The sequence below is a fragment of the Streptomyces sp. NPDC086766 genome, from assembly GCF_044746005.1.
In the GTDB taxonomy this organism is placed as follows: Bacteria; Actinomycetota; Actinomycetes; order Streptomycetales; family Streptomycetaceae; genus Streptomyces.
The window spans coordinates 457785-512484 of record NZ_JBIVBI010000004.1 but is presented as its reverse complement, the minus strand read 5'-3'; the positions used below and the strand labels follow the sequence as shown (position 1 = coordinate 512484).

53 protein-coding genes and 3 tRNA genes (2 of these 56 only partly in view) are annotated in these 54700 nt (G+C 74.2%); 24 read left to right on the top strand and 32 right to left on the bottom strand.

Going from position 1 to position 54700, the window contains the following annotated elements; all coding sequences use genetic code 11:
• The 3 genes from ACIPM1_RS10625 to ACIPM1_RS10615 all read left to right on the top strand — a co-directional run.
• Positions 1 to 947: the 3' portion of a glycine C-acetyltransferase gene (locus ACIPM1_RS10625; RefSeq protein WP_402431780.1), read on the top strand. It extends 253 nt beyond the left edge of the window; the window shows 947 of its 1200 coding nt (coding positions 254-1200); its start codon lies off the left edge, out of view; the stop codon is at positions 945 to 947.
• A gap of 122 nt (positions 948 to 1069) precedes the next feature.
• A complete protein-coding gene (locus ACIPM1_RS10620) occupies positions 1070 to 1972 on the top strand; it encodes a LysR family transcriptional regulator (RefSeq protein WP_402431777.1) in 903 nt (300 codons plus the stop codon).
• Positions 1973 to 2007: 35 nt separating this feature from the next.
• Positions 2008 to 2367 (top strand): MmcQ/YjbR family DNA-binding protein, encoded by a 360-nt coding sequence (locus ACIPM1_RS10615; protein ID WP_402431774.1) that lies wholly within the window; start codon positions 2008 to 2010, stop codon positions 2365 to 2367.
• 40 nt (positions 2368 to 2407) lie between these two features.
• Here the strand turns inward: ACIPM1_RS10615 and ACIPM1_RS10610 are convergent, their stop codons facing one another.
• Together ACIPM1_RS10610 and ACIPM1_RS10605 are read right to left on the bottom strand one after the other, a co-directional pair.
• On the bottom strand, positions 2408 to 3334 hold the full coding sequence (locus ACIPM1_RS10610) for a transketolase family protein (RefSeq protein WP_402431771.1): 927 nt from the start codon (positions 3332 to 3334) through the stop codon (positions 2408 to 2410).
• Between the two features lie 102 nt (positions 3335 to 3436).
• On the bottom strand, positions 3437 to 4144 hold the full coding sequence (locus ACIPM1_RS10605; RefSeq protein WP_402431768.1) for a transketolase: 708 nt from the start codon (positions 4142 to 4144) through the stop codon (positions 3437 to 3439).
• 139 nt (positions 4145 to 4283) lie between these two features.
• On the opposite strand from ACIPM1_RS10605, the gene ACIPM1_RS10600 reads away from it, so the two are divergent.
• Positions 4284 to 4357 (top strand) — tRNA-Pro (locus ACIPM1_RS10600).
• A gap of 83 nt (positions 4358 to 4440) precedes the next feature.
• On the opposite strand, the gene ACIPM1_RS10595 is transcribed toward ACIPM1_RS10600, so the two are convergent.
• The 9 genes from ACIPM1_RS10595 to ACIPM1_RS10555 form a co-directional block, all read right to left on the bottom strand.
• Positions 4441 to 5370: an STM4011 family radical SAM protein gene (locus tag ACIPM1_RS10595; RefSeq protein ID WP_402431765.1), complete on the bottom strand. Its 930-nt coding sequence runs from the start codon at positions 5368 to 5370 to the stop codon at positions 4441 to 4443.
• 6 nt (positions 5371 to 5376) lie between these two features.
• Entirely contained in the window at positions 5377 to 6747 is a 1371-nt protein-coding gene (locus ACIPM1_RS10590; RefSeq protein ID WP_402431900.1) for an STM4012 family radical SAM protein, read from the bottom strand.
• 41 nt (positions 6748 to 6788) lie between these two features.
• Positions 6789 to 7595, bottom strand: coding sequence for an STM4013/SEN3800 family hydrolase (locus ACIPM1_RS10585; RefSeq protein WP_402431897.1), 807 nt, complete (start codon positions 7593 to 7595; stop codon positions 6789 to 6791).
• 102 nt (positions 7596 to 7697) lie between these two features.
• The gene (locus ACIPM1_RS10580; RefSeq protein WP_402431762.1) at positions 7698 to 8843 is read right to left on the bottom strand and encodes an STM4014 family protein; all 1146 of its coding nucleotides are present in this window, start codon (positions 8841 to 8843) and stop codon (positions 7698 to 7700) included.
• A 13-nt stretch (positions 8844 to 8856) separates the two neighbouring features.
• Complete coding sequence (locus ACIPM1_RS10575; protein WP_402431759.1) at positions 8857 to 9816, bottom strand: STM4015 family protein; 960 nt, start codon at positions 9814 to 9816, stop codon at positions 8857 to 8859.
• 209 nt (positions 9817 to 10025) lie between these two features.
• Positions 10026 to 10553 (bottom strand): NUDIX hydrolase family protein, encoded by a 528-nt coding sequence (locus tag ACIPM1_RS10570; RefSeq protein ID WP_356195194.1) that lies wholly within the window; start codon positions 10551 to 10553, stop codon positions 10026 to 10028.
• Between the two features lie 82 nt (positions 10554 to 10635).
• Positions 10636 to 11808, bottom strand: a complete 1173-nt coding sequence (locus ACIPM1_RS10565) for an amidohydrolase family protein (protein ID WP_402431894.1) — start codon at positions 11806 to 11808, stop codon at positions 10636 to 10638.
• 52 nt (positions 11809 to 11860) lie between these two features.
• Positions 11861 to 13264, bottom strand: a complete 1404-nt coding sequence (locus tag ACIPM1_RS10560; RefSeq protein WP_402431756.1) for a glutamine synthetase — start codon at positions 13262 to 13264, stop codon at positions 11861 to 11863.
• A 51-nt stretch (positions 13265 to 13315) separates the two neighbouring features.
• Positions 13316 to 14140 carry an SAM-dependent methyltransferase gene (locus tag ACIPM1_RS10555; RefSeq protein WP_402431753.1) on the bottom strand — a complete coding sequence of 275 codons (825 nt, stop codon included), beginning with the start codon at positions 14138 to 14140 and terminating at the stop codon, positions 13316 to 13318.
• Between the two features lie 205 nt (positions 14141 to 14345).
• Here ACIPM1_RS10555 and ACIPM1_RS10550 point away from each other — a divergent pair, with 205 nt between their 5' ends.
• From ACIPM1_RS10550 to ACIPM1_RS10540, 3 genes are all read left to right on the top strand, one after another.
• Positions 14346 to 15647 carry a DUF1479 domain-containing protein gene (locus tag ACIPM1_RS10550; RefSeq protein WP_402431750.1) on the top strand — a complete coding sequence of 434 codons (1302 nt, stop codon included), beginning with the start codon at positions 14346 to 14348 and terminating at the stop codon, positions 15645 to 15647.
• Positions 15648 to 15733: 86 nt separating this feature from the next.
• Entirely contained in the window at positions 15734 to 16927 is a 1194-nt protein-coding gene (locus tag ACIPM1_RS10545) for an ROK family protein (RefSeq protein ID WP_402431747.1), read from the top strand.
• 138 nt (positions 16928 to 17065) lie between these two features.
• A complete protein-coding gene (locus ACIPM1_RS10540; RefSeq protein ID WP_402431745.1) occupies positions 17066 to 17935 on the top strand; it encodes a Cof-type HAD-IIB family hydrolase in 870 nt (289 codons plus the stop codon).
• Positions 17936 to 18077: 142 nt separating this feature from the next.
• Here the strand turns inward: ACIPM1_RS10540 and ACIPM1_RS10535 are convergent, their stop codons facing one another.
• From ACIPM1_RS10535 to ACIPM1_RS10525, 3 genes are all read right to left on the bottom strand, one after another.
• Positions 18078 to 18728 carry an endonuclease gene (locus ACIPM1_RS10535; protein WP_402431742.1) on the bottom strand — a complete coding sequence of 217 codons (651 nt, stop codon included), beginning with the start codon at positions 18726 to 18728 and terminating at the stop codon, positions 18078 to 18080.
• 97 nt (positions 18729 to 18825) lie between these two features.
• Positions 18826 to 19308: a Dps family protein gene (locus ACIPM1_RS10530; protein WP_402431739.1), complete on the bottom strand. Its 483-nt coding sequence runs from the start codon at positions 19306 to 19308 to the stop codon at positions 18826 to 18828.
• Positions 19309 to 19469: 161 nt separating this feature from the next.
• Positions 19470 to 20279, bottom strand: a complete 810-nt coding sequence (locus tag ACIPM1_RS10525) for a lysophospholipase (protein WP_402431736.1) — start codon at positions 20277 to 20279, stop codon at positions 19470 to 19472.
• Positions 20280 to 20445: 166 nt separating this feature from the next.
• Here ACIPM1_RS10525 and ACIPM1_RS10520 point away from each other — a divergent pair, with 166 nt between their 5' ends.
• Complete coding sequence (locus ACIPM1_RS10520; RefSeq protein ID WP_402431733.1) at positions 20446 to 21633, top strand: thiolase family protein; 1188 nt, start codon at positions 20446 to 20448, stop codon at positions 21631 to 21633.
• 159 nt (positions 21634 to 21792) lie between these two features.
• Positions 21793 to 22566, top strand: a complete 774-nt coding sequence (locus tag ACIPM1_RS10515; RefSeq protein WP_402431730.1) for a sulfite exporter TauE/SafE family protein — start codon at positions 21793 to 21795, stop codon at positions 22564 to 22566.
• A gap of 77 nt (positions 22567 to 22643) precedes the next feature.
• Here ACIPM1_RS10515 and ACIPM1_RS10510 read toward each other — a convergent pair whose 3' ends face one another.
• Complete coding sequence (locus tag ACIPM1_RS10510) at positions 22644 to 23438, bottom strand: HAD-IIA family hydrolase (RefSeq protein WP_402431728.1); 795 nt, start codon at positions 23436 to 23438, stop codon at positions 22644 to 22646.
• Positions 23439 to 23462: 24 nt separating this feature from the next.
• Complete coding sequence (locus tag ACIPM1_RS10505; RefSeq protein WP_402431725.1) at positions 23463 to 23624, bottom strand: hypothetical protein; 162 nt, start codon at positions 23622 to 23624, stop codon at positions 23463 to 23465.
• A gap of 115 nt (positions 23625 to 23739) precedes the next feature.
• Here ACIPM1_RS10505 and ACIPM1_RS10500 point away from each other — a divergent pair, with 115 nt between their 5' ends.
• The 4 genes from ACIPM1_RS10500 (at position 23740) to ACIPM1_RS10485 (ending at position 27003) form a co-directional block, all read left to right on the top strand.
• Positions 23740 to 24171 (top strand): hydrolase, encoded by a 432-nt coding sequence (locus ACIPM1_RS10500; protein WP_402431722.1) that lies wholly within the window; start codon positions 23740 to 23742, stop codon positions 24169 to 24171.
• 175 nt (positions 24172 to 24346) lie between these two features.
• A complete protein-coding gene (locus ACIPM1_RS10495) occupies positions 24347 to 25567 on the top strand; it encodes a serine/threonine-protein kinase (RefSeq protein WP_402431719.1) in 1221 nt (406 codons plus the stop codon).
• A gap of 165 nt (positions 25568 to 25732) precedes the next feature.
• On the top strand, positions 25733 to 26191 hold the full coding sequence (locus ACIPM1_RS10490) for an RpiB/LacA/LacB family sugar-phosphate isomerase (protein ID WP_402431716.1): 459 nt from the start codon (positions 25733 to 25735) through the stop codon (positions 26189 to 26191).
• A gap of 65 nt (positions 26192 to 26256) precedes the next feature.
• Positions 26257 to 27003, top strand: a complete 747-nt coding sequence (locus ACIPM1_RS10485; protein WP_402431714.1) for a cobalt-precorrin-6A reductase — start codon at positions 26257 to 26259, stop codon at positions 27001 to 27003.
• A gap of 4 nt (positions 27004 to 27007) precedes the next feature.
• On the opposite strand, the gene cobF is transcribed toward ACIPM1_RS10485, so the two are convergent.
• A complete protein-coding gene (cobF, locus tag ACIPM1_RS10480; protein WP_402431711.1) occupies positions 27008 to 27781 on the bottom strand; it encodes a precorrin-6A synthase (deacetylating) in 774 nt (257 codons plus the stop codon).
• 67 nt (positions 27782 to 27848) lie between these two features.
• A complete protein-coding gene (locus ACIPM1_RS10475; protein WP_402431708.1) occupies positions 27849 to 28421 on the bottom strand; it encodes a DUF309 domain-containing protein in 573 nt (190 codons plus the stop codon).
• Between the two features lie 150 nt (positions 28422 to 28571).
• Here ACIPM1_RS10475 and ACIPM1_RS10470 point away from each other — a divergent pair.
• Positions 28572 to 28645: transfer RNA gene (locus ACIPM1_RS10470), tRNA-Pro, on the top strand.
• Between the two features lie 9 nt (positions 28646 to 28654).
• On the opposite strand, the gene ftsH is transcribed toward ACIPM1_RS10470, so the two are convergent.
• Positions 28655 to 30679 (bottom strand): ATP-dependent zinc metalloprotease FtsH, encoded by a 2025-nt coding sequence (ftsH, locus tag ACIPM1_RS10465; RefSeq protein ID WP_402431705.1) that lies wholly within the window; start codon positions 30677 to 30679, stop codon positions 28655 to 28657.
• A 277-nt stretch (positions 30680 to 30956) separates the two neighbouring features.
• On the opposite strand from ftsH, the gene ACIPM1_RS10460 reads away from it, so the two are divergent.
• Positions 30957 to 32060: a hypothetical protein gene (locus ACIPM1_RS10460; protein ID WP_402431702.1), complete on the top strand. Its 1104-nt coding sequence runs from the start codon at positions 30957 to 30959 to the stop codon at positions 32058 to 32060.
• A 144-nt stretch (positions 32061 to 32204) separates the two neighbouring features.
• On the opposite strand, the gene ACIPM1_RS10455 is transcribed toward ACIPM1_RS10460, so the two are convergent.
• The 6 genes from ACIPM1_RS10455 to iolC form a co-directional block, all read right to left on the bottom strand.
• Positions 32205 to 33326 carry an alkaline phosphatase family protein gene (locus ACIPM1_RS10455; protein WP_402431700.1) on the bottom strand — a complete coding sequence of 374 codons (1122 nt, stop codon included), beginning with the start codon at positions 33324 to 33326 and terminating at the stop codon, positions 32205 to 32207.
• Complete coding sequence (locus ACIPM1_RS10450; protein ID WP_402431696.1) at positions 33323 to 34615, bottom strand: alkaline phosphatase family protein; 1293 nt, start codon at positions 34613 to 34615, stop codon at positions 33323 to 33325. The genes ACIPM1_RS10455 and ACIPM1_RS10450 overlap by 4 nt, the downstream gene beginning before the upstream one ends.
• Before the next feature lie 141 nt (positions 34616 to 34756).
• Entirely contained in the window at positions 34757 to 36649 is a 1893-nt protein-coding gene (iolD, locus tag ACIPM1_RS10445) for a 3D-(3,5/4)-trihydroxycyclohexane-1,2-dione acylhydrolase (decyclizing) (RefSeq protein WP_402431693.1), read from the bottom strand.
• 8 nt (positions 36650 to 36657) lie between these two features.
• Positions 36658 to 37623 (bottom strand): 5-deoxy-glucuronate isomerase, encoded by a 966-nt coding sequence (gene iolB, locus ACIPM1_RS10440; protein ID WP_402431690.1) that lies wholly within the window; start codon positions 37621 to 37623, stop codon positions 36658 to 36660.
• A gap of 30 nt (positions 37624 to 37653) precedes the next feature.
• Positions 37654 to 38532, bottom strand: coding sequence for a deoxyribose-phosphate aldolase (locus ACIPM1_RS10435; RefSeq protein WP_356194698.1), 879 nt, complete (start codon positions 38530 to 38532; stop codon positions 37654 to 37656).
• 13 nt (positions 38533 to 38545) lie between these two features.
• Positions 38546 to 39508: a 5-dehydro-2-deoxygluconokinase gene (gene iolC / locus ACIPM1_RS10430; RefSeq protein ID WP_402431688.1), complete on the bottom strand. Its 963-nt coding sequence runs from the start codon at positions 39506 to 39508 to the stop codon at positions 38546 to 38548.
• A 315-nt stretch (positions 39509 to 39823) separates the two neighbouring features.
• Here iolC and ACIPM1_RS10425 point away from each other — a divergent pair, with 315 nt between their 5' ends.
• The 4 genes from ACIPM1_RS10425 to ACIPM1_RS10410 are packed head-to-tail and all read left to right on the top strand — an operon-like array spanning position 39824 to position 43740.
• Complete coding sequence (locus ACIPM1_RS10425; protein ID WP_402431685.1) at positions 39824 to 40837, top strand: sugar ABC transporter substrate-binding protein; 1014 nt, start codon at positions 39824 to 39826, stop codon at positions 40835 to 40837.
• Positions 40837 to 41913 (top strand): ABC transporter permease, encoded by a 1077-nt coding sequence (locus ACIPM1_RS10420; protein ID WP_402431891.1) that lies wholly within the window; start codon positions 40837 to 40839, stop codon positions 41911 to 41913. The genes ACIPM1_RS10425 and ACIPM1_RS10420 overlap by 1 nt, the downstream gene beginning before the upstream one ends.
• Positions 41914 to 41918: 5 nt before the next feature.
• Positions 41919 to 42836 carry an ATP-binding cassette domain-containing protein gene (locus ACIPM1_RS10415; RefSeq protein WP_402431682.1) on the top strand — a complete coding sequence of 306 codons (918 nt, stop codon included), beginning with the start codon at positions 41919 to 41921 and terminating at the stop codon, positions 42834 to 42836.
• Between the two features lies 1 nt (position 42837).
• Positions 42838 to 43740 carry a sugar phosphate isomerase/epimerase family protein gene (locus ACIPM1_RS10410; protein WP_402431679.1) on the top strand — a complete coding sequence of 301 codons (903 nt, stop codon included), beginning with the start codon at positions 42838 to 42840 and terminating at the stop codon, positions 43738 to 43740.
• A 79-nt stretch (positions 43741 to 43819) separates the two neighbouring features.
• Here the strand turns inward: ACIPM1_RS10410 and ACIPM1_RS10405 are convergent, their stop codons facing one another.
• The 3 genes from ACIPM1_RS10405 to ACIPM1_RS10395 form a co-directional block, all read right to left on the bottom strand.
• Positions 43820 to 44287, bottom strand: coding sequence for a hypothetical protein (locus ACIPM1_RS10405; protein WP_356183117.1), 468 nt, complete (start codon positions 44285 to 44287; stop codon positions 43820 to 43822).
• 138 nt (positions 44288 to 44425) lie between these two features.
• Positions 44426 to 45379 (bottom strand): hypothetical protein, encoded by a 954-nt coding sequence (locus tag ACIPM1_RS10400; RefSeq protein ID WP_402431675.1) that lies wholly within the window; start codon positions 45377 to 45379, stop codon positions 44426 to 44428.
• Between the two features lie 154 nt (positions 45380 to 45533).
• Complete coding sequence (locus ACIPM1_RS10395) at positions 45534 to 46523, bottom strand: ArsR/SmtB family transcription factor (RefSeq protein WP_402431672.1); 990 nt, start codon at positions 46521 to 46523, stop codon at positions 45534 to 45536.
• Between the two features lie 232 nt (positions 46524 to 46755).
• Here ACIPM1_RS10395 and ACIPM1_RS10390 point away from each other — a divergent pair, with 232 nt between their 5' ends.
• On the top strand, positions 46756 to 47364 hold the full coding sequence (locus tag ACIPM1_RS10390) for a GPP34 family phosphoprotein (RefSeq protein ID WP_402431670.1): 609 nt from the start codon (positions 46756 to 46758) through the stop codon (positions 47362 to 47364).
• 264 nt (positions 47365 to 47628) lie between these two features.
• On the top strand, positions 47629 to 48882 hold the full coding sequence (locus tag ACIPM1_RS10385) for a serine hydrolase domain-containing protein (protein WP_402431667.1): 1254 nt from the start codon (positions 47629 to 47631) through the stop codon (positions 48880 to 48882).
• Between the two features lie 28 nt (positions 48883 to 48910).
• Here ACIPM1_RS10385 and ACIPM1_RS10380 read toward each other — a convergent pair whose 3' ends face one another.
• From ACIPM1_RS10380 to ACIPM1_RS10370, 3 genes are all read right to left on the bottom strand, one after another.
• Positions 48911 to 49915, bottom strand: a complete 1005-nt coding sequence (locus ACIPM1_RS10380) for a Gfo/Idh/MocA family oxidoreductase (RefSeq protein WP_402431664.1) — start codon at positions 49913 to 49915, stop codon at positions 48911 to 48913.
• A gap of 103 nt (positions 49916 to 50018) precedes the next feature.
• Complete coding sequence (locus ACIPM1_RS10375) at positions 50019 to 50795, bottom strand: SDR family oxidoreductase (protein WP_402431661.1); 777 nt, start codon at positions 50793 to 50795, stop codon at positions 50019 to 50021.
• 8 nt (positions 50796 to 50803) lie between these two features.
• Positions 50804 to 51982: a phytanoyl-CoA dioxygenase family protein gene (locus tag ACIPM1_RS10370; RefSeq protein WP_402431658.1), complete on the bottom strand. Its 1179-nt coding sequence runs from the start codon at positions 51980 to 51982 to the stop codon at positions 50804 to 50806.
• A 157-nt stretch (positions 51983 to 52139) separates the two neighbouring features.
• Between ACIPM1_RS10370 and ACIPM1_RS10365 the strand changes: the two genes are divergently transcribed.
• The 3 genes from ACIPM1_RS10365 to ACIPM1_RS10355 all read left to right on the top strand — a co-directional run bounded on the left by ACIPM1_RS10365 (position 52140) and on the right by ACIPM1_RS10355 (position 53915).
• The gene (locus ACIPM1_RS10365) at positions 52140 to 53174 is read left to right on the top strand and encodes a LacI family DNA-binding transcriptional regulator (protein ID WP_402431655.1); all 1035 of its coding nucleotides are present in this window, start codon (positions 52140 to 52142) and stop codon (positions 53172 to 53174) included.
• A gap of 40 nt (positions 53175 to 53214) precedes the next feature.
• The gene (locus ACIPM1_RS10360; protein WP_402431653.1) at positions 53215 to 53385 is read left to right on the top strand and encodes a hypothetical protein; all 171 of its coding nucleotides are present in this window, start codon (positions 53215 to 53217) and stop codon (positions 53383 to 53385) included.
• Positions 53386 to 53841: 456 nt separating this feature from the next.
• Positions 53842 to 53915 (top strand) — tRNA-Pro (locus ACIPM1_RS10355).
• 144 nt (positions 53916 to 54059) lie between these two features.
• Here the strand turns inward: ACIPM1_RS10355 and ACIPM1_RS10350 are convergent.
• Positions 54060 to 54700 carry the 3' end of a CHAT domain-containing protein gene (locus ACIPM1_RS10350; protein ID WP_402431888.1) on the bottom strand. The gene runs 1924 nt beyond the window's last position, so only the last 641 of its 2565 coding nucleotides appear in the window; its start codon lies off the right edge, out of view — the gene reads right to left on this strand; it ends in the stop codon at positions 54060 to 54062.

The following is a 54700-nucleotide window of genomic DNA, read 5'->3' as shown; positions in this document are numbered from 1 at the left end:
TCTGCGGCACCCAGGAGGTGCACAAGGAGCTGGAGGCGCGGCTGTCGGCGTTCCTCGGCCAGGAGGACACGATCCTGTACTCCTCCTGCTTCGACGCCAACGGCGGTGTCTTCGAGACGCTGCTCGGCGCCGAGGACGCGGTGATCTCCGACGCCCTCAACCACGCCTCGATCATCGACGGCATCCGCCTGTCCAAGGCCCGCCGCCTCCGCTACGCCAACCGCGACATGGCGGACCTGGAGCGGCAGCTGAAGGAGGCCACCGAGGGCGGCGCCCGGCGCAAGCTGATCGTCACCGACGGCGTCTTCTCGATGGACGGCTACGTGGCGCCGCTGCGGGAGATCTGCGACCTCGCCGACCGCTACGACGCGATGGTCATGGTCGACGACTCGCACGCCGTCGGCTTCGTCGGACCCGGCGGCCGCGGCACGCCCGAGCTGCACGGGGTCATGGACCGCGTCGACATCATCACGGGCACCCTCGGCAAGGCGCTCGGCGGGGCCTCCGGCGGCTATGTCGCCGCCCGCGCCGAGATCGTCGCCCTGCTGCGCCAGCGCTCCCGGCCGTACCTGTTCTCCAACACGCTCGCCCCGGTGATCGCGGCCGCCTCCCTGAAGGTGCTGGACCTGCTGGAGTCCGCGGACGACCTACGCGTCCGGCTGGCCGAGAACACCGCGCTGTTCCGCCGCCGCATGACCGAGGAGGGCTTCGACATCCTCCCCGGCGACCACGCCATCGCGCCCGTGATGATCGGCGACGCGGCCCGGGCCGGCCGGATGGCCGAGCTGCTGCTGGAGCGCGGGGTGTACGTCATCGGCTTCTCCTACCCGGTGGTGCCGCAGGGCCAGGCCCGCATCCGCGTCCAGCTGTCCGCCGCCCACTCGACGGCCGACGTCGACCGCGCCGTCGACGCGTTCGTCGCGGCGCGGGCCGAACTGGAGGGCTGACGGCGGGGGCGGCCGGCTCCCCGTCGGGACCGGAAGGCCGGCGGGGGGAACGGCCGGCTCCCCGGGCGGCCCGGTCACCACGGGGGACCGGGCCGCCCGTCCGGCTTGCGATAATCGGGGGCATGATCGAGGCACGGCGGCTGCACATCCTCCGGGCGGTGGCCGACCACCGTACGGTCACCGCGGCTGCCGCCGCGCTGTACCTCACCCCCTCCGCGGTCTCGCAGCAGCTCACGGCCCTGGAGCAGGAGACCGGCCACCGGCTCGTGGAGCGCGGCGCCAAGGGCGTACGGCTGACCCCGGCCGGCGAGATCCTGCTCAGCCATACCAACGCGGTCCTCGCCCAGCTGGAGCGGGCGGAGGCCGAACTCGCGGCGTACCGCTCGGGCGCGGCCGGCACGGTCACGGTCGCGGCCTTCGCCACCGGTATCGCCCTGGTCGTCGCCCCGGCGGTGGCGCGCCTGGCCGGCACGTCGCCCGGCATACGCATCCGTGTGCAGGACGCCGAGGGCGACGAGAGCCTGCCGATGGTGCTGGACCGGCAGGTCGACGTGGCCGTGGCGGTCGAGTACCGGGGAGCGCCGCCCGCCGACGACCCCCGCCTGACCCACGTCCCGCTCTACGCCGAGCCCTTCGACGCGGTCGTCCCGGTCGCCCACCCGCTGGCCGCCGCCGCCGAGGTCCCGCTGGCCGGGCTGGCCAAGGACCCCTGGATCGGGCCCTACCCGGGCAACCCGTGCCACGACGTAGTGGTCCTGGCCTGCGAGAACGCCGGTTTCCAGCCCCGCATGGAGCACTCCTCGGACGACTTCCGCGCGGTCGTCGCCCTCGCCTCGGCCGACGCGGGTGTGGCCCTCGTCCCCCGTTCCGCGCTGCGCGGCATGGACCTCACCGGCGTGGTCGTCCGCCCCGTCGACGGCGACGCCCCCACCCGCCGCGTCTTCGCCGCCGTCCGCCGGGGAGCCGAGGAACACCCCCTCATCCGCCCGGTACTGGCGGCCCTGGGCGACGTCGCGCACACCTGACGGCGATGTCAGTGGCAGGGGCTAGCGTGCGTGTCATGCCCGACGCCGAAGACGTACGCCGTATCGCCCTGTCCCTGCCGGACACGACGGAGAAGCTCGCCTGGAACATGCCCACCTTCCGGGTGGCGGGCAAGATGTTCGCCACCCTGCCGGAGGAGGAGACCTCCCTCGCCGTGCGCTGTCCCAAGGAGGAGCGCGACGAACTGGTCCGGGCCGAGCCCGGGAAGTTCTGGGTCGCCGGGCACGAGGCGCAGTTCGCCTGGGTCCGGGCCCGTCTCGCCGCGCTGGAGGACGAGGACGAGCTGCGCGACATCCTCGCCGACTCCTGGCGCCAGGCCGCCCCGCCCCGGCTCCTGGAGGCGTACCCCGCGCTGGGGCTGCCCATGGAGCGGTGAGAGGCGGCCACCGGACCGCCGCCGGTACGGCCCCCGACGGTCAGGCTCCCGGCGCGGGCCGCCCGGCCCGCGCCCCGACGAAGGCCGCGACGCGCTCCCGCAGGGACCGCGCGTCGAGTCCGTGCGCGGCGACGTGCTCCTCCACGCGCCCGTAGCGCCGCAGCTCGCGGCGGCCCACGCCGAGGCCCAGCACCCGGTGCGGGAGGTCGCGCAGGGCGTCGTTCGCCGCCGCCGTCGAGGTCCCCGCCAGATAGGGCTCGACGAGGACGACGTCCGTCCCGGCCGTCTCCGTCGCCCGGCGCAGCGCCGCCGCGTCGAAGGGCCGTACGGTCGTCGCGTACAGCACGGTGACGTCCAGGTCCCGCGTCGCGGCGAGCACCTCGTCGAGCATCGGCCCCACGGCGACGACCACCCCGCCGCCGCCCTCGCGGACGGTGCGGAAGCGCTCCCCGTCGACCGGTCGGCCCTCGGCGTTCGACTGCGTCGACAGCCGCACGTACACCTTGTCGTCCCCCGCCGCGACGGCGTGCCGCAGCAGCCTCTCCGCCTCGTCGGGATGCCCCGGCACGTGCACCGTCCAGCCGTCCAGGGTGTCGAGCAGCGCCACGTCGCCGGGCGCCATGTGCGTGAGGCCGCCCGCGGGCCAGTCGAACGAGGCCGCCGCGCTCACCAGCACCGCGCCGGCCCCCTGGTGCCCCAGGTCCAGCTTGACCTGCTCGAAGGGCCGCTCCACGAGGAAGCTGGCGAAGGTGTGCACCACGGGCCGCATCCCGGTCAGGGCCAGCCCCGCGGCGGCGCCGATCAGGAGCTGCTCGCGGATGCCTACGTTGATCACCCGGTCGGGATGCCGGCGCCGGGCGGCGGCGAAGCCGTCCTTGCCGATCTCGGCGAGGACGACCGCGACCCGCGGGTCCTCGTCGAGCAGGCGGGAGACGACGGGGGCGAGACGGTCGCGCATGGTGTCCATGGAGGGAAGCCCTTCTTGCGGATCGGCGGAAGCGAGCGGGGAGCCGGGGGGAACGGCCGGGAAGCGGGGTGCGGGCGGGCGAGCGGGGCTCTGGGCCGGGCGTCAGGCGGACTTCGGCTCGACCCGGGCCACGACCACGTGCGGGCGGCCCGGGTGCGGCGCGGTGAACGCGGCGTGCAGCGCTTCGTGGTCCCGGCCGTCGACGGTCAGCGCCGACCAGCCCGCCGCCTCGAAGCGGGCGGCGATCCCGCCGGGACGGGCATGGCTGGCGGAGGCGTTGTCCACGACGACGGTGTGCAACCGCTCCAGTCCGGCGGGGCCGGCGAAGGCGATCGCCTCGTGGTTGCTGCCCTCGTCCAGCTCGGCGTCCCCGATCAGCACCCACACCCCCGGCCCGCTCAGCCCCTGGGCGCGCAGCCCCAGGGCGGTGCCGACGGCGATCGGCAGTCCGTGCCCCAGCGACCCGCTGCCGATCTCCGCGCCCGGCACCAGCATGCGGTCCGGATGGTGGCCGAGCGGGGAGTCGTATGCGCCGAAGTCCGGCAGCCAGTCCACGGGCACGAAGCCCTTGGCGGCGAGGACGGCGTAGTACGCCATCGGCCCGTGTCCCTTCGACAGCAGGAACCGGTCCCGTTCCGGGTCGTCCCGGCGGACCGGGGCGACGTCCAGCACCCGGTCGTAGAGCACCCAGAGCACGTCCAGCGTGGACGTGGCGGCCGGTCCGTGCTTCTCGTCGCCGGTCATCAGCCCCATCAGCCGGGGCAGGTCGGCGTACCCGTGGGTGCGCCCGAGGTCGTCGGTGATCGTCATGTCGACGAGCGTGCAACCTCGACCAAGGTTGAGGTCAAGCGCGCGCCCCGCCCGGAAAAGGGGTGCGCGACCACCGACCCGAGTGCGGTATTGTTTTCCTGCGCGTTCGGCCGGAGGAAAGTCCAGGTCAGACGGGCAACGGGACGTGGCGCAGCTTGGTAGCGCACTTGACTGGGGGTCAAGGGGTCGCAGGTTCAAATCCTGTCGTCCCGACTTGTGAAGCAGCAGGTCGGAGGCCGCACCGGAACACACCGGTGCGGCCTTCGCCGTGTCCGGACCCCGCGGGGCCCGGGCCGTCACGGGCCGCCGGCGGTGACCGCCGTGCCCGGCGAGGACCCGCGCGGCGAGGCCGCCGCTCCGGTCGCGCCCGGCGCGGCCCCGGGGAAGTCTGCGGGGACGCGCTCCAGGACGCCGCCCGCGAAGACGTCGTACAACGGCAGGGTCTCCAGGTGGACGTAGCCGATGTGGCAGTCGCACGCCGTCAGCGGGCAGGGCCGGGGCGCGAGCGCGGCGCGGTAGGAGCCGTCGTAGAGGTTGCCGAGCTCGGCGCGGACGAAATGGCAGCGGCGGACCGTGCCGTCGCCGTCCACGGAGACCACGGTCTCGCCGGTGCGGCAGGGCAGCCCGGCCGAGCGGTGCGGGCGGCGGCTGTACGGGAACAGCGGGTCGATCGCGGTCCAGGTGTCCGCCTCGTCGTCGGTGTAGGTGTGGCCCTCGGCGGCATTGACCCACAGATAGACCTCGGCGGGCAGCGCGGCGCGCAGCCGGCGGGCGTGCTCCAGGTGCCCGGGCAGCCCGACGACGCCGACGCTGAAGCGGATGCCCCGCCCGGCGAGATCCCGCGTCTTGGCCAGGAACCGCTCGTACGGCGTCTCGCCCGGGTGGTACGTGCACCACAGCGCCACGGTGCCGGGGTCGGCGTCCGCCAGCCAGCCGGTGCGGCAGCTCAGGTTCGTCTGGATGGCCACCCGCTCGACGTGCGGCAGGTGCGACAGCTCGACCAGGGCGCGCCGGTACCAGGAGCGGACGAGCCCCTCGCCCCAGGGGGTGAACAGCACCGAGAGGCGGTCGGTGGTCTGCTTCCCGGCCCAGTCGGTGAAGCGTTCGAGCGCGGCGCGGTCGGCGCGCAACCGCGCGGTGCCGTCCCGCCGCTTGGCGAACGGGCAGTAGGGACAGTCGTAGTCGCAGGAGGCGAGCGGGCCGCGGTACAGGATCGTCAGGTCCATGGCGGGCTACTTCGGCGCGTAGGCGGCCATCGCGGCCCGCACGGCGGGGGAGAACAGCGCGGGGCCCAGCGCGTCGGAGTGGGCGAGCCCCTCCGGGGTGAGGCGCAGCAGGTCACCGGCGCCGTCGTCCTCCAGCCAGCCGCGCGCGGCGAAGGCGGCCAGCTCACCGGGGAAGTCGTCCCACGGGCCGGTGCCGAACCGGTCGCGGTAGCCCGCCACCGGCATGCCCCGCGCCTGGAGCACCGACTGCAGGAGGTGGCGGCGGCGCGCCTCGTCCCCGTCGACGCGGCGGCCGTGGACGGCCCGGCTGAAGTCACCGGTGGCCGTGTAGTCGTCGACGATCGCGCGGATCTCGCTCATGCCGACCGCGTAGTCGAAGGAGTAGTGCAGCGCCGAGGTGTAGGAGCGGGCGCCGCAGCCCAGGCCGATCATCCCGTCGGTCTGACAGGCGTGGTCGTCCGGGCCCTGCGCGGGCGCGCCGGCCCGGCGGAACATGCGCATCGACACCTGTTCGTACCCGTGCGCGAGCAGGTGGTCGCGGCCCTGCCGGTACAGGGCCAGCCGCTGCTCGTCCCACGCGCGGTCGGTGTGCGCGGTGCGCCGGGCGAGGCCCGTCAGGGGGCGCACGTACAGCGGGTAGAGGTAGAGCTCCTCGGGGCGCCAGGCGAGCGCGGCGTCCAGGGAGGTCCGCCAGGTGGCGGGCGTCTGGCCGTCGATGCCGTAGATGAGGTCGACGTTGAGCACGGGGATCGCGGCGTCGCGGATCCGGCCGAGGGCGGTCTCGACGTCGGCCCGGCGCTGCGGCCGTACGGCGGCCCTGGCCTCCTCGTCGACGAAGCTCTGCACGCCGATGCTGAGCCGGGTCGTGCCGCGCTCGGCCAGGACGGCGAGCCGGTCGGCGGTGGCGGTGGCGGGGGACGCCTCCACGGAGAGCGGGATCGTCCGCAGGTCGGCGCCCATGCGCTTCTCGGCGATGTCGCACAGCCGGGACAGCTCGCCGGCGGTGAGGAAGGTGGGGGTGCCGCCGCCGAACGCCGCGTTCGCGAACCGCGCCGGGGCCGTGCCGCCGTCGCCGGGCTCCCGCTCGTCGAGCGCGTCGCGGACGGCGGTCGCCTGGCGGTCCAGGGCGTCGAGATAGCGGCCCGTGAGCCCGTCGGGCGCGCCGATCCGGGTGAACAGGTTGCAGAAGCCGCAGCGGACCTCGCAGAAGGGTATGTGCAGGTAGAGCGAGAGCGCGTCCTTGCGTTCGCCCCGCCACAGCTCGCGCAGGGCGGGCCGGCCGGGCAGCGGCCGGTAGGCCGTCTTGTGCGGATAGGCGTACACATAACTCTGGTACGGGCGCGCGCTCACGTCGCTCTGGTTCGGGCGCGCGCCCATCCTGCTCTCACGGGGGCTCACAGCGGTGCCGTCGGTGGGGTTCATGCGGCGGGCTCCAGGAAGAAGTGGGCGTACGGCACGGTCCACACGGCCTCGTGGCCGAGGCGGTGGCCGGTGTAGCCGTCCTCGCCGTAGGCGGTGCCGTGGTCGGAGCAGACGACGGCGAAGCAGCGGCGGCGCGAGCTCATGGCGGTGAAGAGCCGGCCTATGTGCCGGTCGACGTACTCCAGGGCGGCGGCGTGGCTGGCGCGGGTGTCGCCGTCCTCGCGGGTGGCGCCGGGCAGGTGGAACCAGTTGGGCTGGTGCAGCGCGGACACGTTGAGGAAGAGGAACAGCCGCCGGTCCGCCGGAAGCCCGGCGACGACCTGTTCGGCCCGCTCCACCTGCGCCTCGAAGGACGTGGGGGAGGGCACGCCGAACTCGGGCTGCCAGTGGCTCTCCTGGAACATCCCCGGCAGGACGCCGCCCAGCGCCCCCTGCTTGTTGAAGAAGCCGACGCCGCCGATGCACACCGTGCGGTACCCGGCCGCCGCGAGACCGGAGACGAGGTCGGGCGTGTCGAAGACGTAGGTGCGCCCGGCGGTCGTCTCGCTGCCGGCGAAGCGCGCCGCGAACAGCCGGGGATGCGGCCCGGGAGCGGCCGGGGTCGGCAGGAACCCGGCGAACATGGCCTGGTGGGAGGCGTAGGTGAAGCTGCCGGGCGCGTGGCGCTTCTCCCAGGCGCCGCCGGGCAGGTGCCGGGCGAGGTTCGGGATGCGTCCGGCGGCGGCCAGTTCGGCGGCCACGTCGTGGCGCAGGGTGTCCAGGGTGACCAGGAGCAGGTCGTCGCGGCCGACGACCTCGTTCATGTCGGGAAGCGGTCCGGCCTCGGGGGGTCGCATGGTGGTCCTCGTTCGGTTCTCGCGCTGTTTCTCGCGCTGTCTCTTGCGCGGTTCCCGCGCTGTTCTGGCTCATTGGTGCCCTCGGCGGCGCCACCGGGGGTCCCGGAGGGCGGCGACCTGGGCCGCGTAGGTGTCCAGCCCCTCGGCCCCGCTGCCGGGCAGGCCGGTGAGGCCGGGCAGCAGGTCGCCGAAGGCGTTGACCTCCGCGACGGCGAACCGGCCCCAGCCGACGGCCGGGAGCAGGTCGACGCCGACGCACAGCGTGCCGGGGAAGCAGGCCGCCGCGCGTTCGCAGGTCCGCAGGGCCTCGGCCCAGCGGGGGCCCGCGGCCTCGACGGCGGCGGCGAGATCGCCGCGCCGGCCGCCGAGGTGGAGATTGGTCATGGGGGAGTGGCTGGTGCGCACCACGGCGTGCGTGGCCCGGCCGCCCACCACGACGACCCGCAGGTCGGCCGCACGGCCGTCGCCCAGCGAGGCCTTGGGCCACCACCGCTCGACGTGCAGTCCGTCCGGGGCCAGCGCGTCGACGAGGGCGGCGATCTCGCGCTCGCCCGTGACGCGGCGCACCCGCAGGGAGTTGTGCAGCCGGCCGTCCGCGGCCGCCTCCACGGAGGTGGTCGCCCGGATCCGGCCGCGTCCCGCCGACTCGACGGCGAGCACACCGGACGCCGACGACCCGTGGGCGGGCTTGACGAACACCCGCGGCATCCCGTGCGCCCGCATCAGGGCCCGTACGTCGTCCCAGCCCCGCACCGGGGTGCCGCCGCCGGACGTCGGCGACCGCGGCACCGGCACCCCGGCCTCGGCGAGGGCGCGGTGGCAGAGCCGCTTGTCGAAGAGGACGGCCAGCTCGCCGGGATCGTCGAGTCGCACCCCGCCGGTCAGCGTGCCGACGGCGGCGGTGAACCGCGCGTACCAGCGGGCTCCGCCCTCCACCCGGGTCGGGTCGGCCAGGCCCCGCAGGGCGCGGTCCACCTCCTCGTCCTCCCCGGGCGACTCCAGCCGCACGACCTCGTCGGCCGCGAAGGACGCGCCACCGTCCCGCAGGACGGCCGCCCAGGGCACGACACGCGGCGCGGGCAGCCCCGCCTCGCGCACCGCCCGGTCGAACAGGCCGACGCGGCGGTTCCCCGGATTCCCGACGACGACGAGCCGCGGGGCCGTCCCAGGCGGCCGAGAGCCGCGCCCGGCGATGACGGCCGTTTCCTCGCTCATGACGGGGCGCCCGCTACTCGCCGACGGCCACGTAGCGCCAGACGCGGCCGTCGTCCTCGTCCTCCTCGGCGTACCCCCGCTCCAGGTCGAGCGTCACTCCGGCCTCCCCGAGGGACTCCCGGAAGCGCTCCCGCACCGCGTCGCTCAGGTAGTTGTGGTGGAGGTCGAGCCTCTTCAGGTGGGTGAGCGGCCGGCCGCCGAGCAGTGCGGTCGCGCCCTCGTCGGTGAGGACGCCCATGGACAGGTCGAGGGTCACGAGCCGGGCGACGACGGGCGCGGAGGCCAGGGCGGCGGCGATCTCGTCCTGGATGTCGCTGTTGCGCAGCCCCAGGTATCGCAGCTTCGGCAGGAGGGATCCTTCCAGGATGGGCGCGACGTCGGAGAGCTCGCAGTCGCCGCCGTACTCGGAGGTTCCCAGCCACAGGTCGAGGCGGGTCAGGGCCGGCAGGTCGCAAGCGGCTATGCCGCGCACCGCCGCGGCCGGCAGGCCGCCGGTCTGCACGGTAAGGGAGAGCAGCCGTCGGTGCGTGAGCGCGGGGAAGACCAGGCCGCTGCCGCCGCGGACGCCGAAGTCCTCCAGCTCGGGGAAGCCGCTCAGCAGCGGACCGACGTCGCCCTGCTGGATCCAGGAGATCTCGCACTCCTCCGACTCCATGTCGCCCAGGAACAGGGCACGCAGCGAGGTGAGCCGGGCCCGGGCGCCGAGGAGCGCGTCGATCACCGGCTTCGGGCCTGTCTCGTAGGCCTCTTCCCAGGGGCCGACGATGAGCGCGTACACGCGGGTGAGGTCGACAGCCGCGGCGAATCGGGCGAACGCCTCCGGCCAGCTCTCCTCGGCGTCATAGGTGTCCGAGGAGATCCGCCACGCGACGGCGTCGGCCGCGGGCAGACCCCCCGTGCCCTCGTCCTTGGGGCCGGGGAAGTCGAAGACGGGCAGTCCGTACAACTCCCGCAGGTGGTTCGCTGTGCTCATGTCTCCGACGCTCCTCGCCGATCGCGGTCTCCACTGCCGCAAGTTGTAGCAAGGACCACTGACAACGCCTTCGGCGGAGCGGCGGCCGACGGCCGGGTACGAGCACCTCGCGTCGCCGCGCGCCGCGCCGGACGAGGACGAAGACGAAGACGAGGACGAAGGAACCCTTCACGTGCTCCGGCGCCCTCGGGCGGGACGCCGGACGCCGTTCAGGACACGTGCCCGACGTGGGCGAGCGCCTGCTTCAGGAGGACGCCGTGCCCGCCCGGCATCTCGCTCTGCACCGCCGCCGACGCGGCCTCCTGCGGGCTGAACCACACCAGGTCCAGGGCGTCCTGCCGGGGACGGCAGTCACCGGTCACCGGGACGATGTAGGCCAGCGACACGGCGTGCTGCCGGGGGTCGTGGTACGGCGTGACGCCCGCCGTCGGGAAGTACTCCGCGACCGTGAAGGGCTGCAGGGAGGCGGGCACCCGGGGCAGCGCCACCGGACCGAGGTCCTTCTCCAGATGGCGCAGCAGGGCGTCCCGCACCCGCTCGTGGTGCAGCACCCGGCCGGAGACCAGGGTCCGGCTGACCGTGCCGTCCGGCCCGATGCGCAGGAGCAGGCCGATGCTGGTCACTTCGCCGCTGTCGTCGACGCGCACGGGCACCGCCTCGACGTACAGGATCGGCATGCGGGCGCGGGCCGACTCCAGTTCGTCGGTGGTCAGCCAACCCGGCGTGGTTTCAGTCATGTCAGCCATTGCTTGATCATACTTTCAGGGGTTCCTGGTTGGGGCGTGCCGCACCGGGCGACTGCGACCGGCACCCTGCCGGTCAGGCCTCCCGGTCGTCGTCGGTCAGTCCGTAGACCCGCCGGGCGTTGTGCCGTCCCGCCCACCGGGCGATCCGCAGCGCGTCCGCGAGACTCAACTCGTCGGTGTCCACCCGCTCTTGCAGCAGACCGGCCAGACCGGCCCGGAAGGCCACCGCGCCGAGGTGGTGGAACTCGGCCACACCGTAGGCGTCGGAGCTGTACAGCAGTTTGCGGAACGGTGTGATCTCCAGGGCCTCCGCCAGGATCGCCCGTGCCCGGCCGGGGCCCACGTGGTGCAGCGTCAGGCCGACGTCGAGGTACACCCGGGCGAAGACCGCCGCGAGATAGGCGGCCTGGCGCTGGTAGGGCCAGCAGTGCAGCAGCAGGACCGGGATCGTGCCGGCGGTCCGGTGCAGCCAGTCGGTGAGCAGGGCGGGGTCGGCGCGGTGCAGCCGCAGGTCGTTGTCGCCGAATCCGGCGTGCAGTTGGAGCGGCAGGCCGAGGTCCACGGCCGTCCACAGCAGGTGCCGCACGAGGACCGGGTCGTCCAGGCGCCGGCCGCCGCCCGCCGTCCAGCGCGCCGCCGCCCGCGCGACCTCGGCCTCCGAGGGGCGGGCCGGGTCCAGGCCGAAGCCGGTGCGGTAGGCGGCCACCGACTTCACCGCCAGCACGCTTGGCCGCCGTACGGCCTCCTGCGCGGCCGCGCGGAACACCGCGCCGTACTCACCGGGTTCGACCCCTCGCGCCGCCACGGCCTCCGCCACGTTCTCCAGCCGTACGACCTCGTAGGCCCTCGCCCGCCCGCCCGCTGCCGCGGCCAGCTCCGCCGGGGTGGTGGCGTGGTCGGGCACGAATCCGGTGTCGACGCAGAACACGTCCGCTCCCGCGGCGGCGAGCAGGCGCCGGTTCACCTCGGGCGCCCCCAACTCCGCGCGCCGGGCCAGGTAGACGTCGGCCGGGGCGTGCCGGGGCAGGCCGAGCACCGGGGCGCAGTGGCGGCGCACGGCCACGCCGGCCGGGGTGTCGAAGGTCGAGATGCCGCCGCCCGGCCACGCCCCGCCCTCGCTGATCAGCGCCTCGAAGCCCGGCCGGTCCAGGTCCGTGGCGACCACCGGGTGGCAGTGGTGGTCGACGAGAGGCAGCGCGGCGAGCGCCTCGTGCACCGGTCCGGCGCTTCCCGCGGCCGCCGTCATCGGCACGTTTGGCACCGGGCCGCGGGTGCCGTCCCGGCCCACGTCCCGTCCATCAGTAGGCCCACCGGTACGCCGCCGCGACCTGCTCGTCGTCCAGCCCGTCCACGGCCGCGATCTCCCCCTCGCGCACCGCGATCACCGCGTCGGCGAGGACGGACCCGAGGGTGGAGCGCAGCAGCGCGTCCGCGCGGAAGGCGGCGACCGCCTCGGCCAGCGAGGAGGGCAGGCGCCGTACCCCGCGGGCCGCGGCCTCGGCCGCGTCGAGCCGGGCCGGGTCCCCGGTGATCTCCTCGGGCAGGGACGCCGACGAGGTGAGCCCGTCCAGGCCGGCCGCGATCAGGCAGCCGAGCGCGAGGTACGGGTTGGCGGCGAGGTCGACCGGCTTGACCTCCAGGTTCGCGGCCTGGTCGCGCACGCCCTGGGTGCCGGTGACCACGCGGACGGCGGCCTCCCGGGTCTCCCGGCCCCACGCGGTGAACACCCCCGCCCACTGCGACGGTTGGAGCCGCAGATAGCTCGCCGGGCTCGGCGCGGTCACCGCGGTCAGCGCCGGGAGCCGGGCGAGCAGGCCGGCCACGAAGGACTCGGCCGCGGCCGTCATGCCGTACCGGCCCGCTCCGCCGGAGTGCAGGTTGACGCCGTCGCGCCAGGCGGAGAGGTGGATGTGGCCGCCGTTGCCGACGCCCCGCGCGGTGACGGCGGGGGAGAAGGAGGCCTTCAGTCCGTGGCGCCGGGCCACGGCGCGGACGGTCTGCCGCACCAGCATGCTCCGGTCGGCCGCCGCCACGGGGTCGAGCGCGCCGACCGAGACCTCGAACTGCCCGGCGGCGTACTCGGGATGGAGCTGTTCGACGTCCACGCCCTGCGCGGCCAGCGCCGCCAGCAGATCGGCGGCGCAGTCGCTCAGCTCCACCTGCCGGGTGGCGCCGTACGCCGGTCCGGTCACCGCGGGCACGAACTCCCCGTGGGGCGCGCCGCCCTGGCCGAGGGCCCACTCGATCTCGATACCGGCCCGGAAGGTGATGCCGTGGTGCTGCTCGGCGTCCGCGACGATCCGGCGCAGCGCCGTGCGGGCGCAGCCGGGGTGCCGCGTGCCCTCCTGGGTGATCCGGTCCACCGGGGCCCAGGCCCAGCCGGGCTGCCCGGACAGGGCGACCAGGTGGTCGAGGTCCGGGTAGAGCCGCAGATCCCCGTCCGGGGAGCCGAGGACGTCGGTGGCGACGACGGAGTCGTCGGCGAGGAAGGTGTCGAACACCGGCGACATGCCGACGCCCCAGGCCGCGGCCGAGGCCAGCTTCGCCGTCGGCACGGTCTTGACGCGGGTCACGCCGGCGGTGTCGACGTAGGCCAGGACGACGCCGTGCACACCCCGGCCGGCCAGCTCGCCGCCGAGCGCGGTGGCCCGTTCGAGGTCACCGGGACGTCCGCCGGGGACGGGGTCGGCAAGGGTGGTCATACGTCCTCCTCGGCGCGCGGTGACGGTCCGGCGGCGCCGGGCCCGCCCGCGTCAGGGTTTCACGGCCACCGCGCCGAACTGCGGTACCACGGCCGGGGAGCCGGAGCCGGAGCCGGAGTCGGCGCGCCACCGCGAGCACGGCACCAGGCCCGGTTCGACCAGGTCCAGCCCCTCGAGGAAGGCGGCGATCTCGGCGCGGCCGCGGGCGGTGATCGGCGGCGTGGCGTTCGCGTTCCAGAACTCCATGGCCGGGATGTTGCCCTCGCCGCCGAGGTCGGCGTCGTAGGTGGGGTGGGTCAGCACCAGGAAGCTGCCCGAGGGCACCGCCGCCATGACACGGCGGACCGTCTCGCGCGCCTCGTCGGTGTCCAGGACGAAGTTGAGGATGCCGAGCATCATCACCGCGATCGGCCGGTCGAAGTCGAGGGTCGCCGCGGCGCGCTCGACGATGGTGTCGGGGTCGTGCACGTCGGCGTCGATGTAGTCGGTGACGCCCTCGGACGTGCTGGTGAGCAGGGAGCGGGCGTGCACCAGGACGATCGGGTCGTTGTCGACGTAGACGATGCGGGCGTCGGGCGCGATCCGCTGGGCTATCTCGTGGGTGTTGTCGACCGTCGGCAGACCGGTGCCGATGTCGAGGAACTGCCGCACTCCGCGCTCGGCGGTCAGATGGCGGACCGCCCGCCCGAGGAAGTCGCGGTCCGCGCGGGCCACGTCGCGGATCACCGGGAACATCCCGGCGACGTGCTCGCCGACCCGCTGGTCGACCTCGTAGTTGTCCTTGCCGCCGAGCCAGTAGTTCCACACGCGCGCGTTGTGCGCCACCCCGGTGTTCAGCCTCGGCGATCCGCCCGAGGTGCTGTGGGTCTCGCTCACGTCTGCGCTCCGGTTTCCTCGTGGTCCGTCCCGCCCCATGCGGCCGTCGCCGCCATTGTGCCGCCCGGTGATCACGCTGTCCCGGGAATCGGGGACCCGGGGGCAGCGGAGGGTCGTCCCTTTTTGGTCAGGACTCTTGCCCAAACCGTGTGCGCCGTGCTTCGCTCGAACTCTAGTAAGGAGTCCTGACCAAAGGAGGTCGACGATGACCGCCGGCACCGACCGGCAGCGGGCCGCGCCGCCCCTGCCCCACTGGGAGAACGTCCCGGAGGACCTGCCCGCCGCGATCCGTGAGGTCAAGGCCGCCCTGCGCGCCCGCATCGAGGCGTCCGGGCGGACCGTGGAGGAGGTCTTCGCCGTCGTCGAGCGCCGCGTCGCCGCCCGCGTCGCCGAGATCCGCGCGGCGAAGGAGCGCGGCGAGAGCGTCTGGCCGGCCGTCGACTACGCCGACATCGAGAACGGCACCGTCCCCGCGGACCGGCTGGCCGCGGTGCGGCGGCGCGGCTGCCTGGTGGTGCGCGGCCACTTCCCCCGCGAGCAGGCCCTGGCCTGGGACGCCGGCATCGTCGACTACGTGGAGCGGAACAGGTTCTTCGAGACCTACGCCGGCCCCGGCGACGACTTCTTCGGCAGCGTCGGCTCCAGGCCGGAGATCTACCCCGTCTACTGGTCCGAGGCCCAGATGGAGGCCCGGCAGAGCGACCGCATGGCCCGGGTGCAGTCCTTCCTGAACTCCTTCTGGAAGCACACCTCGGACGGCGTGCGGTGGTTCGACCCCGACCGGGACGCGCTCTACCCCGACCGGATCCGCCGCCGCCCGCCGGGCACCGACTCCGGCGGCCTCGGCACGCACTGCGACCCCGGGACGCTGGACCTGTGGATGACCCGCGCCTACCAGCGGGCTTTCCGGCACCTGTTCGACGGCAGTGCCGAGCGGTACGACCCCTGGGACGCCGCCCACCGCACGGCCGGCCCCCAGTACCCGGGCAGCACCATGTGCTCGGCGTTCCGCACCTTCCAGGGCTGGACCGCCCTGTCCGACATGGACCACGACCAGGGTGTGCTGCACACCGTGCCCGTCCCCGAGGCCATGGCGTACCTGCTGCTGCGCCCGCTCCTGCCCGACGTGCCCGAGGACGACATGTGCTCGGTCACCGTCAACCGGGTCTTCCCGGCGAGCGAGAAGTGGCACCCCCTGCTGATGGAGGCCCTCACCGGCATCCCCGACGTGCGGGCGGGCGACTCCGTCTGGTGGCACTGCGACGTGATCCACAGCGTCGCGCCGGTCACGGACCAGAAGGGCTGGGGCAACGTCATGTACATCCCCGCCGCGCCCTGGTGCCCGCGCAACGAGGCGTACGCGGGACAGGTCCGCGAGGCGTTCCTGACCGGGTCCAGCCCGGGCGACTTCCCCGAGGAGCACTACGAGCGCGCCTGGACCGGCCGCTTCACCGCGGACCGGCTGAACGCGACCGGCCGCCGCGGGCTCGGTCTCGCGGAAGACTAGTCAGGAAGGAGCCCTTACCGTCCTCGGGTCGGTAGGCTGGCGGCGGTCGTCGAGCGGCGATCAGCGGCTCGAGGACGAGAGGTGCGATGGAGATCCGCCGGGAGCTCGCGGGAGCGGCCCTGCCGAGCATGGCTCTGGTACGGGAGCTCACCGACCAGATCGTGCTGGACACCGTGTTCGAGCAGGCGCCGGTCACCCGCGCGGAGATCGCGCACCGCACCGGCATCTCCAAGACCACCGTCTCGGAGTCGGTACGGCGGCTGGAGGAGCTGCGGCTGCTCCGGCCGGCCGGCGAGCAGCGCGGCCGGCAGGGCCGGGTGGGCACCTACTACCGGGTGGCCGCCGACGCCGGGTTCGTCGTCGCCGTCGACCTGCACCCGAGCGAGATCCGGCTGTGCGCCGCGGACCTGTTCGGCCGACCCTTCCTGCAGAGCACGCACCAGCCGCTGCGCCCGCGCAACCCCGAGCACACCGCCCGGCAGCTGCGCACGCTCGTGGCCGGCGCGATCGAGCAGGGCGGCGTCGACCACGGCCGGCCGCTGGCCGTCGGGATCTCGGTCGCCAACCCGGTCGACCCGCGGACGTCCGCCGTGATCCCGCTCCGGAACACCCCCTACCCGGGCGGTGTCTTCCAGCCGCAGGACGCCCTCGCCGGCCTGACCGACGCCCCCCTGCTGGTGGAGAACGACGTCAACCTCGCCGCCGTGGCCGAACGCTGGCACGGCGCGGGCCGCGACGCCGAAAGCTTCGCCTACGTCTACATCGGCGCCGGCCTCGGCATGGGTCTGGTCGTCGGGGACCGGCTCGTCCAGGGGGCGCGCGGTGTGGCCGGCGAGATCGGCTACCTCAGCGTCAGCTCCCAGCCCCCCGGCACCCCGCACGGCCTCGCCCGCGCCGTGGCCGAGGCGGGCTTCCGGACGGGGCAGCTGCCGGAGGCCGACGGGGCGGACCCCGTGGCCGCGGCCCGCGAGGTCCTGCGGCGCGCCGAGGACGGCGACGCCGAGGCGGGCGCCGTCGTGGCGGAGGAGGGACGCACCATCGGCGAGGCGATCGCGACCGTCTGCGCGGTCGTCGACCCCGAACTCGTCCTCCTCGGCGGACCCGTCGGCAGCCACCCCGCGCTGCTGCGCCCGGTCCGCGAGACGGTGCGCGCGCTCGCCCCGCTGCCCCCGCCGGTCGAACCCGGCGCCCTCGGCGACACCGCACCGCTGCGCGGCGCCCTGGCCGTCGCCCTCCGCCGCGCCCGCGCCGACCTGCGCACCCGCGCCGGAACCGGCTGAGCCACCCGGACCGCCCGCCCCGCGCGCCGGCGCGCGGTGGGTCACGGGACGGCAGCGGCGACACCCTCCCCGCGTACGGCAATGGCGCCGGCGCACCACCCCGGCGCGTCCCCCGCGCCCGCCCCGGAGAACCGGACCATGCCCAGCGCCCCCTCGCCCCTGCTCACCACCCCCGGACCCGCCGCCGGGCCCGCCGACATCCGTCTGATCGTCACCGACATGGACGGCACACTGCTCGACGACGCCAAGCGCATACCCGCGGGCCTGTGGCCCACCCTGGCCGAACTGCGCCGCCGCGGCGTGCTCTTCAGCCCGGCGAGCGGACGGCAGTACGCCACCCTGGCCGAACAGTTCGGGGACGAGGGCCGGGGCATGGTGTTCATCGCCGAGAACGGCACCTACGTCGTCCGCGACGGCGTGGAACTCAGCTCGGACCCCCTGGCCCCGGCCGTCGCGGGCCGCATCGTCCACGCCGTACGCCAGCTCGCCGCCGGGGGCGTCGACGTGGGCGCCGTCGTCTGCGGCAAGCGGTCGGCCTACGTGGAGCGGACCGACGAGGCGTTCCTGGCGGAGGTGCGCAAGTACTACGTCCGCCACCGGATCGTCGAGGACGCGGCCGCCGTCGAGGACGACGTCATCAAGGTGGCCCTCTTCGACTTCGGCCCGGCCGAACGGACCACCGCACCGGCCCTGGAGGAGTTCGCCGCCACCCACCAGGTCGTGGTCTCCGGCGAGCACTGGGTCGACGTCATGAACCGCACCGCCAACAAGGGCACCGCCCTGCGCGGGCTCCAGCGGGAACTCGGCATCACGCCCGCCCAGACGATGGTGTTCGGCGACTACCTCAACGACCTGGAGATGCTGGACGCCGCCGACTGGTCCTTCGCCATGGCCAACGCGCACCCGCGGGTCGTCCGCCGGGCCCGCCATCTGGCCCCGTCGAACAACGACAACGGCGTCCTGCGTACCATCGCCCGCCTCCTGCACCTGCCCACGGCGGGCCACTGACGGCGCGGGCACGCGCCAGGGTCACGCACCGAGACGGCACGGCCCGGTCCGCTGACAGGCGGGGGCACGCGCCAGGGTCACGCCGCAGGGGCGGCGCGGCCCGGTCGGCCGAAGCGGCCGGGCGGACGGCCGGGAGGCAGGGTCAGGCGGCGTGGCCGAGGCACTCCTCCGCCACCTTCCGGTCGAGCGCCGCGCGCACCAGCGCGGCCGCCAGCGCGGCCGGATCCGTGCCGCGCGCCGTCTCGGCGAGCCGGCCGGGATCGGTCGGCAGGCCGAGCCGCTCCGCCCCGGACAGCGCCTTGGCGTCCAGGTACGGCGCCGTCTCCGGCCACACGCGCTGCACCTCGCGCAGGAAGATGTCCGCGCCGACCGGGCCCAGGCCCGGCACCTCCCGCAGCAGGCCGCGCAGCTTCGTGAGGTCGCCGTCCGCCTCCGCGCGCAGGCGGCGCAGATCGCCGCCCCACCGTTCGGCGATCAGCCCGGCGCCCTCGCCCAGCAGGGTGGCCGTGCGCTCGTCGTAGCGCCGGTAGCCGCCGCGGCCCAGCGCGTCCACCCGGTCCTGCCGGCCGGACCCGGCCATGGAGTGCGGGTCGCGCAGTCCGGCGTCGTACAGGGCCCGGGCGGTGGCGATGGCGACCGAGCCGCGGATGCGGGCGCTGAGCAGGACGGCGAGCACCAGCAGCCGGTACAGCGGTTGCGGGGTGTCCTTGAGCGGGATGCCGGCCTCCTCGGCGAACGTCCTGCCGTGCGCCCGCACCAGCTCCCGCAGGACCCGGGCGTCGTGCTCCGTCATCGGGTCGCCCCCTTCGCTCGTCCGTCCGTCTGTCCGTCCGCACTTCCGTCCGTCTGTCCGTCCGCTCGTTTCGCCCACGAGGGAGAGCGGGCGCGGGTCAGACCTCCTGGGTCACGTTCTCGGCGGCGAACATCCACCGCTGCTTCTCCAGCTCCGCGGTGATGCCGATGAGCAGGTCCTGGGTGACCGGGTCGGCCTTCTCGGTCGCCTCGACGCGTTCGCGCAGCCGGCGCACCGCCGCCTCGAGCGACTCGACCATCACCTCCACGACCTCCGCGTCGCGCACCCAGCCGTCCTTGGGGCTGGGCAGGGTGAAGGCCGAGGCGATCGTCTCCGGCCGGCCGTCGGGCGGCAGGCCGAGCGCCGAGGCGCGCTCCGCGACCGTGTCGGCGAAGTCGCGGGCCGCCGCCACCACCTCGTCGAGCTGCAGATGGATGGAGCGGAACCGCGGTCCCACGATGTTCCAGTGCGCCTGCTTCCCGATGAGGGACAGGCCGAGAAGATCCACCAGGGTGCTCTGCAGCGCGTCCCCGGTGACCTGGAGAGCCGCTTCGGGAATCGTGCTCTTCACGACGGTCATGGCGTGGTGCTCCTTGAGGAGTCGTGTCGGGCGGTGCGGAGCGGTGCGCCGCGCTCCTCCTCGCGGGCCCGTCCCACCGGCGGGCAGCACGGCGCGACCACTCCATGGGGCGGCGGGTGCCCCTGGCGAAACGGGGCAAACACCGCACCGTGCCCTATCGCTCAGCTCCCGAGCGCCCCGTCCAGGAAGGCCGTCAGGTCCGCGAGGACCTCGGCCCGGTTCGTCTCCTGGAACACCTCGTGCCGGGCGCCCGGATAGGTCCTCTCGGTCAGGTGGCCGCCGCTGAGCCGCTCCACGCCGACGCGGCTGCCGGCGAGCGGGACCAGCCGGTCCTCCGTCCCGTGCAGCCACAGCACGGGCAGCGCGCCGACGTCCCCGCCCTCGGCGACGGTCTCCAGGGTCCGGGCGAAGGCCTCCACCGTCGGCCGCTTCATCGGGCCGTGCCAGACCAGCGGATCGGCCGCGTAGGCCGCGCCGACCGCCGGGTCGCGGGAGAGCGCGGCCGGGCTCACCGGCGTGTCGGGGATCTCGTCCAGGGCGAGCAGCCGCTCCGGCAACTCCCAGGCGCCGATGACCGGGCCGGACAGCACGAGCGCGGCGAGCCCGTTGCCGTGCCGCTGGGCGAAGCGGGCCGCGATCAGCCCGCCCATGGAGTGGCCGATCATCACGAGCGGCAGCCCCGGATGCGCGGCGCGGGCCCACCGCGCGACCGCCTCCACGTCGGTCACCACGTCCTCGAAGTCCTCGATCAGCACCCGCTCGCCCGCCGACGTCCCGTGCCCCTGGTGGTCGGGGGCGAACACCGCGGCGCCGTGCTCCACCAGCACCCCGGCCACTTCGGCGTAGCGCCCCGCGTGCTCGCCGTACCCGTGCACCAGCAGGGCGACGTACCGGGGCCCCCGGTGCGGCCACTCGCGTACGGTGAGCCTGCCCCGCGTTCCGCTGAGGACGTGCTCGCGGGTGTCGGCCATGTCGCCTCCAGATACGTGGGTCGGACGCGTGGGTCGGTGGTGCGGGTCGGACGCGCGGGTCGGACAGGTGAACGCGGCTCCGGGGGATCTTCCCAGGGGTCCGGCGCGCGGTCTATAGTCCAAAACTAGCAGTGCTAATTAATTGGGCCGTCCAAGGAGTCCAGCCGTGCGCCCCGTCCACTTCGCGGCCGCCCGCCGCACCCCGATCGGCAAGCTGCGCGGAGCCCTGTCCTCCGTGCGCCCCGACGACCTCGCCGCGTCCGTGATCCGCGCCCTGGTCGACGGCGTACCCGCGCTCGACCCGTCCCGCGTCGACGACGTGTACTGGGGCGCCGCCAACCAGGCGGGCGAGGACAACCGCAATGTCGCCCGCATGGCCGCGCTGCTCGCCGGGCTCCCCGAGTCCGTGCCCGGCGCCACGGTCAACCGGCTGTGCGCCTCGGGTCTGGAGGCCGTCACCACGGCGGCCCGGACCATCGCCGCGGGCGAGGCCGACGTCGTGGTCGCGGGCGGCTCGGAGTCGATGAGCCGCGCGCCCTTCGTGCTGCCCCGCCCCGACGAGGCCCTGCCGCACCGCATCGAGACCGTCGACACCCGCCTCGGCTGGCGCCTGGTGAACCCGGCGATGAAGGACCTGCACGGACTGCTGTCCATGGGCGAGACGGCGGAGGAGGTCGCCGAGCGCTACGGCATCCCCCGCGAGCGCCAGGACGAGTTCGCGCTGCGCAGCCACCAGCGGGCCGCCGAGGCACGCAAGATGGGCCACTTCGACGACGAACTCCTGCCCGTCGAGCGCCCCGACGGCACGCTCGTCGGCGCCGACGAGTGCATCCGCGAGGACACCTCCTACGACCGGCTCGCCCGGCTCAAGCCGGTCTTCCGCGCGGACGGCACGGTCACGGCGGGCAACGCCTCGCCGATGAACGACGGCGCGGCCGGCCTCCTCCTGGTGAGCGAGGAGGCCCTGAACGACCTGGGGCTGGAGTCCCTGGGCCGGTATGTCGCCGGCGCCTCGGCGGGCGTCCACCCCGACGTGATGGGCATCGGGCCGGTCCCCGCCGCCCGCAAGGCGCTCACCCGCGCCGGCTGGCGCGTCGACGACCTCCAGGAGGCCGAGTTCAACGAGGCGTTCGCGGCCCAGGCGCTCGCCTGCGTGGACCAGCTCGGCATCGATCCGGACCTGGTGAACCCCAGCGGCGGCGCCATCGCCCTCGGCCATCCGCTCGGCTGCTCGGGCGCCCGCATCCTCACCACCCTGCTGCACCGGATGCGCCGCACGGGCGCGACCCGCGGCCTGGCCACGATGTGCGTGGGCGTGGGCCAGGGCAGCGCGCTGCTGGTCGAGCGGTCCTAGGCGCCTCGGCGGGGCCCGCCGTGCGGCCGGCACGCCGAGGAGGCGAGCGCGGCCGGGCGTGCCCGCGCCGGGCCCGCGCCCGGCGGCGGCCCGGCGCGGGACCGTACGGCGAGACGGCTCGCCCGGCCCCGGATAGGTGCGCATAGCATCGGTCTCCGCATGAACACGATGACGCTCTGGCACATATCCGGGTGGGGATTCGCGGCGCTCGCCTGCGCGGCCCTGCTCGTCGGCTTCTCCAAGACCGCGGTCAGCGGGGCGAACACGGTGAGCCTCGCCGTCTTCGCGGCCGTGCTGCCCGCCCGCGCCTCCACGGGCGTCCTGCTGCCGGTCCTGATCGCCGGGGACGTGCTGGCGGTCCTCACCTACCGGCGGCACGCCCACTGGCCCACGCTGTGGCGGCTGTTCCCGGCGGTCGCCGTGGGAGTGGTCGCCGGCACGCTGTTCCTGGTGTGGGCCGACGACGGCGTCGTACGGACGTCCATCGGCGCCATCCTGCTGCTGATGGCCGCGGTGACGGTGTGGCGGCGCCGCGCGGCCGGGCGCGAGCGGGAGCCGGACGCGGTCGCCGGCCGGTCCGGCCGCCTCAAGGCCCGCTCCTACGGCGTCCTCGGCGGCTTCACCACGATGGTCGCCAACGCGGGCGGCCCGGTGATGTCGATGTATCTGCTCTCCGCGGGCTTCCGCAAATACGGCTTCCTCGGCACGTCGGCGTACTTCTTCCTCGTCGTCAACGTCTCCAAGGTGCCGTTCAGCGCGGGCCTCGGCCTGATCGACGGCCGCTCGCTGCTCCTCGACGCGGCGCTCGCGGTGTTCGTCGTGCCCGGCGCGCTGCTCGGCACCTGGGCGGTGCACCGGATCAACCAGCGCCTGTTCGAGCGGCTCGTGATCGCGGCGACGGTCGTGGGCGGCGTCCAGCTCCTGCTGCGCTAGCCCGCAGACCCCGCCCCCGGGCCGTACGGCCCCCAGGCCCCGGGACCGGACCGTGCTGCCGGGCGCTCCCCGCGCGGCTACCGCCCCAGCCCCAGCAGCGCGGGCACGTCCGCGAAGGAGTCGACGACGTGGTCGGGGCGCCCGCTCGCGTCCCGCAGGGTCTCCGGCAGGTACTTGCCCGTCCTGACCAGCACCCCCGTCACCCCGGCCCACTGCGCCGCGAGGACGTCCGACTCGACGTCGTCCCCGACCATCACCGTCTCCTCCGCCCGCGCCCCCAGGTGCGCCAGCGCCGCCTCGAAGAAGGCGCGCGCGGGCTTGCCGGTGACCTCCGCCTCGGTGCGGGCGGCCGCCTCCAGCCCCAGCAGGAAGGCCCCGGAGTCGAGTTGGAGTCCCCGGTCGGTGCGCCAGTACAGGTTCCGGTGCATGGCGACCAGCCGCGCCCCCCGCCGCAGGTGCCCGAAGGCGCGGTTCAGCGCCGCGTAGTCGAACTCGGGACCGGCACCGCCGACGACGACGGCGTCCGGCACGGTGGCGGAGTCGGCGGGGTCGAGGACGGTGACACCGGCCAGGTCCTCCGCGATGTCGCCGCTGTTGAGCAGCGAGCAGCGCGCCCCGGGCAGGCGCGCGGCGAGATGGGCGGCGGTGGCCGCGGGGGCGGTGAGGATGTCGCCGGCGGTCACGGGGAAGCCCGCCGCGGCGAGGGTCCCGGCGATCGAGGCACGGGTGCGGGACGTCGTGTTGGTGAGCAGGACGACGCCGAGCCCGGCGTCGCGGACCGCCCGCAGCGCCTCCACCGCGCCGGGCAGCGGACGCCAGGAGACGGTGAGCACCCCGTCGATGTCGATCAGGAGTGAGCGCGCGTATGCCATGAGGGGCCCCGGCGGTCAGCGGCCTCAGGGAAGGCGCACGGGCCGGGAGAACGCCTCCCGCATCCGTTCGAAGCGGTCCAGGTCGGCCCACAGCGCGATACGACGCGGCCGTCCCGCGACCCAGCCCCACGCGCTCGCCCCGGCGGCGGCGACCAGCGGAATGAGCAGCCACGACAGAATGACCACCGTCGTCCTCCTTGTCCGAGCGGATCAGCAGGTAGGACGACCATTACACACATAATCGGCTGCGCTTATCGGTACAAGAAGCGACTCATCATCTTTTCACTCCTCTGGGTAGGTCATGTCCGAGCGACTTCTCGAACGCCTTCCGGCGGCCCTGTGGACCGTCCCCTACGCGGGGTCCCGCTTCCCCGGCTCGCCCGCCGTCGCGGCTCGGCCCGATCCGGCGTCCGGGGCGAACTGCCAGCTCTACGCCTACGCCGTGCTGCGGCACTTCGGCCTGGCCGCGCCCCCGCTCCGGTCGAGCGAGCTGTGGGCCGACACCCGGGACACGGTCCGCGTGCCCCGGCCGCGGCCGCTGGACCTGCTGCTGTTCAACGCCGTGGACGACGCCTACGGCGCCCATGTCGGGGTCTGGGCGGACGAGGACCGCGTCCTGCACCTGTGCGCGGAGGCGGGCCGCCCGGCGGTGTGGACCCCGGCGGACTTCGCCGCGCGGGAGCGCTACCGCGTCCTGGTCGGCGTCAAGCGGGTGACCGCCCGCCCGGCGTAGCCGCCCCGCGATCCGGCGTGGTCCGCGCGGCGTCAAGTGATCGTTAAGATGAGCTCGTTGCCGCGAACCGTGCGCGCCGCCCGGCCATGGCCGGCGGTCCGCGGGCGGCGGACGTCGTGGGTGGGACGTCAGGGTTGTCGTGGGTGGGACTTCGGGGATTGAGGACGGTCTACGGGTGCTGGTGGCGGGTCGTTACCGGTTGCACGCGGTCATCGGGCGGGGCGGCATGGGCGAGGTCTGGCGGGCCCTCGACGAGGTGCTCGGCCGGCCGGTCGCGGTCAAACTGCTGCTGAACGACGGGGCGGACGCCTCGGCGGCGGCCCGGTTCAGGCTGGAGGCGCAGACCTCGGCACGGCTGAACCACCCGAACGTCGTGGGGGTGTTCGACTTCGGCGCCTGGGAGGACCGCTTCTTCCTGGTCATGGAGCTGGTCGAGGGCGACAGCCTGGCCGGGGAACTCACCACCGGCGGGCCGCTCACCCCGGACCGGCTGGCCCAGGTGGCCCAGCACACGGCGGAGGGACTCGCCGCGGCCCACGCGCAGGGCATCGTGCACCGCGACATCAAGCCCGGCAACCTGATGAGCGACCGCGACGGCACCGTCCGGATCGGGGACTTCGGCATCGCGCGCTTCGTGGACGACCACTCGGCCGCGCTCACCTCGACCGGGCAGATCGTCGGCACCGGCCTGTACCTGGCACCCGAGCGGGCCATCGGCACCCCGGCGACCTCCGCCTCCGACCTGTACTCCCTGGGCTGCGTGCTCTACCAACTGGCCGTGGGACGACCGCCGTTCGAGGCGTCCGCCCCGACCGCCCTGCTCTACCAGCACGTCGACTCCGCGCCCGTGCCGCCGCACCAGCGCGGCGCGGTCCTGCCGCCCGCCTTCGAGGCGTACCTGCTGAGCATGCTCGCCAAGCGGCCGGAGGAACGCCCCACCGCACGGCAGGCGGCGGACTGGTTCGGCAGCGGTGCCTGGCGCGGCGCGCCGGAGCCGCTGCCGCCGGAACTGCCGGGCGCGGCCCCCGCACAGCACCGGGACGCCCCGGCCCACTCCGCCCTCGCCGCGGCCGCCCCGGCCCCGGCCGCCCGCGCCACGGCCGCACGGACGCGGGGCGCCCGCGCCGCCACGTCCGCACGGGCGCACGGTGCCCGCGCCGCCGTCTCCGCACCGGCTCCCGGCGCCCGGACCGCCGGCGCGCCGGACCCGGCCGCCCGGGCCGCGGGCCGTACCGATCCGGCCGGTGACGGCGGCTGGAACACCACCGTGCACCGGGTGCCCGCGCGGCGCCCCGGCGTGCGGACGTCGCTGCGCCGCCACCCCCGCGCGGCCGCCCTCGTGGGCGGAGCCGTCCTGTTCGTCTCGGCCCTGCTGGTGGGCATGGCCTGGTTCTAGGCCCGTTCTTCGGTTCCTACCGGGGCGCGGCGCGGCTCGCAGGGCGGCGTCGCCCGGAGCCGCACCGACCCGCACGAACGGCCCTGGGCGGGATGCCGGCGAGCGGACCCGCCCTGCGCCCGGACCGCCTTGGACCGCGGGCCCCCGCTGGGTACGCTCCCCACCATGCGGATCTCCGTCTCCTCGGACATGGACGAACCCGTGGCCCGCGCCCTGGTCGACCGGCTGCGCGAGCGCGGGCACGAGGTGGTGACGCACGGCGCACTGAGCCCCGGGGACGATCCGCAGTGGGCGGCGTGCTCCGCGGCCGCCGCCCGTGACGTCGCCGACGGAACGAGCGACCAGGCCGTCGTGTGCTGCTGGACCGGCACGGGCGCGTCCATCGCCGCGAACAAGGTGCCGGGGGTACGGGCCGCCCTGTGCGCCGACGCCTACACCGCGGACGGCGCGCGCCGCTGGAACGACGCGAACGTCCTTGCGCTCAGCCTGCGCCTGACCTCCGAGCCGCTGCTCGGCGAGATCCTCGACGCCTGGTTCGCCGCCGCGCCGAGCGAGGATGCCGAGGACCGCCGGAACGTGGCCCGCGTCGGACGGCTGGACCGGGACCGCACGGCACCCGCCTGACGGCGGCCCCGCGTGCGGGCACCCGGCTGTGGGGGCGGCGCGGACCGCCTCGTACGCTCGACGCCATGTCCCCGCACGTGCTGGTCCTCGGCGGCACCACCGAGGCCCGCGAACTGGCCGCCGCGCTCGCGGCACGCTCCGGCACGCGGGTGACCACGTCCCTGGCGGGCCGCGTGTCACGGCCGGGAGCACTGGCGGGGGAGGTGCGCGTCGGCGGTTTCGGCGGGGCCGAGGGCCTGGCCGCGTGGCTGCGCGCGCACCGGGTGGACGCCGTCGTCGACGCCACGCACCCCTTCGCCGAGTCGATCACGCGGAACGCGGCGCGGGCCGCGGCCGCGACCGGCGTGCCCCTGGTGGTCCTGCGCCGCCCCGGCTGGCGGCCGGCCCCGGGCGACCGCTGGCATCCGGTCGCCTCGCTCGACGCCGCGGCGGGGCTGCTGCCGCGCCTCGGACGCCGGGTGTTCCTGACCACCGGCCGGATGGGTCTCGCCGCCTTCGCCGGGCTCACCGGCCTGCACTTCGTCGTGCGGTCCGTGGAGCCGCCCGGGCCGCCCCTGCCGCCGGACGTGCGGGTGCTGACGGCCCGGGGGCCGTTCACCGTCTCCGGCGAGACGGAACTGCTGCGCACCCACCGCATCGACGTGCTGGTGACCAAGGACAGCGGGGGAGCGGCGACGGCGGCGAAACTGACGGCGGCTCGGGAGCTGGGGCTGCCGGTCGTCGTCGTGGGGCGGCCGCCGCTGCCGGAGGGGGTGGCCGCAGTGCCGGACGTGGCGGCCGCGCTGGCCCGGCTGGGCCCGCGCACGCCGTGAGGGGCTATCCCCGCCGCGGATTGCGGCGCAGCAGGTAGGTGTCCATGATCCAGCCCTTGCGCTCGCGCGCCTCGGCCCGCAGCCGCTCGATGCGCGGCGCGGCCTCGGCGATCGGGCCGGAGTCGAGGATCTCGTCCGGGGTGCCCAGGTAGGCGCCCCAGTAGATGTCGATGTCCTGGTCGGCGTACTGCCGGAAGGCCTGGTGCGCGTCCAGCATCACCACCACGTCGTCCACCCCCTCCGGGAAGCCCTCGGCGAGCCGCCGCCCGGTGGTGATCTGCACCGGGCGGGCGACCCGGTTGAGCCCGGTGCGGTGCCGGGCCACCAGCGAGGAGACGCTGCTGATGCCGGGCACGACGTCGTAGGCGAAGTCCACGCCGCCCCGCTCCAGCACCTCCTCCAGGATGCCGAGCGTGCTGTCGTAGAGCGACGGATCGCCCCACACCAGGAACGCGCCGCTCTCCTGCTCGCCGAGCTCCTCGGTGATCAGCCGCTCGTAGATGTCGGCCCGGGCACTGCGCCAGTCCCCGACGGCGGGGGAGTAGGCGGCGCCGCCGGCGGTCCGGTCCCGCTCCGGGTCGCGCGCCTCGACCAGGCGGTACGTCCCCTCCGGCAGGTGCGCGTCGAGGATGTCCCGGCGCAGCCGCACGAGGTCCGACTTCGTCTCGCCCTTGTCGAGGACGAAGAACACGTCCGTGCCGCGCAGCGCCCTGACCGCCTGCAGGGTGAGCTGCTCGGGGTCACCCGCGCCGATACCGATGACATGAATCTTTCGCACGCCCCGAGTCTGCCGTACGGCACTCGCGGCGCGGACACCGGTTCCACCCGGCTCCGGAGCGGCCGTCCTACCCCGCCCCAAGGAGCCTGGGCGCCCGCCGCGCCGCGTCCACGACGGGCCCGGCCACCCGCGCCCGCTCCGTGTCCGCCCCTCGCTCCCCGTCCTCCGCCCGCTCCACGTCCGCCGCGAGCTCCCGCGCCCAGGCCGCCAGCCCGGTCAGGTCCATGCCGTAGGGGTCCGGCCGCCCGGTGTCCGCCGCCCACTCCCGCACCGCGTCCGCCCCGCGCCGCAGCAGCCGGGCCCCGCCGGTGGCGTTGCCGCGGGCCGCGTGCGTGAGTCCCACCGCGAGCTGTGCCAGCCCGCGCCACAGACCGCGCTCCGCCCGCGGCCCCGCCTTCCAGGCGTCCTCGAAGACCTCGTGCGCGTGGAAGGGCTTCCCCTCGTCCAGCAGCGCCTGGGCCTCGGCGACGGTCTGCCGCGGGGTGCGCGGCACGCCCTCGGGCTGCCGCGGCACGCCGTCGGCGCCGTACGGCAGCGGCCGCCCGAGCCCGTCCCGGGGCCGCGCGTTGCGCGCCCGGCCCTCGGCGTCCCGGTCGCGCGCGCCGGCCGGCCGTCCGGAGGATGAGGATGTGCTGCCCATACGCCGATTGTGCCCCGTCGCCCCGTCGCCCCGTCGCCCCGTCGCCCCGTGCCGTCGCCCCGCCCGCCTCCGCGCCCCCTTCGGCGCAGCCCCCGGCGTGCGGTAAGGTGACATTCGCGCGATCACGTGGGTCACTCCGTGTGAGCGCGACGGGACGTGGCGCAGCTTGGTAGCGCACTTGACTGGGGGTCAAGGGGTCGCAGGTTCAAATCCTGTCGTCCCGACTTGTGAAGTCACAGGTCAGAGGTCGTGTCGGAGAGTCCTCCGGTGCGGCCTCCCGTTCGTTCCTGGGTTTGTCCTGAAGGTGACGCCGTCGTGACGGCACGGGCGTCATCTCTGCCGTCCGCGTGGCCGCGCTCCTGGCGCAGGACCTCGAGCACGACGGAACCGTCGACGGTCTCCCGGGCGACCAGGTGTCCCGCCAGGTGTTCCAGCGCGGTCCGGTGGCCGCGGAGCAGCGTGATCGCGCGCTGTTCGGCCTGGCGCAGCAGGCGGGCGACCTCCTCGTCGACGATGCGCTGGGTCTGCTCCGAGTACGGCGGCCGGCCGGCCTCCTCGGCGGCCTCACCGAGGAACCGCGGAGCGGCGGAGGCGTAGCCGATGGGTCCCAGTTCGGAGGACAGCCCGAACTCGCGGACCATACGGGTGGCGATCTGGGTGGCGCCGGCCAGGTCGTTGGCGGCTCCCGTCGAACCCTCGCCGAAGACGACGAGTTCGGCCGCGCGGCCGCCCAAACGCACCGCCAGAAGATCGACCAGATAACTCTCACTGTACAAGTGGCGTTCCGCTTCCGGGAGTTGCTCGGTGACGCCGAGGGTGAGGCCGGCCGGCAGGATGGTGACCTTCGCCACCGGGTCGGCGTGCTCGCACAGCGCCGCGACCAGGGCGTGGCCGGCTTCGTGGACGGCGACCGAGCGGCGCTCCTCGGGCAGCAGCGCGTTGGAGGACTCCCGGCGGCCCAGCAGCACACGATCGCGGGCGGCGTCCAGGTCGTGCGGCTCGATCCGGGTGCGGTCGTCGCGTACGGCGTTGATGGCGCCCTCGTTGACCAGGTTGGCGAGATCCGCTCCGGAGAATCCGGGCGTGGCACGGGCCACGGCGTCCAGGTCGACCTCCGGATCCAGGAACTTGTCACGGGTGTGCACGGCGAGGATCGCCGACCGCTCGGCCTGGTTCGGCAGCGGCACGGTGACCTGGCGGTCGAACCGCCCGGGGCGGAGGAGGGCCGGGTCGAGCGCGTCGGGCCGGTTGGTGGCGGCGAGGACGACGATGCCGCTGGACTGGTCGAAGCCGTCCATCTCGGAGAGCAACTGGTTGAGGGTCTGCTCGCGCTCGTCGTTGCCGCCCAGCCGGGCCCCGCCGGCACGCCGTGAGCCCAGGGCGTCGATCTCGTCGATGAAGACGATCGACGGGGCGCGCTTGCGGGCTTCGTCGAACAGGTCGCGCACCCGGGAGGCGCCGACCCCGACGAACATCTCCACGAAGGCGGACCCGGTCACCGACAGGAACGGCACGTCCGCCTCGCCGGCCACCGCCCGCGCGAAGAGCGTCTTGCCGGTACCCGGCGGCCCCACCATGATCACGCCACGGGGCCCCTTGGCGCCCGCGGCGGTGTAGCGGGCGGGATGGCGCAGGAAGTCGACGACCTCGCTGATCTCCTGCTTGACCCCGTCGTACCCGGCGATGTCGTCGAAGCCGGTGGTGGGCCGCTCCGCCTCGATGATCTTCGCGCGGGAGCGCCCGATGGCGCTCAGCCCGCCGGCCATCGTCCCGGCGGCCCGGCGTCCCATCCAGACGAAGAAGCCGACCAGAAGCAGGAAGGGCAGGAACGCGACGAGTACGGACGGCCACGCAGAGCCGCCGCTGCTCTGGCGGGCGGTGATCTCCACGTGGTGCGAGGCGAGCTGCTGCTGGAGCTGCGCCCCGGTGCCCAGCGCGGTGGGGAGCCGGGTGGTGAACCGTGTGCCGTTCTTCAGGGTGCCGCTGATCGCGCCCTTGTCGTCGATGTCGACCGCCCGTACCTGGCTGGCGCCGACCCTGCCGACGAAGTCGCTGTAGGACAGCGCGGTCGCGTGCGGCCCGGTCGGCGTGCGCGACAGCAGCAGGAAGATGCCGACCGTCATCAGGATCCACCAGAGGATCCACCGTCCCCCGATCGGCTGCTGTTGCCGGGACGCAGGGGGCGGCGGTTCCCGCGGCGGCCCGGACTTGGCGGGCGGCGTCAGGTGCCGGTGCGGCATCCGCACTCGTGTGATCACCGGTTCCACGCCCCTCTGTCGGCACGGATCCCCGTCCACCAGCCTCGCCCCGGCACTTCCCGTGGGTCAGGGGTCGAACGGCCCTAATGGGGCCCGTCCGGTCGGAGCCCGGCACCGGCTATCGCTCGGCGCGGAACCGGGCGCCGTCCGCGCCCGCGCGGCCGGGCGGGCGCATCCTGGAGGTGGACGAGCCGCGGCACGCGACCGGACGTGTCTCGATACGGCGGCGTCCCGGGCGTGGTGGCTCGTGGCGCCGGAAGCGCACTCGGGAGTGACCATGAGACTGTCCTTCCTCGAACCCCTGTACAAGCAGCCCGGTCCCTTCGCGTCGGTGTACCTGGACACCTCCCGCGACGCCGCCGTCGAGGACCCCGAAGCCGCCGTGCGACTGCGCTGGCGGCGTCTTCGGGACGATCTGCTGTCCGAGGGAGCGGACCGGGACTCCCTCACCGCGATGGCGGGCACGGTGGGCAGCGACGCGGATGTCCCCGGGACCCACGGTCAGGCCGTGTTCACCGCGCGCGGACGCCTGGCCCTGCTGGACGAGCTGCCCGTCCCGCCCGACCGGAACACGGCGCACTTCGGGACCCTGCCGGACACCATGCCGCTGATCGTCCAGCACGCGCCCGGAATCCCGTACCTCGCGGTCCACGTGCACTACGGCGGCCGTCACTCCACGGACGCGACCGGCACCCTGCGCGTCGAGGCCGAAGCGGGCACGTGGCCGCTGACCAGGGTCACGCCGGGCCGTCGCCTGGACGAGGAGATCCCGGTGGCCGACTGGACGCGTGCCGCGGGAGAGATGGGCCGCGAGCTGGAAGGCCACGCTCGGCGCATCGACGCCGAGACGGTGGTGGTCGCGGGAGACATCTGGGCCCGCGGCATCCTCGTCAACCGGCTTCCTGCCCCCCTGCGCGGGCAGGTCGTCGTCCTCGAGGCCGCCGGTGAGTCCCAGCCGGGGCGGGCACTGCTGGAGCGGCGACTCGAGGAACTCTTCGAAGGCCGCATGGCCGCGCACGACCGGGCGCTCCTGGATTCCTTCCTCGCGGAGCGGGCCCGCGGCGGAGCGTCCGCGGAAGGTCTCGCGGCGGCCGTGTCGGCGCTGCAACGCGGCCGGGTCAAGGCCCTTTTCCTCAACGACCACCCGGAGTCGCCGTTCCGTCTGTGGGTCGGTCCGGAACCCGGCCAAGTAGCCCTCACCGAACAGGAACTGCGCTCCTACGGGGTGAGGGAGGCCCGGGAGGAACGGGCCGACGCGGCTCTGGTCCGCGCCCTGGTCGGCACGAGGGCCGAACTGGTCCTGGTGCCCGAGCGGGAGCTGTGGCTGAGCGAGGGCGTGGGCGTGCTGCTGCGCTACGCCGACCCCGCGTCCCGCGAGTGAACCGCGCTCGTCCCCGACGGCGCGTCCGTGCCGCAGCGTGAGGGTGCGGCAGCGCGCGGTGCGCCGACGGGCCGTCACCGGCCGCGGCGCACCGCGCGTTGCGCCTGTTCCCGGGGCCGGCTTGGAGGCGGACCCGGTGTGCCGTCAGTTCGCGGCGTTGAACACGTCCGTGCCGAACCGGCTGAGGCCCTTCTGCCCGGCGTATCCCAGGTAGGGCAGCTTGAACCGGTCCTCGATGCTGGCGAGCAGCGAGTAGTGGTTGTACGGCGTGCTGCTCCAGGTGCCGCCCTTGGTGAAGGGGGAGAGCACCAGCGCGCCCGTACGGCCGCCGCCGAGGCCGGTGATGCCGGGCAGCGGGGAGTTGGGCGAGGGGCCCTCGCCGCAGCAGGCGCCGGAGTCCTTGTCGGGGCCGTCGGACTCGTCGAAGGTGATCACCAGCATGCCGTCCTTCTTGAAGGCCGGGGACGAGGTGATGGCCGGGACCCACTTCTTCAGCCACTCGTCGGCGGAGGCCAGCCCGCCCGGACGGCCGTCCACGCAGGGGGAGTCGTGGCCGTCGTCGCACAGGTCGGGCGTGATGTAGCTCAGGTCGGGCGTCGTGTCGGCGCTCTGCAGGTCCGTGCCGAGCTGGGACTGGTCGACGACGTGCCGGGCGCAGCTGTCCTGCTGGTCGATGACCGAGTGGAAGTACATGAACGGGTTGTGGCGGGTGGCGTACTGGTCGCCCACCTTCGCCTTCTGCGTGTCGTCCACCGCGCCGACCGCGGGGTGGCGGCACGGGGTGCCCATGTCCTCCATGTAGCCCTTCCAGCTGTGCCCCGAGGAGTCCATCTGGTCGGCCAGCGTCTTCACGCCGGAGGGGTACACGCAGCCCCGGCCGACGGCCTGGCCCGGGTCGGCGGTGCCGGTCTGGACGAACGGCGCGAAGGTCTGGCAGTCGGCCTGGGTGTCCGGGTTGGGGCCCTGCCCGGATATCTGCGCGACGTAGTTGGTCAGGCTGTTGTGGCCGATGCCGTAGTACTGCGACAGCAGCACGCCCTGGGAACGCAGGGTCTTGCTGAGGTACGGCGCCTTGGAGTCGGGGCCCCAGGTCTCGTCGTACCCCTTGTTCTCCAGGTTGATCACGAAGACGTGACCGGGGTTCGCGGCGGGCGCGGCCTCGGCCTGCATCGCCGCGAGCGTGCCGCCGCCGGCCGCGAGGAGGGCGGTGAACGCGGCGACCAGGGTCATGAGGCGGCGGGTGCCGCGACTGAGCCGGTGCTTCATGAGGGGAGCTTCCATCCGAGGGACTGGGCCTTGTCGCGCAGCTTGCGCCACTCCTCGTAGTCGGGTGCCACGGCCGGCGAGCAGGGCTGTCCGACGACGGGGGGCACCGACCACTGCGGGGCGTCGAGGCTGGGCGGGCTGGTGAAGTCGAGCACCTCGGCGATGTTGTTGGCCGCGGCGTCGCGGGGCGTGAGGGAGGGCAGGTTCCAGCGCCACTCCATGGCCTTGAGGACCGAGGTGTGGTCGTAGACGCCGTGCGCGACGTACCCGCGCCTGGCGCGCGGGGAGACCACCAGACAGGGCGTGCGGAAGCCGCGCAGGCCCCAGTCGGGGTGGGCGTCGGGGGCGGTGGAGGGCGCCACGTGGTCGAAGAAGCCGCCCCACTCGTCGTAGTTGATCACCAGCAGGGTCCGCGACCAGGCGGGGCTCTTGGTGACGGCGTGGTACACCTCGTTGAGGAAGTACTGCCCCGCGCGGATGTCGCCGTGCGGGTGGTCGTCGGCGGAGGTGCCGCTGCCCTCGTCGAGGAACTTGGGGTCGACGAAGGAGACCTGGGGCAGGGTGCCGGCGGCGCAGTCGGCGAGGAAGTCCGCGTACGGGTGCGAGATCCCGAGGAGCTCGGTGCCCCACAGCGCGGTGAACGGCACGTCGTGGTAGTAGTACTTGCCCTTCAGGCCCGCGTCGGCGAGGCGGTCCCAGATGGTGGGCAGCGTGGAGGTGTCCGTGGAGTTGTGGATGCGGTCGGTCTGCGCGGCGTGCTGGTAGAAGCGGTTGGGGTACGTCTCGGCCATGATCGCCGAGAAGTAGCGGTCGCAGACCGTCCAGGCGGGGGCGGCCTTGCCGTAGAAGTCGAGGTCCTCGGGCAGGTAGTAGCCGATGGAGAACTCGTCGTTGGTGCCGGCCCGCAGCCAGCCGTCGCAGCGGCCGTCGTTGTACTCGATCCGGCCGCCCTCGTAGCTGTGGTCCGGGTCGTTGTACTGGCAGCCCTGGGCGGTGTCCAGGTGGTGGGTGGCATGGGCGACGCCGTCGCGGTCGGTGTACTTCAGGCCCGACTGCTTGCCGTCTGCGCCCGGGAGCCAGCCCAGGTAGTGGTCGAAGGAACGGTTCTCCATCATCACCACCACGATGTGGTCGATCCCGGAGTCCTCGGGCGCCGGAAGCGAGGACGTCCCCGAGGTGGAGAGCGGGGTCTGACCTGCTTCGGCCAGACCCTCCGTGACGAAAGGGGCGGTCATGGCCGCGGCCGCGCTCGCGGCCCCGACGATCAGTTTCCTGCGGGAGATACTCACGCGCTCCTTGATATCCGCCTCAAGAACTGGACGATTACCATCCGGTTGATGCTTCCGCGGACGTTCACGCCGTGTTCTCCGCGGCCCCACAAGCTCTTCGCCGCGGATCACGGTCCGTGGCCGGAAATGTACGGTGGCGGTTCACAGGGGACGGCGGCGCGCGGCGACCTCGCGGTCGTATCGCGCGCGGGCGGCGACGGCGGCCTCGCGGGCGGCGACCTCGGCCACCGGCACGTCCCACCAGGCCTCGGCCGGAGGAGCGGTCGATGCCGGGTCGGTCTCCACGTAGACGCAGGTCGGACGGTCGGAGGAGCGGGCCGCGGCGAGGGCCTCGCGCAGTTCCCCCACCGTCTTGGCGCGCAGGACGTCCATGCCGAGGCTGGCGGCGTTCGCGGCCAGGTCGACCGGGAGCGGGGCGCCGGTGAAGGTGCCGTCGGCGGCCCGGTGGCGGTAGGCGGTGCCGAAGCGCTCGCCGCCCACCGACTCGGACAGGCCGCCGATGGAGGCGTACCCGTGGTTCTGCACCAGGACCAGGTTGACGGGCAGCCGCTCCTGGACGGCCGTGACGATCTCGGTCGGCATCATCAGATAGGTGCCGTCGCCGACCAGTGACCACACCACCGCCTCCGGCGCCGCCTGCTGGACACCGATGCCGGCCGGGATCTCGTAGCCCATGCAGGAGTAGCCGTACTCCACGTGGTACTGGCGCGGCGAGCGGGCCCGCCACAGCTTGTGCAGGTCGCCGGGGAGCGAGCCGGCCGCGTTGATCACCACGTCCTCGTCGCCGACGACCGCGTCCAGCGCGCCGAGGACCTGCGTCTGGGTCGGTACGGCGCTGTCGTCCGCGGCGCGGAAGGCGGCCTCGACCACTCGCTCCCAGCGCTCCCCGCCCGCCCGGTACTCCGCCTCGTAGCCGGCGTCGACGCGGTACCCGGCGAGCTGCCCGGCCAGCGCCTCCAGGCCGGCCCGCGCGTCGCAGACGAGAGTCGCGGCGGCCATCTTGTGCGCGTCGGACGGGGCGATGTTGAGGTTGACGAAGCGGACGTCCGGCCGGGCGAAGAGCGTGCCGGAGGCCGTGGTGAAGTCCGTGTAGCGGGTGCCGACCCCGATGACCAGGTCCGCGCCGCGGGCGACCGCGTCGGCGGCCGCCGTCCCGGTGTGGCCGATGCCGCCGAGGTCGGCGGGGTGGTCGTGGCGCAGTGATCCCTTGCCCGCCTGGGTGGAGGCGACCGGCATGCCGGTGGCGTCCACCAGGGCCTTCAGCGCGTCCTCGGCCTCGCTGTGGTGGACACCGCCGCCCGCGACGATCAGCGGCCGGGACGCGGCCCGGATCGCGCGGGCCGCCTCGGCGAGCTCCACCGGATCGGGGGCGGGGCGCCGGATCCGCCACACGCGCTCGGCGAGGAACTCCGCCGGCCAGTCGTACGCCTCGGCCTGCACGTCCTGCGGCAGCGCGAGGGTGACCGCGCCGGTCTCGGCGGGGTCGGTGAGGACCCGTACCGCGGCCAGCGCGGAGGGGATCAGCGCCTCGGGGCGGGTGACGCGGTCGAACCAGCGGGAGACGGGGCGCAGGGCGTCGTTGACCGACACGTCCGCCGCCGCCGGGTGCTCCAGCTGCTGGAGCAGCGGGTCGGCGGCGCGGGTGGCGAAGTAGTCGCCGGGCAGCAGCAGCACCGGCAGCCGGTTGATCGTCGCGAGCGCGGCTCCGGTGACGAGGTTGGTGGCGCCGGGTCCGATGGACGTGGTGACGGCCTGCGTGGACAGGCGGCCCCGCTGACGGGCGTACCCGACCGCCGCGTGCACCATCGCCTGCTCGTTGCGGCCCTGGTGGTACGGCATCACGTCCTCGCCGGCCTCCAGCAGCGCCTGGCCGACGCCCGCCACGTTGCCGTGGCCGAAGATGCCCCAGGTGCCGGCGATCAACCGGTGCCGTACACCGTCCCGTTCGGTGTACTGGGCGGCGAGGAAGCGGACCAGTGCCTGGGCGACGGTCAGGCGGTGCGTCGCGCGGCTCGGCCGGGGCGGCTGGTTCATCGGGGACCTCACTGGGACGACGGAGCGGAGGACGACGGAGCGGAAGGGGAGGCGGCGGGCGCGGAGGACGGCGAGGACGCGGCGGGCGCGCCGTAGAGCGGCAGGCGCGGGTCGACGGGCCGGCCGGGCCAGGTGTCGCGGATCCACGCGTGGTCGGGGTGGTCGCGGATCAGCCAGGCGCGTTCGGCCTCCGGACCCGCCATGACGTTGAGGTAGTACATGTGGTGGCCGGGCACCGCCATCGACGGCCCGTGCCAGCCGTCCGGGATCAGCACCACGTCGCCGTCGCGCACCTCGGCCAGCACGTCGGTGCCCCGGCCCCGCCCGGAGGAGGAGACCCGCTGGTAGCCGAGGCCGGGCGTGCCCTCGTGGGCGGCGAACTCGAAGTAGTAGATCTCCTCCAGGACGGACTCCTCGCCGGGGCGGTGCTCGTCGTGCTTGTGCGGCGGGAAGGACGACCAGTTGCCGCCCGGCGTGATCACTTCGACCGCGATCAGCTTGTCGCACTCGAACACCCCGGCCGCGCCGAAGTTGTTCACCTGGCGGCTGCACTCGCCCGTGCCGCGCAGCTCCACCGGGACGCCGGAGGCGGGCCCGTAGCGGGCGGGCAGGCGGCGGGCGCAGCGCGCGCCGGCGAGCGCGAACCGCCCGCCGCCGGCGGACGAGACGGTCGTACGGGCGTCGCGCGGCACGTACGCGAAGTCGCTGACGGCGTCGAACACGTCGGCGCGGCCCGTGAGTTCGAAGGTGTCGTGGCCGAACTCGTCGGAAGCGGCCACCGTGCAGCCCCCGTTCAGCGGCAGCACGATCCACTCGCCGTCGCCGGTGCCGAAGGTGTGCGAGCCGCCCGGCGGCAGCTCCAGCACGCGCAGGGCGGAGTGGCCCCAGCCGGCCGACTCGGGGCCGACGTCCACGGCGTAGGGGCCGGTGCGCGCCCGTCCCGCGGGCAGGTGGTAGGGGCTGGTGCCGGTCATCGGGGATGCCTCCTTGTCACGTCGGGCCCGTCACAACAGGCCCACGGCCGTGTCGACCGCCTGCTCCACACTGCCCTCGGCGGGGTACAGCAGCGAGCGCCCCACGACCATGCCCTGGACGGTGGGGAGTCTGAGCGCCTTGCGCCACCGCTCGTAGGCGGCCTCCTGGTCGTCGCCGACCTCCCCGCCGAGCAGCACGGCGGGGAGCGTGGAGGTCTCCAGCACCTCGGCCATGTCGTCCGCGTCCTCGGTGACGGGCAGCTTCAGCCAGGTGTAGGCGGAGGTGCCGCCCAGGCCCGAGGCGATGGCGATGGAGCGGGTGACGGCCTCGGCGGACAGGTCGTTGCGCACCCCACCGTCCGTCCGGCGGGAGAGGAAGGGCTCGACGAAGACCGGCAGGTGCAGCTCGGCCATCTCGTCTATGGCGCGGGCGCCGGACTCCAGCGTGGCGAGCGAGCCGGGGTCGTCGTAGTCGATGCGCAGCAGCAGCTTGCCCGCGTCGAAGCGGAGCCGGGCGAGGTCGCGGGCGCGGTGGCCGGTGAAGCGGTCGTCCATCTCGAAGGACGAGCCTGCCAGACCCCCGCGGTTCATGGAGCCCATGACGACCTTGCCGTCCAGCGCGCCGAGCAGCAGCAGGTCCTCCAGGATGTCCGCGGTGGCGAGCACCCCGTCGACGCCGGGCCGCGACAGCGCCACGCACAGGCGCCGCAGCAGGTCGGCGCGGTTGGCCATGGCGAGTTCCCGGCCGCCGACGCCGAGCGCGCCGCGGGCGGGATGGTCGGCGGCCACGATCATCAGCCGGCCGCCGGCACCGATCAGCGGGCGGCGCACCCGGCGCGCCGCCGCCTCGGCGACGGCCTCGGGATGCCGGGCTCTGACCGCCGTCAGGTCCGGGATGCTGAGGGTCAAGGCGAAGCTCCGTTCAGGCAGTGGCTCGCGCGAGGAGGTCGTCGACCTCCGCCCCGGTGGGCATCGCGGAGGAGCAGGCGAGGCGGGAGGCCACGAGGGCGCCGGCCGCGTTGGCGTAGCGCAGGACCGCCGTCAGGTCCCAGCCGGACAGCAGTCCGTGGCAGAGCGCGCCGCCGAAGGCGTCACCGGCGCCGAGCCCGTTGACGACCTCCACGGGCACCGGCGGCACCTCCGCCCGGGTGCCGTCGCGGTGCACCGCCAGGACCCCCTTCGGGCCCTGCTTGACGACGGCCAGCTCCACGCCGGCCGCGAGCAGCGCCTCGGCGCAGGCCCAGGGCTCGCGCAGGCCGGTGGCGATCTCGCACTCGTCGAGGTTGCCGACCGCCACCGTGGCGTGCCGCAGCGCCTCGGCGTAGTGCGGGCGGGCCTGGCCGGGGTCGGCCCAGAACATCGGCCGCCAGTCGAGGTCGAAGACGGTGACGCCCGCCCGGTCGCGGGCCCGGAGCGCGGTGAGCGTGGCGGAGCGGCTCGGCTCCTCGCTCAGCCCGGTGCCGGTGATCCAGAAGATACGGGCCGCGCGGGCGGCGGGCAGGTCCAGCTCCCCGGGGTGGATCTCCAGGTCGGGGGCCTTGGGCCGGCGGTAGAAGTACAGCGGGAAGTCGTCCGGCGGGAAGATCTCGCAGAACGTGACGGGGGTGGGGAGGTCGTCGACCGGCGTGACCCAGCGGTCGTCGACCCCGAACTCCCGCAGCGCCTCGTGCAGGAAGACGCCGAAGGGGTCGTCGCCCGTGCGGGTGATCAGGGCGGTGGAGCGGCCGAGCCGGGCGGCGGCGACGGCGACGTTGGCGGCCGAACCGCCGAGGAACTTGCCGAAGGTCTCCACCCGTGCCAGGGGTACGCCCGTCTGGAGCGGGTAGAGATCGACTCCGATGCGGCCCATGGTGATCAGGTCGAAGGTATCGGGTGACTCGGCCATGCGCGACGCTCCTCGAACTGTTCCGGGGGTGCGGGTCCCGGGGGCCGCTGCGACGGTGGAGTCGCGGATCCCGGGGGCCCGCCGACTCCCAGATGTAGGTCCCCGGGGCCGCAGTGTCAATAGTTTGTTCTTACATTCGGACCTGTGCGTGAAATGATGTCTTGACAAAGTATTGACAGCGGACGCGGCAGGGGATTGGATCCCGTCCCAGCGCACCACCGTCTTCACGGCGCACGACCCGGGGCCGGACGGCTCCGGGCCCCGGATCCCCCCGATCTCTCGCTTTCCCCCGTCGCACAGTGAGGTGCAGGAACGATGGACCGCTCTTCTCGCTCCCGCCGACTCCTTCCCGCCGCGGCCGTCGCCGCGGCGGCGGCCCTGACCCTCGCCGGCTGCTCCAGCGGCTCCGGAGGCAAGAAGGCCGAGGAGGGCGGGGGCGCCGCCTCCGCGGGCAAGGCCACCACGCCCCGGATGACGGTCGCGCTGGTCACCCACCAGGCGCCCGGCGACACCTTCTGGGACATCGTGCGCAAGGGCGCCCAGGCCGCCGCCGCCAAGGACAACATCAAGCTCGTCTACTCCGCCGACCCCAACGCCGGCAACCAGGCCAACCTGGTGCAGAACGCGATCGACCAGAAGGTCGACGGCATCGCGGTCACCCTGGCCAAGCCCGACGCGATGAAGGGCGTCGTCGCCAAGGCCACCGGCGCCGGGATACCCGTGGTCGGCCTCAACTCCGGCGTCAGCGACTGGAAGAAGCTCGGCCTGACGGAGTTCTTCGGGCAGGACGAGTCCGTGGCGGGCGAGGCCTTCGGCACCAAGCTGAACGAGGTGGGCGCGAAGAACGCCGTCTGCGTGGTCCAGGAGCAGGGCAACATCGGCCTGACCCAGCGCTGCGCGGGCGTCAAGAAGACGTTCAAGGGCACCGTCCAGACCCTCTACGTCAACGGCACCGACATGCCGTCCGTGAAGTCCACGATCACCGCCAAGCTGAAGCAGGACAGCGGCATCGACTATGTCGTCACCCTCGGCGCGCCCTTCGCCCTGACCGCGGTGCAGGCGGTGGCCGAGGCGGGCGGCAAGGCGAAGGTCGCCACCTTCGACCTCAACCCGCAGCTGGCGAAGGCCGTCCAGAAGGGCGACATCCAGTTCGCCGTCGACCAGCAGCCCTACCTCCAGGGCTACCTGGCCGTCGACTCCCTGTGGCTCTACAAGAACAACGGCAACTACAGCGGCGGCGGCGTGCAGCCGGTGCTCACCGGTCCGGCCTTCGTGGACAAGTCCAACGTCGACAAGGTCGCCCGGTTCGCCGCGAAGGGCACCCGGTGATCCGTATGACCCAGCAGGCCGAGCCGGCGGTGGGCACACCGCCGGCCGCCGGCGCCGAGCAGACCGGCGGCCGCACCGCCCAGCGCCCCCTGGCGCTCCGGCTCCTCGCCCGGCCCGAGGTCGGCGTCCTCCTCGGCGCCGTCGCGGTGTTCGTCTTCTTCCTGGCCGCGGCGCCCTCGGTCCGCCAGGGCAGCTCGATGGCGACGATCCTCTACCAGTCGTCCACCATCGGGATCATGGCGCTGCCGGTCGCCCTGCTGATGATCGGCGGCGAGTTCGACCTCTCGGCCGGCGTCGCCGTGGTCACCTCGGCGCTCACCGCGAGCATGCTCAGCTACCAGCTCACCCTGAACGTCTGGACCGGCGTGGTCGTCGCCCTTGCCGTGTCGCTCGGCATCGGCGCGTTCAACGGCTGGATGCTCGTGAAGACCGGGCTGCCGAGCTTCCTCGTCACCCTCGGCACCTTCCTCATCCTGCAGGGCGTGAACCTCGCGGTCACCAAGACGATCACCGGCAACGTCGCCACGGACGACATCAGCACCATGGACGGCTTCGACCAGGCCAGGGCGCTCTTCGCGTCCTCGTTCGACGTCGGCGGGGTGCAGGTGAAGATCACCGTGGTGTGGTGGCTGGTCTTCGCCGCGCTGGCCACCTGGGTCCTGCTGCGCACCAAGTACGGGAACTGGATCTTCGCGGTCGGCGGCAGCAAGGACAGCGCCCGCGCGGTCGGCGTCCCGGTGACCTTCACCAAGATCTCGCTGTTCATGCTGGTCGGCTTCGGCGCCTGGTTCGTCGGCATGCACCAGCTCTTCTCGTTCAACACCGTGCAGTCCGGCGAGGGCGTCGGCCAGGAGCTCATCTACATCGCCGCGGCGGTGATCGGCGGCTGCCTGCTCACCGGCGGCTCCGGCTCCGCGATCGGGCCGGTCTTCGGCGCCTTCATGTTCGGCATGGTGAACCAGGGCATCGTCTACGCGGGCTGGAACCCCGACTGGTTCAAGGCGTTCCTCGGCGTGATGCTGCTCGGCGCCGTCCTCATCAATCTGTGGGTCCAGCGCACGGCGACCCGGAGGTGACCGACATGACCAGCGACGAAACGGCGACCCGCGGCACCGGCCCCGCCGGCACCGCGCCCGACCAGGACCGGCCCGTCGTCGAACTGCGCGGCGCCGGCAAGTCCTACGGCAACATCCGCGCCCTGCACGGCGTCGACCTCGCCGTCCGTCCCGGCGGGGTGACCTGCGTGCTCGGCGACAACGGCGCCGGCAAGTCCACCCTCATCAAGATCATCTCCGGGCTGCACCGGCACACCGAGGGCGAGTTCCTCGTGGACGGCGAGCCGGTGCGCTTCTCCACCCCGCGCGAGGCCCTCGACCGCGGTATCGCCGCCGTCTACCAGGACCTGGCGACCGTGCCGCTCATGCCGGTGTGGCGCAACTTCTTCCTCGGCTCGGAGCTGACCAGGGGCCCCTGGCCGGTCCGCCGCCTCGACATCGCCCGGATGAAGAGGACCGCGGACGAGGAACTGCGCAACATGGGCATCGTCCTGAACGACCTGGAGCAGCCCATCGGCACCCTCTCCGGCGGCCAGCGCCAGTGCGTGGCCATCGCCCGCGCCGTCCACTTCGGCGCCCGCGTCCTCATCCTCGACGAGCCGACCGCCGCCCTCGGCGTCAAGCAGTCCGGGGTGGTGCTGAAGTACATCGCCGCCGCCCGCGACCGCGGCCTCGGCGTCGTCTTCATCACCCACAACCCGCACCACGCCTACATGGTCGGCGACCATTTCAGCGTGCTGCGCCTGGGCACCCTCGAACTCAGCGCCGACCGCAGCGAGATCGACCTGGAGGTGCTGACCAACCACATGGCAGGCGGCGCCGAACTCGCCGCCCTCAAGCACGAACTGGCCCAGGTGCGGGGCGTCGACGTCGCCCGGCTCCCCGAGAAGCGGGACCTCACCGCACCCGCGCCCGCACCGGCCACCGGCGAAGGGAAGACCTGACATGACCCCCGCGCTGGACCGCATCCGGGTCGGCTCGGCCCCCGACTCCTGGGGCGTCTGGTTCCCCGACGACCCCCGGCAGGTGCCCTGGGAACGCTTCCTCGACGAGGTCGCCGAGGCCGGCTACTCCTGGATCGAACTCGGCCCGTACGGCTATCTGCCGACCGACCCGGCCCGCCTGACCGACGAGGTGGACCGGCGGAACCTGAAGGTCTCGGCGGGCACCGTCTTCACCGGCCTGCACCGCGGCCCGGCCGTCTGGGAGGCCACCTGGGAGCACGTCCGTCAGGTCGCGGCCCTCACCCAGGCCATGGGCGCCAAGCACCTCGTCGTCATCCCGTCCTTCTGGCGCGACGACAAGACCGCCGAGATCCTGGAGCCGCCGGAGCTCACGGCCGAGCAGTGGGCGCACCTGACCAAGGGCATGGAACGGCTCGGCCACGAGGTCAAGGAGACCTACGGCCTCGACATCGTCGTCCACCCGCACGCCGACACCCACATCGACACCGAGGCGCACGTCGAGCGCTTCCTGGACTCCACCGACTCCGACCTGGTCGCCCTCTGCCTGGACACCGGCCACTACGCCTACTGCGGCGGCGACAGCGTCAAACTGATCGAGACCTACGGCGAGCGCATCGGCTACCTGCACCTCAAGCAGGTCGACCCGGGGATCCTCGCCGACGTGGTGGCGGACGGAGTGCCGTTCGGCCCGGCGGTCCAGCGCGGGGTGATGTGCGAACCCCCGTCCGGAGTACCGCGGTTGGAGCCCGTCCTGGCCGCCGCGCAGCGGCTCGGAGTGGAGCTGTTCGCCATCGTCGAGCAGGACATGTACCCGTGCGAGCCGGACAGGCCGCTGCCCATCGCCGTACGCACCCGCAGGTTCCTGCGCTCCTGCGGCGCCTGACCGGCCGCCCGCACGCAGGCGTCCCGGGCCCGTCGGTACGGGCGGGCCCGGGACGCGTCGTGGCGGCGGCCGGCTCAGCTCACGTCAGGAACGTGGAGCACGAGCTCGGCGGGAGCCAACGGTGCGAGCTGATGGCGTCGTTCACGTTGTAGCCGCTGGTGAAGTAGTTGTCGGTCAGGTTGTCGGCGTAGTACTCGCTCCGCTTGAGGCAGGTGTAGCCCCCGCCCCAGTCCGTGCCGGTCCCGTTCAGGAACTCGACGGCGGTGTACGACGTGTCGTACGTGCCCGCGTTGAGGACGGAGCTCGCCCTGTTGGTGTCGCTGCCCTGGAAGGCACCCTGGCTGTTGCCCCAGTCGGAGTCGTCGCCGGCCGTCTGGCCGAGCATCGTCCCCCCGCAGCCGACGTTCTCGTAGGCCCTCATGTATCCGGCCGGCATGCTGTGCCAGGCATTGTCGCAGGCCGTCGAGGCCTGCGCGGTGCCGCTGGGGAGGAGTACCCCCAGGAGCGCGATACCGAATGCCGCCGGTGCGGCCAACCATGTGCGCACGTGTCCTCCTGATTCAGGCAGTGCTGATGGGATGTTCCGCGGCTCCGCGGCCACGGAAGTCATGGGAAACGGGACAGGGGAGCGGTGGACGAGGAGAGGGGCGGGCGTGAAGGGCCTGTGCGCCGCCGATCGGAGCCGTCAGGCCGTCGCCCCGGTGATCTGCCTCGCGCGTGCCAGCGCGGCCAGTTGCATCCGGCGGCAGGCCGTCACGTCCGCGTCGTACCGGGCCGTCCGCCTGGCGCGGTACTCGCGCTCGAGCCCGCGGGCCGTGTCCGCGAGGGAGCTGGCGCGGGCACACGTCGCCTCCGCGACCGCCAGCGGCACCTCCACGGCGTGGGCCCGTGCGTCGCTCAGCCCCGCGGTGAGTGCGGGCAGCTCCCTGCGGACCCCGGCCGGGTCCGCGTAGCGCAGTCCCCGGCCGCGCATACAGGCCGACCAGGCCCGGACCGCCTTCACGAAACGCCGGTCCGCGAGCAGGTCCGGCACGTACAGCGGGGTCAGGTTCGCGGAGATCGTGGAGACCCGGAACCACTTCGGGAAGTCCCCGTAGAGCTCGTCCTCCGCCGCGGTCCGGCAACTGTGGCGCGGGGTGCCCACCGTGCCGCCCCCGGGCAGACGGACGGACAGCGTCCCCCGCTCGGGGCTGCCTGCGAGCGCCGTGTTGTAGTCGGTTCGCCGCTTCACCGACAGGGTCCGCACATAGGTCGCGTTCGGGCCGCCGCGCCGCGCCTTCGCGGCGTCCCGCTCGAACTGCCCCCCGAGGCCGTGCTTCCTCGCCCACGCCACGTCGTCGATGACGTACCCCTGGCCCTCGCGCTCCTCGGGGTCCGGCACTCCCGCGACCCAGAAGCGGAAGCCGGCCTTCGCCATGCAGGTCTTGATGAGCACCTTCTCGGCCCGGTCGAGAAGGGCCTCCTCCGACGCGGTCGGTTCGCGCACCGGCCCCTGCTGCCCCCGGGCGGCCCGCACGTGCCCGCCGCCGTCGGCCGCGCCGCAGCCGACGGCGCCGGTGAAGGTCAGAACGGCCGCCGCCGCGGCGGCCGTCGTCCTCCAGCGCGCTCCTGTGCCCTGCAAGTGTTCGTGGGACCGCACGTCTTCCCCCTCATCACACACGCCCCGCCCGTGGTGCCCGGCGCGAACGACGATGACAGGGGGCCGGCGCGGCGGACCACCTTTTCGGCCCGCGCCGAAAAGGTGCGGCGGCCGGGGGACGGCACCCGGCTTCCGCGGCGGGGCCGAAAGGGCGTCAGCCGGCGCCCTGCAGCAGGCCCAGGCCCAGCGGTGTGAGGCTGTGCCGGACCCGCTGGCCCTCGCGGTGGGAGGTGAGCAGCCCCGCCGCCCGCAGCGCCCCGGTGTGCTCGCTGGCGGTCGCCGGCGCCACCCCCAGCCGCCCGGCGATCTCGCCCGTGGTCGCTCCCTCCTGCACGATCTCCAGCACCGCGGCCCGCGTGCGCCCGAGCAGAGCCGCGAGCGCCCTGCCCGGTCCCTCACCGGCCTGTCGCAGCACCTGCGCGGCGGCGAGCGGCTCACGGACCACCGGATGCACGATGAGCATCTCGCCGCCCCCGGCGGGCCGGTACACCTGGGGGCGGCGGCAGAAGAAGGACGGCGCCAGAACGATGCCGTCCCCGCTCAGGTGGTAGGTGTCCCTCCCGGACCAGGAGGTGTACGCGATCTCCAGGAAGGGCGGGTCCCAGCGGGCCCAGGGCCGCAGGGACTCCAGCAGACCGTGCACCCCGTGGCGGGTCAGCAGCTGGCCGGCGGCCGACTGCTCGGTGCTGAGCAGGGACTGGATCCGGCTCCAGTAGGGGGCCACGGTGCTCTCGTAGGCCGACGTCAGGGCGTCCGCCAGGCGGCGCGAGGCGTCCCGGTGGCCGTCGAACCCCTCCAGCACCCAGGCCGGGAAGAGCTTCGCGAACTTGGGCGGGTGGGAGGACAGTTCCTCACGCAGTCCCGCCCCGCGGGTGAGCAGCCGGTCCACTCCCTCGGCCACGTCGCCGACCGGGCCCAGCAGGGTGTAGAGGTCCAGATGCCCCCGGGGCGTGGCCACGCCCCGGGCGAGCGTACGCGCGTCCGGTGACAGCCGGCGCAGGCTGGCGGCCCGCCAGCCGCCCAGCGGGGCGTCGGCCCCGCGCTCCTGGAGCGCCCCCAGGCTCATCTGGCATTCGGCCAGCGGGCCCAGTACGACGACCCGGACCCGCACCATGTCGGCCGGGGTCAGATGTAAACGCAGCACATCAACTCCTTTTCGGTGTATGCCCGTTGGCTATCCTGCGCCCGTCGTGGGGAAGCCATGCGCAGGGAGCAGGTACCGCGCCGCCGCTCCGCCCGCGAGCGGCCTCACCGGACCCGTACGGCGGCGGTCGTACGATGAGGATCAGGGAGCGCTTCCGTCCCGGCCCCCGCACCGTCTCCCCGGTGGCGGGCGCGGCGGGTCCGCTCCGGCGCCACTACCACGGGGAGCCCTCATGAGCACACCGCGGGACCTGATGATCGTCGCCCTGGACGCCGGCGAGAAGCGGCCCGTGCGGCAGGGTGAACTCTCGCTCGCGCTGGCCGGGGCCGAGGCCGTCGACCTCGTGCGGGCCGAGGCGCTCGCGCTGGACGGCCAACGCCTCGTGCCGCGGCTCAGGCCGCGCCTGGGTGACCCGGTGCTGGACGAGGCCGCCGCCTCGCTGGTGCGCGAGACGCCGTACGAGACGCTGGAGGACTGGCTCTGGCGACGGGGCCGCGGGCTCTCGACGGTGTACCTGACGGCGCTGGAGCAGGAAGGCCTGCTGAGCTGGCAGCGCAGCCGCTGGATGCCCTTCGGCGGGGTGCGCGCGGTGCTCGCCGACACCGACGAGCGGCGGCGGGCGGCGGCTCGCTGGGAGGCGGAGGAGCCGGTGCTCGGCGCCCTCGCCGCGGCGGTGGGCATCCGCGAGGAGCCGGACCGCGCAGCCGGGGCGGGGGTGTCCGACGACACGGTCCTCGCCGTGCTCGCCGCCGTCCACGACGCGCTGATGGAGCTGGAGGCGGTGCGCCAGCGCCGGGCCATCGAGGACGCGGCCTTCGCGAACATCTGGCGGGGGGCGTAGCGGCCGCGCGTCCCTCGGCGGGCGCGCACACGGACGCCGACGGCCGCTGACCGGCACCGACGACGCCGGCGGGCGTCGCCAGGCGGTGGGGCGGGGGCGCTCCTATGCTGAATGAGTCGGGTCGTGAGGTCTGTGTGACAGCAGATGCGCGCCCGCGTCATGGCCGGTCCAGAGGGGCGTCCGCCGCGGACGGACGCCCGTCGTCCGTCCCGCCCCCGTCCACGACGGGAGCGGGTTGCGTTCGCATGTGCTGGGAGTTCGTCCATGAGGCACGCGTGCACACGACTGCGCAGGGGGGCCACGGCCGCGGCCGTCGTGGGGACGCTCGTCCTGCCGTTCACCGGCGGACCCGCCACCGCGGCCCCCGCGCCCGTCCACGGCCCCGTCGCCGCGCCCACCCCACCGGGACCGTCCCCCACCGGCACCGGCGTCCGCACCCTCACCCCCGGCGTGGCCCGCCAGATCGACCAGGCCGTCCGGCAGGTCATGCGGCAGGCGAACGTGCCCGGCGTCACCGTGGGGCTCTGGACACCCGGCCGGGGGCAGTACGTGAAGTCGTTCGGCGTCGCCGACAAGAGCACCGGCCGGCCGATGACACCGGACCTGTACACGCGGATCGGCAGCGAGACCAAGACCTTCACCGTCACGGCCCTGCTGGAGCTGGTCGACCAGGGCAAGGTCGGTCTGGACGACCCGATCGGCAAGTACGTCCACGGCGTGCCGAACGGCGACACCATCACCCTGCGCCAACTGGCCGGGATGCGCAGCGGGCTCTACAACTACTCGGAGGACGACGCCTTCATCAAGGCCCTCACCTCCGACCCGCGGCGCCCGTTCACCCCGCAGGAGCTGCTCGCCTACTCCTTCAAGCACCCCGTGCTCTTCCCGCCCGGGCAGAAGTTCGACTACAGCAACACCAACCTCATCCTGCTCGGCCTGGTCGTCGAGCAGGCAGGCGGTCTGCCGCTGGCGGACTTCATCCGCGCCCATGTCCTCCACCCGGCGGGCCTGGACCACACCCTCTTCCCGGCCGGCGCGGAGTTCCCGCGGCCGCACGCGCAGGGCTACACCGACCAGACCGCCGACGGGAAGGTCGCCGACGCCGCCGACTGGAACCCCTCCTGGGGCTGGGCGGCCGGCGCGATGATCTCGAACCTCGACGACCTGCGGATCTGGGCGCGCACGGTGGCCACCGGCGTACTGCCCGACGGCCGTACGCTCATCAGCCCCGCCACGCAGAAGCAGCGGCTCACCACGCCGCCGACCCCGATCCCCGGTACCGGCTACGGGCTCGGCATCTTCGACGTCCAGGGCTGGATCGGCCACAACGGCTCCCTGCCGGGCTACGAGTCGCTGACCGTCTACCTGCCCTCCGCGCGGGCGACCCTCGTCGTCCTGCTGAACACCGACATCGACCACCGGGGCCACGAGCCCAGCACCCTCTTCGGCGAGGCGATCACGAAGATCGTCTCCCCGGCGCACGTCTTCGACCTGCCGGCGCAGCCCGCCGCGAGGTGAGCCCGCAGCCGCGTGCGGGTGTGCGGGGTCAGCCGGCGCGTACCTCCTCGACACGCACCGGGCGGTGCTCGTGCAGCGACCGCGTGCACGCCTCCGCGATCCAGCCGGCCTCCAGCGCGTCCGCGACCGTGCACGGCGAGGGCAGACGACCCGCCACGACCTCGGTGAACGCGGTGAGTTCGGCGCGGTAGGCCGCGGTGAAGCGGTCCATGAAGAAGTCGTGCGGAGTGCCGGCCGGGAAGGCGACCCCCGGTTCGACGGAGCGCAGCGGCAGCCTGTCGTCGAGGCCGACCGCGATCGAGTCGTCGAAGCCGTGCAGTTCCATCCGGACGTCGTAGCCGCGGCCGTTGTGGCGGCTGTTGGAGACCACGGCGATCGTGCCGTCGTCGAGGGTCAGGACCGCGCCGGTGGTGTCGGCGTCGCCCGCGTCCCGGATGTATCCGGCGCCCCGGTTGCCGCCGACGGCGTACGCCTCGGTCACCTCGCGGCCGGTCACCCAGCGGATGATGTCGAAGTCGTGCACCGAGCAGTCGCGGAAGATGCCGCCGGAGGCGGCGATGTAACCGGCGGGCGGCGGCGCCGGGTCCAGGGTGGTCGACCGCACGGTGTGCAGCGCACCCAGCTCGCCGCGCCGCACGGCCGCGCGGGCGGCGGCGAAACCGGCGTCGAAGCGGCGGTTGTAGCCGATCTGGACCGGGACACCGCGGTCCCCGACGGCCTTCAGCACCGCCACGCCCTCCCGCATGGTGCGGGCCACGGGCTTCTCGCAGAAGACGGGCACGCCGGCCTCGACGGCGGCGACGATCAGGGCGGGGTGGGCGTCCGTGGCCGCCGCCACGACGATGCCGTCCACCCCGGCGGCCAGGACGGCCTCGGGTGAGTCGGCGACCTCGGCCCCGAACCGCTCGGCGGCGGCCTTGGCGGCGCCCGCCAGCGGGTCGGCGACGACGAGCGACTCGACCGCGTCGAGTCCGGAGAGGGTCTCGGCGTGGAAGGCGCCGATACGGCCGAGGCCGAGGATTCCGATGCGCATCAGGTCCAGCTCCTTGGTGCGGTGCGGTGCGTTGCGTTGCGGTGCGGCGGGGTGCGGGTGGGGTGTGTGGGCAGGGGAGGGAGGCGGCGGAGGCGGGGGAGGGTCAGTCGAGGCCGCCGAGGACGTTCTGGTCCCAGTCGATCACCGAACCGGTGACCACCCCCGACCGCTCGGACAGCAGCAGGACCACGACGTCGGCGATCTCCTCCGGCCGGCCGAGCCTGCCCATCGGCAGCCGGGCCGCCGCCCGTTCGCGCCAGTCGTCACCGGCGCCGTGGAAGGTCCGCTGGGTGACGTCCTCGCCCTCTGTCGCGGTCCAGCCGATGTTCAGGCCGTTGATCCGGACCCGGTCGAAGCGGTGGGCGTGCGCCGCGTTGCGCGTGAGGCCGATCAGGCCGGCTTTGGCGGCGACGTACGGTGCCAGGAACGGCTGCCCGCCGTGCGCGGAGGACGTGATGACGTTGACGATCGTGCCGGGCGCCCCTCGGGCCACCATGTCGGCGACCGCCGCCTGCATCGCGAAGAACGGCCCCCTGAGGTTGACCGCGACGTGTGCGTCGAACAGTTCGGGCGTGGTGTCCAGCAGGGTGCCGCGGTCGGTCAGCCCGGCCGCGTTCACCAGGCAGTCGATCCGGCCGTACGCGGCGACCACCTCCGCCACCGCGCCCTTGGCCTGCGCCGCGTTCGCGAGGTCGGCGCGGACGTACCCCGCCAGGCCCCCGGCGGCGGTCAGCTCCGCCACCAGCGCCTCGCCCGGCTCGGGGCGCCGCCCGCTCACGGCCACCACGGCGCCCTCGCGGACGGCGGCCCGCGCGACGGCGGCGCCCACCCCCTGGGTACCGCCGTTGACGAGGACGACCCGGTCGTCGAGAAGTCCCATGCCCGCCCTCAGCTCTCGCGCCGGTTCCCGCGTCGTCCGGCACCGGCCCGCAGCTCCGCGCGGAGCGCCCGCGGCGTCCACTCCTCGCGCAGGGCCCGCCGTACGACGTCCGCCTGCGAGGGCGGGGCCAGACCGCCGACCGGCGGGTCGCTGTCGAGATCGGCCGGGAAGGGGTAGCCCTCGGCGCTCGCGGCGACGACACGCTCCAGCCACGCCGGCTCCGCGCCCGCGGCCCTGCGGCGGAGCAGCACCGGGTAGACCGCGTCGACGACGGCCTCCCGGTCCACCGCCTCCATCGCGCGCCCGAAGGCGGAGGAGACCTGCAGCAGGTTGGCGATCCGCCGCACGTCGGCCGACCGGTTGCTCCCGGCGGCGTGGAAGAGCGCCGGGTTGAAGAAGACCGCGTCGCCCTTGGCCAGCGGGAGCTGGACGTGGTGGTCCTCGAAGTACGCCTGGAACTCGGGGCGGCGCCAGGCCAGGTAACCGGGCTCGTAGCGCTGCGAGTACGGCAGGTACAGCGTGGGTCCGGCGGCCACCGGCATGTCGCGGTGCGCGACCGCGCCCTGCAGGGTGAGCACGGGGGAGAGGCGGTGCGCGTGCGCCGGGTAGGCGGCGGCGACCGCGTCAGAGAGGAGGCCGAGGTGGTAGTCGCGGTGCACGCGCTGCGCCGCGCCGCCCGGGTTGACCACGTTGACCTGGGAGGTGACCTGGTAGCCGGGGCCCAGCCAGGCCTCGCAGGCCAGCGCGAGGACGTCGTTGGCGTAGTAGTCGGCGAACGCGTCGGGGTCGCGCAGGGCGGTCTTCTCCAGGGCGTTCCACACGCGGTCGTTGGCGCCCGGCGCGGCGAAGTGGTCCCCGGCGCCCGCGCCCGAGGCCCGCTGCTCGGCGATCAGCGCCTCGAAGACGGCCGTGACCCGGTCCACGACCGAAGGATCGGGGAAGGCGCCCCGGAACACCACGACGCCGGGACCCTCGTCCAGCGCGCGGACCAGCTCCGTCCGCACCTCGCGGCGGTCGGCGGCGGCGCGCAGCCGCGCGCTGTCGTAGACGAGGACGTTGCTCTCCACCGACGCGGCGTGCGGATACTCGCCGGGGTCGGTGGTCCGTTCCACGAGTGCGCGGAGGGCGTCCGGATCGCAGTCCCGCGCGGACAGCCAGGCGCGGGGGTGCACGGAGGTGGAGGACATCGTCGTCCCTTCGGTCACGGCGGCCCGGTCGCGGTGGACGCGCTCCCGGAACCGGGCACGGGGTGGACGCGGCCCTGTCATTCTTGTCCGTACAAACCCCTCGAACAACCGGCACGCGACCGTCAAAAACCCTCAACCACTCCCAAGGAGCCTGCCCATGGGCCACCCGTTCCCGATCCGCGAGATCGCGCGTCAGGCCGGTCTGAGCGAGGCCACCGTCGACCGTGTGCTCAACGGCCGGGGCGGGGTGCGGGAGAGCACGGCGCGAGAGGTGCGCCGGGCCATCGCCGACCTGGACCGGCAGCGCACCCAGGTCCGGCTCGTCGGCCGCACCTTCATGGTCGACATCGTGATGCAGGCGCCGGAGCGCTTCACCACCGCCGTACGGGCCGCCCTGGAGGCCGAACTGCCGTCCCTGCACCCGGCCGTGGTGCGCTCCCGCTTCCACTTCCGGGAGACCGGCCCGGTGCGGGAGCGGGTCCGCGTCCTGGACCGGATCGCCCGGCGCGGCTCGCAGGGTGTGATCCTCAAGGCGCCGGACGTCCCGGAGGTCACCGCCGCCGTCGGCCGGCTGGCCGCGGCCGGGATCCCGGTGGTCACCCTGGTCACCGACCTGCCCGCGAGCGCCCGGCTCGCCTACGTCGGCAGCGACAACCGGGCGGCGGGCGCGACGGCCGCGTATCTGATGGGCCAGTGGCTCGGCGACCGGCCCGGCAACATCCTCACCAGCCTCAGCAGCGGCTTCTTCCGCAACGAGGAGGAGCGCGAGATGGGCTTCCGCGGCGCCATGCGCGCCCGCCACCCGCGGCGCGCACTGGTGGAGATCGCCGAGGGGGAGGGCCTGGACGCCACGCAGTACGACCTCGTGCGGGCCGCCCTGGAACGGGACCCGGAGATCCGGGCGGTCTACTCGATCGGCGGCGGCAACATCGCCACCTTGCGCGCCTTCGACGACCTCGGCCGCACCTGCGCGGTGTTCGTCGCGCACGACCTCGACCACGACAACACCCGCCTGCTGCGCGAGCACCGTCTGTCCGCCGTCCTCCACCACGACCTGCGCCAGGACATGCGCGAGGCCTGCCGTCTCGTGATGCGCGCCCACGGCGCCCTGCCGCCCGCGGGGCCGCCACTGCCGTCCGCGATCCAGGTGGTGACGCCGTACAACATGCCGCCGCGGTCGCCCGCCGGCTGACGCGCGGGCGGAGCGCGCCCAGCCGGTCCGGGCCGAACAGGTGGCCGCGGCTCCGCCGAAGGTGCTCGCCGCCGGTCACGGCGACCGGGGCTTCACCGCCTTCGCGCTCGCCGGTGTCTCCTCGACGGTTCTCATCGGCCTGGTCGCCCTGCGCTCGGCGAAGCGGCCCGCGCAGGGCGGTGCGCGGCGGGAACTGCTCACCACCGGCTGACCACCACCGCCACCGCGACGCGGGGAACACGACGCGGGGAACAGGACGCGGGGAACGCGATGCCGTGGTGGCGGTGCGACGCGGAGAGAACGGGGTACCCGACGCGCCGCGGGTGTCGCGTGAACCGAGCGAGCGGGCCGCCGGGTTGGGGTCGTCCCGCCGCGGCCGGCTCCCTCCGTCCGGCACTCCTTCGCCCGCCGTCGGCCGTTGGAGGGGAACGACCGGCGGCGGGCCCTCCGGCACGAATCCGCAGACCGAGCGGCCGGCTGATTGACCGGCTGATTGACCGGCCGACCGGCTGACCGATCGACCAGGCGGCCGATTGACCGGGCGACCGGGCGACCGGCGGACAGGTGACCTTCCGCCAGGACGCGCCGCACCGGGCGAAGTGGGGGCACCCGCCCCCGTACGGTAGGGTTCACCTGGGCGTTCACGCGGAGCACCGCACGAGCGCACCGGGACGTGGCGCAGCTTGGTAGCGCACTTGACTGGGGGTCAAGGGGTCGCAGGTTCAAATCCTGTCGTCCCGACGGAAACCCGCCCCGAGGGCGGAGGCGGACGTCGCAGGCAAGGGGCCTGTCCCGCGGCTGTGGGACAGGCCCCTCGGCCGTTCCCGCGGACCACGCCGCCGGCGCGGCAGGCCCGGTCCCCGGCGGTCGCGGCGCGTCCCGGGCTCAGGCCGCCCCGAACGCCGAGAACGCCCACCCCGTGGCCTGGTGCACCGCGTCGCCCGGCAGGGCGGAGCGGGCGTCGCGCAGGGCCTCGGCGAGGGACAGCCCGGCCCCGATCCCCTTGTGCAGCGCGAGCATCAGCGGCACCACCGCCGCGTCGTTCACGGGCGCGCTGCACGCCACCACCCCGGCCGTGCCCAGCGGCAGCAACGCGGTGACCAGGCCCAGGAGTTCGTCGGCGCCGACCGAGGCGAAGCGTGCGGTGTCGCAGCAGGACAGGATGATCCGGTACGGGCTGCGGTCCAGGCGTTCGAAGTCGTGCACGATCAGCGGGCCGTCGGCCATCGTCAGCGACGAGAACAGGGGGCTGTCCGCACGGAAGGTGCCGTGCGCCGCGATGTGCGCGAGCGCGGCCCCGTCGAGCTCGCGGAGCACGCGCGCCGCGTGCGCCTCCCCGTCCTCCAGGACCGTCGGCGTGCCGTACCGGCCGGCCAGTTCCGGCACCTCCGCGCCCCCCGTCGCCAGGCCCGGACCGCGCACCAGCACCTGACGGCCGCCCGGCGGCGGCACGGTGTCGCGGGCGCGCAGCCAGCTGCTCGCCGACGGCGACACGCTCAGCACCCGCTCCCGCAGCGAGGGCAGCA

What these genes read in the sequence shown, in the direction of transcription:
- ACIPM1_RS10610 (WP_402431771.1), bottom strand. Translation starts at nt 3,334, where the DNA reads ATGGACACCATGCGCGACCGTCTCGCCCCCGTCGTCTCCCGCCTGCTC.
- iolD (WP_402431693.1), bottom strand. Translation starts at nt 36,649, where the DNA reads ATGAACCAGCCGCCCCGGCCGAGCCGCGCGACGCACCGCCTGACCGTC.
- ACIPM1_RS10425 (WP_402431685.1), top strand. Translation starts at nt 39,824, where the DNA reads ATGGACCGCTCTTCTCGCTCCCGCCGACTCCTTCCCGCCGCGGCCGTC.
- ACIPM1_RS10410 (WP_402431679.1), top strand. Translation starts at nt 42,838, where the DNA reads ATGACCCCCGCGCTGGACCGCATCCGGGTCGGCTCGGCCCCCGACTCC.
- ACIPM1_RS10570 (WP_356195194.1), bottom strand. Translation starts at nt 10,553, where the DNA reads ATGACTGAAACCACGCCGGGTTGGCTGACCACCGACGAACTGGAGTCG.
- ACIPM1_RS10490 (WP_402431716.1), top strand. Translation starts at nt 25,733, where the DNA reads ATGCGGATCTCCGTCTCCTCGGACATGGACGAACCCGTGGCCCGCGCC.
- ACIPM1_RS10590 (WP_402431900.1), bottom strand. Translation starts at nt 6,747, where the DNA reads ATGGGCGCGCGCCCGAACCAGAGCGACGTGAGCGCGCGCCCGTACCAG.
- ACIPM1_RS10510 (WP_402431728.1), bottom strand. Translation starts at nt 23,438, where the DNA reads ATGGCATACGCGCGCTCACTCCTGATCGACATCGACGGGGTGCTCACC.
- ACIPM1_RS10460 (WP_402431702.1), top strand. Translation starts at nt 30,957, where the DNA reads ATGAGACTGTCCTTCCTCGAACCCCTGTACAAGCAGCCCGGTCCCTTC.
- ACIPM1_RS10525 (WP_402431736.1), bottom strand. Translation starts at nt 20,279, where the DNA reads ATGGCCGACACCCGCGAGCACGTCCTCAGCGGAACGCGGGGCAGGCTC.
- ACIPM1_RS10380 (WP_402431664.1), bottom strand. Translation starts at nt 49,915, where the DNA reads ATGCGCATCGGAATCCTCGGCCTCGGCCGTATCGGCGCCTTCCACGCC.
- ACIPM1_RS10620 (WP_402431777.1), top strand. Translation starts at nt 1,070, where the DNA reads ATGATCGAGGCACGGCGGCTGCACATCCTCCGGGCGGTGGCCGACCAC.
- iolC (WP_402431688.1), bottom strand. Translation starts at nt 39,508, where the DNA reads ATGGCCGAGTCACCCGATACCTTCGACCTGATCACCATGGGCCGCATC.
- ACIPM1_RS10475 (WP_402431708.1), bottom strand. Translation starts at nt 28,421, where the DNA reads ATGGGCAGCACATCCTCATCCTCCGGACGGCCGGCCGGCGCGCGCGAC.
- iolB (WP_402431690.1), bottom strand. Translation starts at nt 37,623, where the DNA reads ATGACCGGCACCAGCCCCTACCACCTGCCCGCGGGACGGGCGCGCACC.
- ACIPM1_RS10595 (WP_402431765.1), bottom strand. Translation starts at nt 5,370, where the DNA reads ATGGACCTGACGATCCTGTACCGCGGCCCGCTCGCCTCCTGCGACTAC.
- ACIPM1_RS10560 (WP_402431756.1), bottom strand. Translation starts at nt 13,264, where the DNA reads ATGACCACCCTTGCCGACCCCGTCCCCGGCGGACGTCCCGGTGACCTC.
- ACIPM1_RS10540 (WP_402431745.1), top strand. Translation starts at nt 17,066, where the DNA reads ATGCCCAGCGCCCCCTCGCCCCTGCTCACCACCCCCGGACCCGCCGCC.
- ACIPM1_RS10485 (WP_402431714.1), top strand. Translation starts at nt 26,257, where the DNA reads ATGTCCCCGCACGTGCTGGTCCTCGGCGGCACCACCGAGGCCCGCGAA.
- ACIPM1_RS10615 (WP_402431774.1), top strand. Translation starts at nt 2,008, where the DNA reads ATGCCCGACGCCGAAGACGTACGCCGTATCGCCCTGTCCCTGCCGGAC.
- ACIPM1_RS10565 (WP_402431894.1), bottom strand. Translation starts at nt 11,808, where the DNA reads ATGACGGCGGCCGCGGGAAGCGCCGGACCGGTGCACGAGGCGCTCGCC.
- ACIPM1_RS10385 (WP_402431667.1), top strand. Translation starts at nt 47,629, where the DNA reads ATGAGGCACGCGTGCACACGACTGCGCAGGGGGGCCACGGCCGCGGCC.
- ACIPM1_RS10415 (WP_402431682.1), top strand. Translation starts at nt 41,919, where the DNA reads ATGACCAGCGACGAAACGGCGACCCGCGGCACCGGCCCCGCCGGCACC.
- ACIPM1_RS10545 (WP_402431747.1), top strand. Translation starts at nt 15,734, where the DNA reads ATGGAGATCCGCCGGGAGCTCGCGGGAGCGGCCCTGCCGAGCATGGCT.
- ACIPM1_RS10455 (WP_402431700.1), bottom strand. Translation starts at nt 33,326, where the DNA reads ATGAAGCACCGGCTCAGTCGCGGCACCCGCCGCCTCATGACCCTGGTC.
- ACIPM1_RS10530 (WP_402431739.1), bottom strand. Translation starts at nt 19,308, where the DNA reads ATGACCGTCGTGAAGAGCACGATTCCCGAAGCGGCTCTCCAGGTCACC.
- ACIPM1_RS10370 (WP_402431658.1), bottom strand. Translation starts at nt 51,982, where the DNA reads ATGTCCTCCACCTCCGTGCACCCCCGCGCCTGGCTGTCCGCGCGGGAC.
- ACIPM1_RS10575 (WP_402431759.1), bottom strand. Translation starts at nt 9,816, where the DNA reads ATGAGCACAGCGAACCACCTGCGGGAGTTGTACGGACTGCCCGTCTTC.
- ACIPM1_RS10585 (WP_402431897.1), bottom strand. Translation starts at nt 7,595, where the DNA reads ATGAACGAGGTCGTCGGCCGCGACGACCTGCTCCTGGTCACCCTGGAC.
- ACIPM1_RS10390 (WP_402431670.1), top strand. Translation starts at nt 46,756, where the DNA reads ATGAGCACACCGCGGGACCTGATGATCGTCGCCCTGGACGCCGGCGAG.
- ACIPM1_RS10365 (WP_402431655.1), top strand. Translation starts at nt 52,140, where the DNA reads ATGGGCCACCCGTTCCCGATCCGCGAGATCGCGCGTCAGGCCGGTCTG.
- ACIPM1_RS10535 (WP_402431742.1), bottom strand. Translation starts at nt 18,728, where the DNA reads ATGACGGAGCACGACGCCCGGGTCCTGCGGGAGCTGGTGCGGGCGCAC.
- ACIPM1_RS10605 (WP_402431768.1), bottom strand. Translation starts at nt 4,144, where the DNA reads ATGACGATCACCGACGACCTCGGGCGCACCCACGGGTACGCCGACCTG.
- ACIPM1_RS10500 (WP_402431722.1), top strand. Translation starts at nt 23,740, where the DNA reads ATGTCCGAGCGACTTCTCGAACGCCTTCCGGCGGCCCTGTGGACCGTC.
- ACIPM1_RS10550 (WP_402431750.1), top strand. Translation starts at nt 14,346, where the DNA reads ATGACCGCCGGCACCGACCGGCAGCGGGCCGCGCCGCCCCTGCCCCAC.
- ACIPM1_RS10515 (WP_402431730.1), top strand. Translation starts at nt 21,793, where the DNA reads ATGAACACGATGACGCTCTGGCACATATCCGGGTGGGGATTCGCGGCG.
- ACIPM1_RS10580 (WP_402431762.1), bottom strand. Translation starts at nt 8,843, where the DNA reads ATGAGCGAGGAAACGGCCGTCATCGCCGGGCGCGGCTCTCGGCCGCCT.
- ACIPM1_RS10375 (WP_402431661.1), bottom strand. Translation starts at nt 50,795, where the DNA reads ATGGGACTTCTCGACGACCGGGTCGTCCTCGTCAACGGCGGTACCCAG.